Source organism: Prevotella sp. HJM029 (assembly GCF_000599605.1).
Classification (GTDB): Bacteria; Bacteroidota; Bacteroidia; order Bacteroidales; family Bacteroidaceae; genus Prevotella.
This window is the reverse complement of sequence record NZ_AZHT01000027.1, coordinates 1-57,671: the sequence shown is the minus strand read 5'-3', so window position 1 is coordinate 57,671 and position 57,671 is coordinate 1. Positions and strand designations below refer to the sequence as shown.

The 57,671-nt window shown below is 45.0% G+C and carries 53 protein-coding genes and 4 pseudogenes (1 of these 57 running past the window's edge); 25 read left to right on the top strand and 32 right to left on the bottom strand.

Annotated elements, in window-relative coordinates:
• The 6 genes in view from ubiE to X919_RS14665 are tightly spaced (at most 40 nt apart) and all read left to right on the top strand, a layout consistent with a single transcriptional unit that may run on beyond the window.
• Positions 1 to 30 carry the final stretch of a bifunctional demethylmenaquinone methyltransferase/2-methoxy-6-polyprenyl-1,4-benzoquinol methylase UbiE gene (gene ubiE, locus X919_RS0103180; protein ID WP_028898992.1) on the top strand. Its footprint begins 705 nt before the window's first position, so 30 of the gene's 735 nt are visible here — the last part of the coding sequence; its start codon lies off the left edge, out of view; it ends in the stop codon at positions 28 to 30.
• 16 nt (positions 31 to 46) lie between these two features.
• On the top strand, positions 47 to 787 hold the full coding sequence (locus X919_RS0103175) for a shikimate dehydrogenase family protein (protein ID WP_028898991.1): 741 nt from the start codon (positions 47 to 49) through the stop codon (positions 785 to 787).
• A 29-nt stretch (positions 788 to 816) separates the two neighbouring features.
• Positions 817 to 1,983 carry an AIR synthase related protein gene (locus X919_RS0103170; protein WP_028898990.1) on the top strand — a complete coding sequence of 389 codons (1,167 nt, stop codon included), beginning with the start codon at positions 817 to 819 and terminating at the stop codon, positions 1,981 to 1,983.
• A 40-nt stretch (positions 1,984 to 2,023) separates the two neighbouring features.
• The gene (gene prfA / locus X919_RS0103165; RefSeq protein ID WP_028898989.1) at positions 2,024 to 3,139 is read left to right on the top strand and encodes a peptide chain release factor 1; all 1,116 of its coding nucleotides are present in this window, start codon (positions 2,024 to 2,026) and stop codon (positions 3,137 to 3,139) included.
• Positions 3,140 to 3,166: 27 nt separating this feature from the next.
• Positions 3,167 to 3,679 carry a hypothetical protein gene (locus X919_RS0103160; RefSeq protein ID WP_028898988.1) on the top strand — a complete coding sequence of 171 codons (513 nt, stop codon included), beginning with the start codon at positions 3,167 to 3,169 and terminating at the stop codon, positions 3,677 to 3,679.
• Positions 3,680 to 3,718: 39 nt separating this feature from the next.
• A complete protein-coding gene (locus X919_RS14665; protein WP_051502386.1) occupies positions 3,719 to 4,282 on the top strand; it encodes a hypothetical protein in 564 nt (187 codons plus the stop codon).
• Between the two features lie 90 nt (positions 4,283 to 4,372).
• On the opposite strand, the gene X919_RS0103150 is transcribed toward X919_RS14665, so the two are convergent.
• Positions 4,373 to 4,786 (bottom strand): hypothetical protein, encoded by a 414-nt coding sequence (locus X919_RS0103150; RefSeq protein WP_028898987.1) that lies wholly within the window; start codon positions 4,784 to 4,786, stop codon positions 4,373 to 4,375.
• A 232-nt stretch (positions 4,787 to 5,018) separates the two neighbouring features.
• Here X919_RS0103150 and pyrF point away from each other — a divergent pair, with 232 nt between their 5' ends.
• Complete coding sequence (pyrF, locus tag X919_RS0103145; RefSeq protein WP_028898986.1) at positions 5,019 to 5,846, top strand: orotidine-5'-phosphate decarboxylase; 828 nt, start codon at positions 5,019 to 5,021, stop codon at positions 5,844 to 5,846.
• A gap of 28 nt (positions 5,847 to 5,874) precedes the next feature.
• Here the strand turns inward: pyrF and X919_RS15630 are convergent, their stop codons facing one another.
• From X919_RS15630 to epsC, 10 genes are all read right to left on the bottom strand, one after another.
• On the bottom strand, positions 5,875 to 6,279 hold the full coding sequence (locus tag X919_RS15630; RefSeq protein WP_051502384.1) for a DUF2752 domain-containing protein: 405 nt from the start codon (positions 6,277 to 6,279) through the stop codon (positions 5,875 to 5,877).
• A complete protein-coding gene (locus X919_RS0103135; protein ID WP_028898985.1) occupies positions 6,266 to 6,592 on the bottom strand; it encodes a TM2 domain-containing protein in 327 nt (108 codons plus the stop codon). Before X919_RS0103135 ends, X919_RS15630 begins: the two co-directional genes overlap by 14 nt.
• Positions 6,593 to 6,621: 29 nt before the next feature.
• Positions 6,622 to 8,763, bottom strand: coding sequence for a peptidylprolyl isomerase (locus tag X919_RS0103130; RefSeq protein ID WP_028898984.1), 2,142 nt, complete (start codon positions 8,761 to 8,763; stop codon positions 6,622 to 6,624).
• 346 nt (positions 8,764 to 9,109) lie between these two features.
• The gene (locus tag X919_RS0103125) at positions 9,110 to 9,808 is read right to left on the bottom strand and encodes a metal ABC transporter ATP-binding protein (protein WP_028898983.1); all 699 of its coding nucleotides are present in this window, start codon (positions 9,806 to 9,808) and stop codon (positions 9,110 to 9,112) included.
• Positions 9,805 to 11,034, bottom strand: a complete 1,230-nt coding sequence (locus tag X919_RS0103120) for a metal ABC transporter solute-binding protein, Zn/Mn family (protein WP_028898982.1) — start codon at positions 11,032 to 11,034, stop codon at positions 9,805 to 9,807. The genes X919_RS0103125 and X919_RS0103120 overlap by 4 nt, the downstream gene beginning before the upstream one ends.
• On the bottom strand, positions 11,010 to 11,951 hold the full coding sequence (locus tag X919_RS0103115; protein ID WP_028898981.1) for a hypothetical protein: 942 nt from the start codon (positions 11,949 to 11,951) through the stop codon (positions 11,010 to 11,012). The genes X919_RS0103120 and X919_RS0103115 overlap by 25 nt, the downstream gene beginning before the upstream one ends.
• Complete coding sequence (gene purD / locus X919_RS0103110; protein WP_028898980.1) at positions 11,952 to 13,220, bottom strand: phosphoribosylamine--glycine ligase; 1,269 nt, start codon at positions 13,218 to 13,220, stop codon at positions 11,952 to 11,954.
• Between the two features lie 7 nt (positions 13,221 to 13,227).
• On the bottom strand, positions 13,228 to 15,408 hold the full coding sequence (locus tag X919_RS0103105; protein ID WP_028898979.1) for a S9 family peptidase: 2,181 nt from the start codon (positions 15,406 to 15,408) through the stop codon (positions 13,228 to 13,230).
• Between the two features lies 1 nt (position 15,409).
• Positions 15,410 to 16,903: a THUMP domain-containing class I SAM-dependent RNA methyltransferase gene (locus tag X919_RS0103100; protein ID WP_028898978.1), complete on the bottom strand. Its 1,494-nt coding sequence runs from the start codon at positions 16,901 to 16,903 to the stop codon at positions 15,410 to 15,412.
• Positions 16,887 to 17,828 carry a serine O-acetyltransferase EpsC gene (gene epsC / locus X919_RS0103095; protein WP_028898977.1) on the bottom strand — a complete coding sequence of 314 codons (942 nt, stop codon included), beginning with the start codon at positions 17,826 to 17,828 and terminating at the stop codon, positions 16,887 to 16,889. The genes X919_RS0103100 and epsC overlap by 17 nt, the downstream gene beginning before the upstream one ends.
• A 628-nt stretch (positions 17,829 to 18,456) precedes the next feature.
• On the opposite strand from epsC, the gene X919_RS0103075 reads away from it, so the two are divergent.
• From X919_RS0103075 to X919_RS0103045, 7 genes are all read left to right on the top strand, one after another.
• Positions 18,457 to 19,176, top strand: coding sequence for a sugar phosphate nucleotidyltransferase (locus X919_RS0103075; protein WP_028898975.1), 720 nt, complete (start codon positions 18,457 to 18,459; stop codon positions 19,174 to 19,176).
• The gene (locus X919_RS0103070) at positions 19,173 to 19,976 is read left to right on the top strand and encodes a hypothetical protein (RefSeq protein ID WP_028898974.1); all 804 of its coding nucleotides are present in this window, start codon (positions 19,173 to 19,175) and stop codon (positions 19,974 to 19,976) included. Before X919_RS0103075 ends, X919_RS0103070 begins: the two co-directional genes overlap by 4 nt.
• On the top strand, positions 19,973 to 20,926 hold the full coding sequence (locus tag X919_RS0103065) for a CDP-alcohol phosphatidyltransferase family protein (RefSeq protein WP_028898973.1): 954 nt from the start codon (positions 19,973 to 19,975) through the stop codon (positions 20,924 to 20,926). The genes X919_RS0103070 and X919_RS0103065 overlap by 4 nt, the downstream gene beginning before the upstream one ends.
• Positions 20,927 to 20,930: 4 nt before the next feature.
• Positions 20,931 to 21,629, top strand: a complete 699-nt coding sequence (locus X919_RS0103060) for an HAD family hydrolase (protein ID WP_028898972.1) — start codon at positions 20,931 to 20,933, stop codon at positions 21,627 to 21,629.
• A 19-nt stretch (positions 21,630 to 21,648) separates the two neighbouring features.
• Positions 21,649 to 24,177, top strand: a complete 2,529-nt coding sequence (locus X919_RS0103055) for a DUF5686 family protein (protein ID WP_028898971.1) — start codon at positions 21,649 to 21,651, stop codon at positions 24,175 to 24,177.
• Between the two features lie 419 nt (positions 24,178 to 24,596).
• Positions 24,597 to 24,848 (top strand): hypothetical protein, encoded by a 252-nt coding sequence (locus X919_RS16420; RefSeq protein ID WP_155949642.1) that lies wholly within the window; start codon positions 24,597 to 24,599, stop codon positions 24,846 to 24,848.
• A 45-nt stretch (positions 24,849 to 24,893) separates the two neighbouring features.
• Entirely contained in the window at positions 24,894 to 26,576 is a 1,683-nt protein-coding gene (locus X919_RS0103045) for a hypothetical protein (protein WP_155949641.1), read from the top strand.
• Positions 26,577 to 27,113: 537 nt separating this feature from the next.
• Here the strand turns inward: X919_RS0103045 and X919_RS0103040 are convergent.
• Entirely contained in the window at positions 27,114 to 27,545 is a 432-nt protein-coding gene (locus X919_RS0103040; protein ID WP_028898969.1) for an acyl-CoA thioesterase, read from the bottom strand.
• 48 nt (positions 27,546 to 27,593) lie between these two features.
• Positions 27,594 to 28,016 (bottom strand): hypothetical protein, encoded by a 423-nt coding sequence (locus X919_RS0103035; protein ID WP_028898968.1) that lies wholly within the window; start codon positions 28,014 to 28,016, stop codon positions 27,594 to 27,596.
• Positions 28,017 to 28,154: 138 nt separating this feature from the next.
• Here X919_RS0103035 and X919_RS0103030 point away from each other — a divergent pair, with 138 nt between their 5' ends.
• Both X919_RS0103030 and glgP read left to right on the top strand, forming a co-directional pair.
• On the top strand, positions 28,155 to 29,807 hold the full coding sequence (locus X919_RS0103030; protein ID WP_028898967.1) for a glycosyltransferase: 1,653 nt from the start codon (positions 28,155 to 28,157) through the stop codon (positions 29,805 to 29,807).
• 35 nt (positions 29,808 to 29,842) lie between these two features.
• A complete protein-coding gene (glgP, locus tag X919_RS0103025) occupies positions 29,843 to 32,404 on the top strand; it encodes an alpha-glucan family phosphorylase (protein ID WP_028898966.1) in 2,562 nt (853 codons plus the stop codon).
• A gap of 217 nt (positions 32,405 to 32,621) precedes the next feature.
• Here glgP and X919_RS0103015 read toward each other — a convergent pair whose 3' ends face one another.
• Positions 32,622 to 33,032, bottom strand: a complete 411-nt coding sequence (locus X919_RS0103015; RefSeq protein WP_155949640.1) for a hypothetical protein — start codon at positions 33,030 to 33,032, stop codon at positions 32,622 to 32,624.
• Positions 33,033 to 33,163: 131 nt separating this feature from the next.
• Positions 33,164 to 34,009 carry a lipocalin-like domain-containing protein gene (locus tag X919_RS0103005; protein ID WP_028898964.1) on the bottom strand — a complete coding sequence of 282 codons (846 nt, stop codon included), beginning with the start codon at positions 34,007 to 34,009 and terminating at the stop codon, positions 33,164 to 33,166.
• Between the two features lie 178 nt (positions 34,010 to 34,187).
• Here X919_RS0103005 and X919_RS0103000 point away from each other — a divergent pair, with 178 nt between their 5' ends.
• The 6 genes from X919_RS0103000 to X919_RS17370 all read left to right on the top strand — a co-directional run bounded on the left by X919_RS0103000 (position 34,188) and on the right by X919_RS17370 (position 41,115).
• The gene (locus X919_RS0103000; RefSeq protein ID WP_028898963.1) at positions 34,188 to 35,963 is read left to right on the top strand and encodes a biotin/lipoyl-binding protein; all 1,776 of its coding nucleotides are present in this window, start codon (positions 34,188 to 34,190) and stop codon (positions 35,961 to 35,963) included.
• A 10-nt stretch (positions 35,964 to 35,973) separates the two neighbouring features.
• Positions 35,974 to 36,510 (top strand): HD domain-containing protein, encoded by a 537-nt coding sequence (locus X919_RS0102995; protein ID WP_028898962.1) that lies wholly within the window; start codon positions 35,974 to 35,976, stop codon positions 36,508 to 36,510.
• 576 nt (positions 36,511 to 37,086) lie between these two features.
• A complete protein-coding gene (locus X919_RS0102990; RefSeq protein ID WP_028898961.1) occupies positions 37,087 to 39,915 on the top strand; it encodes a putative LPS assembly protein LptD in 2,829 nt (942 codons plus the stop codon).
• A gap of 9 nt (positions 39,916 to 39,924) precedes the next feature.
• A complete protein-coding gene (locus tag X919_RS0102985) occupies positions 39,925 to 40,188 on the top strand; it encodes a hypothetical protein (protein ID WP_028898960.1) in 264 nt (87 codons plus the stop codon).
• Positions 40,189 to 40,215: 27 nt separating this feature from the next.
• Positions 40,216 to 40,956: a nucleoside-specific channel-forming Tsx family protein gene (locus X919_RS0102980; RefSeq protein WP_028898959.1), complete on the top strand. Its 741-nt coding sequence runs from the start codon at positions 40,216 to 40,218 to the stop codon at positions 40,954 to 40,956.
• 27 nt (positions 40,957 to 40,983) lie between these two features.
• A complete protein-coding gene (locus tag X919_RS17370; RefSeq protein WP_256380396.1) occupies positions 40,984 to 41,115 on the top strand; it encodes a hypothetical protein in 132 nt (43 codons plus the stop codon).
• Here the strand turns inward: X919_RS17370 and X919_RS0102970 are convergent.
• From X919_RS0102970 to X919_RS0102885, 17 genes and pseudogenes are all read right to left on the bottom strand, one after another.
• Complete coding sequence (locus tag X919_RS0102970; RefSeq protein ID WP_253270072.1) at positions 41,112 to 41,930, bottom strand: hypothetical protein; 819 nt, start codon at positions 41,928 to 41,930, stop codon at positions 41,112 to 41,114. The two genes, X919_RS17370 and X919_RS0102970, sit on opposite strands and share 4 nt — an antisense overlap.
• Before the next feature lie 747 nt (positions 41,931 to 42,677).
• Positions 42,678 to 42,911, bottom strand: coding sequence for a hypothetical protein (locus tag X919_RS0102965; RefSeq protein ID WP_253270071.1), 234 nt, complete (start codon positions 42,909 to 42,911; stop codon positions 42,678 to 42,680).
• Positions 42,912 to 42,935: 24 nt separating this feature from the next.
• A complete protein-coding gene (locus X919_RS0102960; RefSeq protein WP_028898956.1) occupies positions 42,936 to 43,367 on the bottom strand; it encodes an NTF2 fold immunity protein in 432 nt (143 codons plus the stop codon).
• Positions 43,368 to 43,645: 278 nt separating this feature from the next.
• Positions 43,646 to 44,113, bottom strand: coding sequence for a hypothetical protein (locus X919_RS0102955; protein ID WP_028898955.1), 468 nt, complete (start codon positions 44,111 to 44,113; stop codon positions 43,646 to 43,648).
• Between the two features lie 119 nt (positions 44,114 to 44,232).
• Positions 44,233 to 44,400: pseudogene (locus X919_RS16415) on the bottom strand (RHS repeat-associated core domain-containing protein); the annotation flags it as partial.
• 142 nt (positions 44,401 to 44,542) lie between these two features.
• Positions 44,543 to 44,971: a hypothetical protein gene (locus X919_RS0102945; protein ID WP_004380115.1), complete on the bottom strand. Its 429-nt coding sequence runs from the start codon at positions 44,969 to 44,971 to the stop codon at positions 44,543 to 44,545.
• Positions 44,972 to 45,206: 235 nt separating this feature from the next.
• Positions 45,207 to 45,778 (bottom strand): annotated as a pseudogene (locus tag X919_RS0102940) (RHS repeat-associated core domain-containing protein); the annotation flags it as partial.
• 18 nt (positions 45,779 to 45,796) lie between these two features.
• Positions 45,797 to 46,327 carry a hypothetical protein gene (locus tag X919_RS0102935; protein ID WP_253270070.1) on the bottom strand — a complete coding sequence of 177 codons (531 nt, stop codon included), beginning with the start codon at positions 46,325 to 46,327 and terminating at the stop codon, positions 45,797 to 45,799.
• Between the two features lie 65 nt (positions 46,328 to 46,392).
• A pseudogene (locus X919_RS17185) lies at positions 46,393 to 47,619 on the bottom strand (RHS repeat-associated core domain-containing protein); the annotation flags it as partial.
• Positions 47,620 to 47,803: 184 nt separating this feature from the next.
• On the bottom strand, positions 47,804 to 48,229 hold the full coding sequence (locus X919_RS0102925; protein ID WP_028898952.1) for a hypothetical protein: 426 nt from the start codon (positions 48,227 to 48,229) through the stop codon (positions 47,804 to 47,806).
• On the bottom strand, positions 48,219 to 48,740 hold the full coding sequence (locus X919_RS0102920) for a hypothetical protein (RefSeq protein ID WP_028898951.1): 522 nt from the start codon (positions 48,738 to 48,740) through the stop codon (positions 48,219 to 48,221). Before X919_RS0102920 ends, X919_RS0102925 begins: the two co-directional genes overlap by 11 nt.
• A gap of 9 nt (positions 48,741 to 48,749) precedes the next feature.
• A pseudogene (locus tag X919_RS17410) lies at positions 48,750 to 49,640 on the bottom strand (RHS repeat domain-containing protein); the annotation flags it as partial.
• Positions 49,641 to 49,700: 60 nt separating this feature from the next.
• Positions 49,701 to 50,417: a hypothetical protein gene (locus X919_RS0102910; RefSeq protein ID WP_028898950.1), complete on the bottom strand. Its 717-nt coding sequence runs from the start codon at positions 50,415 to 50,417 to the stop codon at positions 49,701 to 49,703.
• Between the two features lie 493 nt (positions 50,418 to 50,910).
• Positions 50,911 to 51,198: a hypothetical protein gene (locus X919_RS16405; RefSeq protein ID WP_155949639.1), complete on the bottom strand. Its 288-nt coding sequence runs from the start codon at positions 51,196 to 51,198 to the stop codon at positions 50,911 to 50,913.
• A gap of 185 nt (positions 51,199 to 51,383) precedes the next feature.
• Positions 51,384 to 51,884, bottom strand: a complete 501-nt coding sequence (locus X919_RS14640) for a hypothetical protein (RefSeq protein ID WP_051502381.1) — start codon at positions 51,882 to 51,884, stop codon at positions 51,384 to 51,386.
• Positions 51,881 to 52,171: a hypothetical protein gene (locus X919_RS0102890; RefSeq protein ID WP_028898948.1), complete on the bottom strand. Its 291-nt coding sequence runs from the start codon at positions 52,169 to 52,171 to the stop codon at positions 51,881 to 51,883. Before X919_RS0102890 ends, X919_RS14640 begins: the two co-directional genes overlap by 4 nt.
• Positions 52,172 to 52,552, bottom strand: coding sequence for a hypothetical protein (locus X919_RS0102885; RefSeq protein WP_253270068.1), 381 nt, complete (start codon positions 52,550 to 52,552; stop codon positions 52,172 to 52,174).
• 484 nt (positions 52,553 to 53,036) lie between these two features.
• Between X919_RS0102885 and X919_RS0102880 the strand changes: the two genes are divergently transcribed.
• The 3 genes from X919_RS0102880 (at position 53,037) to X919_RS0102870 (ending at position 57,256) form a co-directional block, all read left to right on the top strand.
• Positions 53,037 to 54,587, top strand: a complete 1,551-nt coding sequence (locus tag X919_RS0102880) for a glycine--tRNA ligase (RefSeq protein ID WP_028898946.1) — start codon at positions 53,037 to 53,039, stop codon at positions 54,585 to 54,587.
• A complete protein-coding gene (locus tag X919_RS0102875; protein WP_028898945.1) occupies positions 54,587 to 55,225 on the top strand; it encodes an FKBP-type peptidyl-prolyl cis-trans isomerase in 639 nt (212 codons plus the stop codon). The genes X919_RS0102880 and X919_RS0102875 overlap by 1 nt, the downstream gene beginning before the upstream one ends.
• Positions 55,226 to 55,855: 630 nt before the next feature.
• Complete coding sequence (locus X919_RS0102870; RefSeq protein WP_028898944.1) at positions 55,856 to 57,256, top strand: MATE family efflux transporter; 1,401 nt, start codon at positions 55,856 to 55,858, stop codon at positions 57,254 to 57,256.
• Positions 57,257 to 57,671 lie beyond the last annotated feature (415 nt).

The following is a 57,671-nucleotide window of genomic DNA, read 5'->3' as shown; positions in this document are numbered from 1 at the left end:
ATTTGCACACTTTATTTAGCAACAAAATAATTTTTTGCTCATAGTAATGGAAACATTTGGACTAATAGGCTACCCCTTGGGGCACTCGTTCTCTATAAGTTTCTTTAATGAGAAGTTTGCTAACGAAGGTATTGATGCACAATATTGTAATTTCCAAATAGAGAATATTGCTTCGTTACCCGAGATTTTAGCACAGAATCCTACCCTGAAAGGACTCAATGTCACATTGCCTTATAAGGAGGCAGTCATCGGTTTCTTGGATGATATAACCCCTGAAGCACGTGCCATTGGTGCTGTAAATGTTATCCGTGTGGAGCATAAAGGTGGTAAGACGCAGTTGAAAGGTTTCAATAGTGATGTAATCGGTTTCACAAAGAGTATAGAACCCATGCTCGAGCGCTTCCACAAAAAGGCACTTATCTTAGGTACTGGTGGATCGGCCAAGGCCATTCATTATGGTTTAAGGTCATTGGGCTTAGAAACTATGTTTGTAAGTCGGACGCCAAAGGAGGGTGTTATTACGTATGAAGAAGTGACGCCCGAACTCATTCGTGACTATCATGTTGTAGTTAATTGTACTCCCTGTGGCATGTATCCTAAAGCAGATGAGTGCCCCCCACTTCCTTATGACGCAATGGATAGTCATCATTTACTTTACGATTTAATTTATAATCCTGATGAAACGCGCTTCATGCAAAAAGGCATTGAGCGTGGTGCCTTGGTGAAGAATGGTTTAGAAATGCTGCTTTTGCAAGCTTTTGAGAGCTGGAACTTTTGGCATCAGTAATAACTTCATCCATTTAAACAACATTATCAATGGACAATCGTTATATGCAACGCGGTGTTAGTGCTGCGAAAGAAGATGTGCACAATGCCATTAAGCACATCGATAAAGGAATTTTTCCACAAGCTTTTTGTAAGATTCTGCCCGATATTTTGGGTAACGACCCTGCTTATTGCAACATTATGCACGCCGATGGGGCAGGCACAAAGTCGTCATTGGCTTATTTGTATTGGAAAGAGACGGGTGACTTGAGCGTCTGGAAAGGGATTGCGCAAGATGCTATTGTGATGAATACTGACGATTTGCTTTGCGTAGGTGCAGTAGACAATATCTTGGTTTCGAGCACTATTGGGCGTAACAAGTTGCTCGTTCCAGGCGAAGTAATTTCTGCAATTATCAATGGTACTGAGGAACTCTTGGCTGAGCTACGTGCTATGGGCATCGGTATCACGCTTACTGGTGGCGAAACGGCTGATGTGGGCGACTTGGTACGCACTATCATTGTCGACTCAACCGTCACATGTCGCATGCGTCGTGCTGATGTAATCGACAATCGAAACATCAAGCCTGGTGACGTTATCATTGGGTTGAGCTCCACAGGACAGGCGACTTATGAGCACCATTACAATGGTGGAATGGGAAGTAATGGCCTTACGAGTGCACGACATGATATGTTTGCTAAGTATTTGGCTGAGAAATATCCAGAGAGTTTCGACCACAATGTGCCCGAATCGCTGGTTTATAGTGGACAATATGCGCTCACAGATAGTGTCCCAGGTACATCACTTAACGCTGCTCAGTTGGTACTCTCGCCTACAAGAACCTATGCTCCTATTATCAAACGCATGTTAGATGTACAACGAAAAAGCATACATGGTATGGTGCATTGTACGGGGGGCGCACAGACTAAGGTGCTCCATTTTATAGGAGAAGGTTGTCATGTCATTAAAGATAACCTCTTTATTGTCCCACCCCTATTCCAGGCTATTCAAGAAAGTTCAAATACTTCGTGGCGTGAAATGTATCAGGTGTTTAACATGGGGCATCGCATGGAACTTTATGTGGAACCTGAGATAGCCGATGAACTCATCAATATTAGCAAGAGCTTTAATGTTGATGCACAGATTATAGGGCGTGTGGAAGCTGGCAATAAAACGGTTACAATAAAATCACCTTATGGAATATTCGAGTACAAGTAGAAGAGAAAGATTAATAATAGAAAATGAAAGGTAAAAAGATATGCCCGATAACAATAACATACTTCAAAAATTAGATGGCTTAGAGAGTCGCTTCGAAGAAGTGAGCACGCTCATTACCGACCCCGATGTGATTGCCGACCAGCGCCGTTATGTAAAACTTACTAAGGAATGGAAGGATTTAGGTGACATCATGAATGCTCGCAAGCGCTATATAGCTTGCCTCAATGCCATTCGTGAAGCCAAGGATATTTTGGCGAATGAGAATGATAATGATATCAAAGATATGGCTCGTGAAGAGCTGAATGCCAATGAAGCTTTACAGCCACAATTAGAAGAAGAAATAAAATTGTTGCTCGTTCCGAAGGATCCTGAGGATGGTAAAAACGTGCAAATGGAAATTCGTGCGGGGACAGGAGGTGATGAAGCTGCACTCTTTGCTGGTGATTTGTTCAATATGTATAAGCGCTATTGCGATATAAAAGGATGGACACTCAGTGTGACAGATGTCTCTGAAGGTGCTGTGGGCGGTTATAAAGAGATTGATTTTGCGATTAGTGGTGTCGATGTCTATGGCACAATGAAATATGAAAGTGGTGTACATCGTGTACAACGTGTTCCTGTTACTGAATCGAATGGACGTATGCAGACCAGTGCAGCGACAGTAGCTGTGCTACCTGAGGCCGATAAGTTTGAGGTTAATATTAATGAAGGTGACATTAAATGGGATACTTTCCGCTCGAGTGGTGCTGGTGGACAAAACGTTAATAAGGTAGAATCGGGTGTGCGTTTGCGCTATCCCTGGCGGAATCCCAATACGGGTGAGGTGGAAGAGATACTCATTGAATGTACCGAAACACGCGACCAGCCTAAGAATAAAGAGCGTGCACTGAGTCGGCTTTATACGTTTATTCACGATCGTGAGCACCAGAAGTATGTAGATGATATTGCTAATCGTCGTAAAAGTTTGGTTTCGACAGGTGATCGTTCAGCTAAGATTCGCACGTATAATTTTCCACAAGGTCGTGTAACAGACCATCGTATAGGTTTTACAACTCACGATTTACAAGGCTTTCTCAATGGAAATATTCAAGAAATGATAGATGCACTCACTGTTGCTGAGAATGCAGAAAAATTGAAAGAAACAGAATTATCATAAGAAATTAAATCATAAAAATAGCATAAAATGGATATAACACCTAAAAAACAAGATAGCAAGTTTAGTATTAATGAGCGTTATGACTTCTTATTTGCCACGGCTCTTTCCAAACCAGTACGCTGGCTTTTGGTTTTACCTGTTGCATTCTGTGCGATGGGCGCCATTCAGTTTTTGGGCAGTGCACTCATTAAGCTGCTTTGTAATCTCTTTGGAGATGGTGAAGCTGTTGTCGTTTTACTTAATAGTATACTGTGTACTATTAAGTATATGCTATTTATTATAGCAGCTGTTGCTACTACTCCCGTGGTAAAAAGGCGTAAAGTTATGATGGCACTACTGGCTTTAGTCGTTGGATTATTGATTTTAGGAGCAAGTAATGCATTGCTCGTTGCTGTTGTAAGAGAGTTCGATATGACGATGCTCATAGCGACAACGGTATGTTGTGTTTTGGGAATGGTTATAGGTGTTATTTCTGTTTATGTGAAAACGCGGGAAGGCTCTGTCACCAGTATACAGCAAAAGCAGAATGTAGGAGAATAGAAGTGTGTAACTATATTATAAGGTTATTGATTCATCACAATGAAAAAGAATATTTTAGCTACCCTTTCCTTAGTAGCTCTTACAGTGTTTTCTGCAGCAGCACAAACAGATGGACAACACTATCGCAGTGTCAATGCACAACTTTTTGGACCACCCAATGTCATTAGTTTAAACTATGATGCTCGCTTCAAGCAAGGCTCTCAGTGGGGCTACTCTGCAGGTTTGGGCTTCGGTTATTATCAAACCAGCTATTTTCTTGCTGGCGAAGCTTCTACACGGATGTATTCGTTGCCACTGAACATCAATTATTTGGTTTTTAAACACCGACACACGATGGAATTGGGCGTCGGGGTTGTTCCAGGCATTCATAATGAACATACCTATGCAGGAGAGGTTTTACCTTCAGGACAGGTGCTGCTAACTCCTGTGCGTAACAATGTGTTTAATGCGATGGCTACCTTCAATGCGGGCTATCGTTTCACGGCAACAAAAGGTTTTCAGCTTAGAATAGGAATAGCCTTAGGACACACGCTTACTCATGGTCATGAAGTAGATTACAAACTTTGCTTTGCCCCATATTTTAGTTTTGGTAAAGCTTTTTAAAGTTATATCGTCCATTGATGAGTATCACAACATAAAAAGCGCCGAATTCACAAGTTGAATTCGGCGCTTTGATGAATGTTGTAAATCTCTTTATTGATTAATAAACTGAATACGTTTATTAAGTTTATCGAGCTTGTTTTGAAGTTTTGCGATTTTCTTTTCATACTTTTGCAGGCACTTTTGACTTTTAGCCAATTTCTTATTGGCTTTCTTTACATCTTTAAGCTTCTTCATTGTTGCGCTGGCATCTTTCACTGTGTTCGAAGCATTCGAAGTGTTGAAGTCGGCTGTAGCTGCGTTGGCTTTCGCATTTAACTGGTCAACTTCTTTGATGAGATCCGCATACTTCGCTTTTTCCTTTTGATAGTCGAGCTGTGCTTCGTTCAGTTGTGTAGTGATTTTCAGTACCTCTTGGCGCGCTTTTAGCGTGTCAATAACTGATTTCTGTGCATGGGCAGAGATGCCTAAAAGCATCATCATAGCCACAAATAATAACTTTTTCATACGTTCTAATGCTATTTTAAATACAATCTAATTGATGTGGCAAAGATAGAGAAAGGAAAAATAGCATGCAAAGAATTTTATTTTTTTTAATGGTTCTACTATCATAATTGATATAAACTTAGCCTTTATGCCCATCGTTTGTAGACACTTTTGTATATTGTAGCTGGATTGTGTGAGTAGAATTTCGTTTGTCCACATTTTCTTATTACCTTTGAACAAAACTCGTAAGCGTATGAATAGACAAGAACTTATTACTCAGATTTTTCAAAAGAAGTCGTTTCTCTGTGTCGGTTTGGATACCGATGTGGAAAAAATCCCCGCACATTTGCAGGCATCTGACGACCCTATCTTCGAATTTAACAAGGCAATTATCGATGCAACGGCACCTTTTTGTGTGGCCTATAAGCCCAACTTGGCTTTTTATGAGTGCTATGGACTGAAGGGATTGCAAGCTTTTGAACGCACTATCGACTATCTAAAGGTGCACTATCCAAAGCATTTCGTTATTGCCGATGCCAAGCGCGGCGATATCGGTAACACCAGTACGCGCTATGCCAAAACATTTTTCGAAACCTATGCCGTAGATGCGTTGACCGTGGCACCCTATATGGGCGAAGATAGTGTGAAACCTTTCTTGGGTTATCCTGGAAAGTGGGTGATTGTGTTGGCGCTCACCAGCAATCCGGGCAGCAAGGATTTTCAATTTGCGCCGCTCACCACGGGGCAGCGTTTGTTTGAGAAAGTGTTGGAAACCAGTCAGGCGTGGAGCTCGGATGAGCATCTGATGTATGTTGTGGGGGCCACGCAAGGCAAACTGTTCGAAGACATTCGCCGTGTTGTTCCCCATCATTTTCTGTTGGTTCCCGGCGTAGGTGCGCAGGGTGGAAGTTTGCAAGAGGTGTGCAAATATGGCATGACGAAAGATTGCGGTCTGTTGGTCAACTCCTCGCGCGGCATTCTTTACGCCGGCACCGGTCACGATTTTGCCGAAGCGGCTGCGGCGGCTGCCCAGAAATTGCAGCAAGAGATGGCGCAGGCATTAGCGCTTGTGCAACGTTAATGCCCACTGCTTTTGTGCGGCTCGCCCTTCAATTCCAAACGAAATGGGTGAGCCACACGAAAGTTTCAAACATGAAAAACACAACTAAGACCGCTTTATGGCTGAAAAACAATCGGAATCGCAGGTAGTTTCGCAGCACAAAACGGGTGTTGAAGCAGGCATCACTAAGGAGTGAAAACGTGTAGACCATCATCGCCGGAACGATGAAGAGCAGGTTGAGGTTACTTCTCAGTGCTGCCAGCACATGTCCTTGTACGAGCAAAAGCATGCCGCGTGTGGTGCCGCATGCCGGACAAGGGAGCGAGGTGATGAGCCGAAACGGACACACCACCACATGAAAATGGCCTATCGCTTGTGCGATAAGCCATAAAAAAGCTGCGCAATACAGCATGAAGAGTATGCGCAGCTCTTGTTTGATATTAAACCAATGCAAGGAGCTTTTGGAAATTCTTTTCACGAACAGCGCTCATGATTAAGAACCAATCGATGATGCTCCAAATGCCTAATCCACCACAGGTGAGGAGTTTGGCAATACCCAATCCAGTATCACCAATGTAAAAACGGTCAATTCCTAACCCACCGCCTAAAAGTGAGATGATGAGACTTATAGTGGGATCTTTAAATTCAGCCATGGCAAGGGTTGCTTGTTTGTCCTCGCTCATGTTCTCAAGAATGGTTTTTACATCGGCGAAGCGCTCCTGAGGGAAGTACTTTCCGTAGGTTGATAATAATAAATTTGCATCCATATTGCTTATAATTTAAATGTGAGTAATTTTTAGAAGAATAGATAACGGTTGTCTACCACGTTGGCATTAAGGTAGAGTTCATTCATAAAGTTGCCTGCATTCTGCAATGCTTGTTGACGCAGTTTCTGCTCCATAACATTATCATTAAACTTGCCAGGACGCATAGCTTTATTGGTTACTTGGAACACGTAAACGGCGGCATTGCCTTGCACAGGTTGTGTTGTGAATTTACCTTTAGCCGTAGCATAAACGGCACCGCTCAAGGCTGGCTCGCTCACTCCTAACGCTGTAACGAAGACCGGTGCAGCGAAAGTGATTTGGTTGATGTCCATCACCTGACCACCTTTTGCCTTAGCCGCAGCAATGCTGTTCACACCTTGCAACTTTTGTTTGAGCATGTCGGCCTTCTTGTCCTTCAACACCTCGGCGCGCACCACGTCTTTCACTTGCGCGTCGTCTAAATCGCGATAGCCCACAGGATTGATTTTCGTGAGCACTGCAATGAGCAAGTGGTCGTTGTCGCCGCATTCAAACATTTGTGAAGCATCTCCTTGTTTGGCTTCGAAGAGCCATTTCAGGGCATCACGTGTACCATGGATGTTAGCCAAATAGTGGGTCGATGTGGTGATGTCGCGTGCCTCTTGCACCCGATAGCCGCTCTTTGCCGCATTCTTCAACAGGTCGTCGGCCTTTGCATTGGCACTCACGAATGCAGAGAACTTGTTGAAAGCCGCACTATAAGTGGCCTTTGAGAACTCAATCTGCTTCTTGATAACGGCTGCGGTATATTTCTCGGTCATGCCTTTGCGTGTGAGCACCTGCACAATAATGTTGCCTTGTGGCATAGCAATGTTCTTTATTTGATTTACGCCCATGGTGTTGAGTGCCATGAGATAATTGCGCGTGTCGTTGTCCATCGACGGTGCAGCTTGATATTGCTGACTGGTCAACCAGGTCTTTTGCCCTGTTTGTCCGTATTTCTTTGCGATGACTTCGAAGTCAGCACCAGCCGAAAGCGCGGTGTAAATGGAGTCTGCTGTTTTATGTGCTGCGTCGACGTTGGCACCGCCCACTTGAATTTGGCGGTATTCAATGGAGTCGGGCAATTGCTGTTTCGCCAGCAAACGCACAAGGTTAAGCGTGTTGTCCATCTTGTTCTCGGTTACAGCCGTGGTTTGTCCAACTGACATAGAATCGAGCTTAGCCGCAATATCGGCGGGGTAGGCTGCCTTGGTGAGTGGCAATCCCAGATAATTCACTAACGAAGCACTCTTGCGTACAACGTTGGCTGGGTCTTCTGCTGTAGCCAAATCATGGGCATAGCCTGCAAATTCTTTTTGCAAAGCAGCGCGGTCGGCCTGTGAAGGTGTCACCTGAATGTCAATGTATTTGATGTCGCGGCTTTCCACATATTGGCGGAAACGCGGCTTTAGCTCATTGTATTTTTCTTTCAAATCGCTGTCACTGATTTTCACCTTATCGTCTTGAATGGTGCTATAAGGGAAGGCAGCCAATTGAATTTGGCTTTCCTGATTTTCTTCGTTGAATGCCATCTTCGCTGCCACAGGGTTCGACAAGATGCAATGTGCTAACAGTGCCTGATATTTTTGTGCCAAGAGTTGCTGGCGCAATGTCTTTTCAATGAATGTCCAATATTTGTAGATGGTTTCATATTGTTGTGCCATCTGCGGATTGGCATTGCGTTGCGTGTCGTATTCAGCTAAGAACTTCTGCAATGCGTTGGCATCGAAACGACCTGTCTGTTGGTTCACAAATGGTGTCTGCATCAGCATGGGGTTGGTGCCTTGTTTTAGTACATTTTGTAACTCTTCATCGGTGACGCGTAAGCCCAATTTCTTTGCTTCGTTCTCCACAATCTTGGTTTGGATATAGGTGTTCCAAACCATATCTTTTACTTGGTTTAGCTGTTGATCATTCAATGCATCTGTTCCCTGTTGCATTTTGATGACGTCGGTATATTCATCAACTAATTTCTGGAAATCGTTTACATTGATTTTCTCACCTAAAACTTCGCCGATTTGCTGGCGTTCGTTATTGCGAGACGACTCGCACGAACGGAATGCTTCTTCGGCAATGAAGGAAAACAAGCCCAAGCCGATGATTCCCATCAGCAAGGCACCTTTACTTCTGATTTTTCCTAATGCTGCCATTTTAATTTATTCTTTTTTTAGTTATTTTCTTTGTATGCTGTTCAAATTGGGTACAAAAATAGTAATAAAAATATTATTTCGGCCATCTTTCGTCAAAAAACATGCTCGCGTACCTTTATCTATAAGAGATTTTCGTAGAATTTGCGCTTGTTTGTGTTGTTAACTAATAGATATTGGCTTGTAAAAGCGCCCATTTTTGTAATTGCGGAATAGGCTTGTTGCTCTTTTTACAGCTCAATGTTTGCAGATAGTGCGTTTTCTATGAAAAAACGAAAAGGATTTGGATGTGGATGGGAGCGCAGATGTTCAGAGCAGCTTGCATCTATGCCTTGACAGGTTTGGAACTTCAAATATGCAGAAAGTGCTCTTCGAGCTTATCTTGAGGGATGTTGGTTGTGGGATGGTAATACAATGTCTCGTTCACGCAAGCGATGTGCTTGGCATAGTGCACTGTTTCGGCAATGTCGTGACTTACCATTATGATGGCACATTGCTGATTGAGGTCGGCCAACATCTGATACATCTGTTCTTGAAATCGCTTGTCTATATAGGTGTTTGGCTCATCAAGAATCAGCACATCGGGCTTTTCAACAATGGCACGTGCGAGTAACACGCGCTGTATTTGGCCGCCACTGAGCTGGCCTATGGGGCGTTGTTGCAAGTCGGCAAGTTCCATTTGTTGCAGGGTTTGCAAGGCTTGCTGCCGTTGTTGCGCGGTATAGCTCTTGAAAAGTGGTTTTTTGACGCCCGAAAGCACTGCGTCATTCACAACAATGGGAAAGTGCTTGTCGATATTGGTGTATTGCGGTAGGTAGCCCATGCGGATTTGTTTGACGCATTTCCCTTGTTTGAAATAGGTGATGGTTCCGCTCTGTGGTTTCATCATGCCCAAGATAAGCTTCATGAGCGTGGTCTTTCCGCCGCCATTAGGGCCTATGATACCTAAGTAATCGTCGTCGTAAATGGTGAGCGATACATTGCGGAGCACGGTCTTTTGTGCATAGGCGGCCGTGAGTTTTTGGATTTGGATGATGGGCTGACTCATTGTAGGGCTTGTGCGATGTGGCGCATTTCTTGCGGCCATTGGTAGGACAGTGGATTGATTTCAACGATTTTAGTGTGGGTGCTCTCAGCTACAACGTGAATATTTCGATTGGCAAACTCTTTTTGCATGAAGAGCACGCGAGGCTTTTTCAAGTGCGCTGTCTTAATGAGTTGTTGTAGTTGCAGGGCGCTGGGCTCGCGTCCTTCTTCTTCGATGGTGAGCTGTTGCAGACCATATTCGTGGGCAAAATAGGAGAGTGAAGGATGGTAGATGAGGAAGGTAGAGTGCTTGCCTTGCAGCATTGCCACAAGGGTTTGTTGAGTTTGTGTAATCGTTTGTTGCAACTGTTGAAAGTTCTTTGCAAAATAGCTGCTGTCTTTAGGCGAGCACTGGATGAGTGCTTGTAGCATGTTGCGCGCAATGATGTTTGCGTTTTGACAACTCATCCATGTGTGGGGATCGCTGATGCCGTGTCCATGTGCTATCAGTTTGATGCCATTGGAGGTGTTGACAAACGTTGTTTGAGGAGCGTTTTGCTGCAATCGTTTCGACCAGGTGCGTTCGAATCCAATCTCACCTACCATGAAAAATAGCCGACTCTCGTTGAGCGCAATCATTTGTTGTGCGGTGGGTTCATAGGTTTCGGGATTGCTGTTTTGAGGTATCATCGTGGTTACCTGAAAACGATTACCAGCTATTTCTTCGGCGAAATAGCGTAGTGGTTCAATCGAAACCATCAGCGTTTGTGTAGACTTGGCTGTGGGATTTGTGCAGGCAGTGAGCGAAACTGTTGACATGGCCAACAGCACATAGCGCAGGAATTTTCCTGCAGTGATACTGAGTGTCGATAGTAAAAGGTTGGCACGCATCAGTCCTAACGCAATGGTGATGGCACTTCCAATGAATGGAAGGAAAGCAAAAAAGCCCATCAGTGCACCCCGTTCACCCATGAATCGTTGTGCACGTTGCAACTTCTCGGGTTTCACGTGCAGGTATTTTTCAATCCAGTCCAATCGCCCTTGTCGCCCTATGGCATAATTAAAGAGGCCTCCAGCCACGTTTCCCACGGTGCCATAGAGGATGAGCGGCCATGGATGTACACCTGCAGCCAGCAGTCCTAACATGACTGCTTCACTGCTAAAAGGTAAGAAACTGCCTGCTAAGAAGGCTGAAAAGAGCATACCCCATGCTCCCCAATCAATTAAAAAAGTAATGATGGAATCCATAAATTATAAATTGTGAGGAGGAGAAGCAAGACTACAATGGCTTGGAATGCAATGTTGGTAAACCACGTGTGAGTTAAGCTTAGGAAGTGAGCTATGAGAATTGCAGTTGGAATCGTCATAAGTTTTAATCCCAATGTTACGTATTCGGGCAACAAGATAATGAAGCCGATGCAACCCAATTGAATTATCATGAAGGCTTCATAGAGCATGCGTGTTTTGATTTTGTCTAAATAACTGTTGCGCAAAAAATGTATGGTGCCCACGATGCTCAAGAGCGTAACCACAGCAAGATTCACCCATTGGTGCTCGTTGATGATGGTGTAATGGAAGAAATCTTTAGTTTGTACTATCGCTGTGATGTGTGATATAATCTGGGCAGGTGTACCTTTATAACAATAGTAGCCTGCAAGAAACCAATAAGGTAGCAGCAGACCTAAGATTGAGGCGATGAAAGTGCGGAAACTAAAAGCCAGGATAAAGACGATGAGAATGAACCAAAATAGGGGTACAAAATAGAGAATTTGAGGACAGAAGATGCTTGAAACACCGATAAAACTAAAGGCATAGAAGATGGTTCCAGCCTGTTGTCGGTCTTGGTAGGCATTGAAAAGAATAAAGAAAAAGGCCGCGAAACACACCGGGATGATGCTCTCGGCTAAGCCGAATGGTTCTTGCAAGAGCATCATCGACAACACTAAATAGGCAATAGAAACCATACGGCTATACACGCGTAGCAGTGCATAGCGGTTGTTGAGTGCGAGCATGAAAAGGGTTGTGGATGCAATGCTGAGCCCTTGCATCCACATTTGTGGCTGGCTATTCCACATTAACGCTATGAGAAGGGTGCTATAAATCAAGATGATGGGGAATAGCAGTCGGCTGTTAACGATCTTTTCTTGTCTTCTTTTCTTTACCATTTACAAATCTTTTCCAATATCACTTCTGAAATATTTGCCTTCAAACGTTATCTTCTGTGCCGTTGCAAAGCTTTTCTGAAGTGCCTCTTCTTTATCTTTACCATAGGAGGAAATGGCCAACACGCGCCCACCATGGGTTACTATCTCGTTTTTTTGTTCGGCCGTTCCGCTGTGGAAGATGACACTTTCACGAGTGTCTTTAAGTCCGTGTATGGGAAATCCTTTTTGATAATGCCCTGGGTAACCTCCACTTACAAGCATCACACAAACAGCTGCACGCTCGTCAAAGGTGAGTGTTCGTGTATTTAAATTGCCTTCGGCCACACCATTAAACAAATCTACTAAGTCACTTTTGATGCGCAACATCACGCTTTCTGTCTCAGGATCGCCCATGCGGCAGTTATATTCTATGACCATTGGATTGCCCTTTACATTGATGAGCCCGAAGAATATAAATCCTTTATAGTCGATGTGCTCTTGCTTCAGACCAGCAATCGTTGGGCGAATGATGCGCTCTTCCACCTTTTGCATCCAGTCTTTTGTGGCGAAGGGAACTGGCGATATGCTACCCATTCCTCCTGTGTTTAGTCCTGTGTCGTGTTCGCCAATGCGTTTGTAGTCTTTTGCTTCTGGCAGGATTTGATAGTTTTTTCCATCAGTGAGCACGAAAACACTGCATTCTATACCACTCAAAAACTCCTCAATCACTACGTGGGTGCTGGCATTACCAAACATGCCTTCGAGCATTTCGCGCAGTTCCTTTTGTGCTTCTTCTAATGTGGGCAAGATTAAAACGCCTTTCCCCGCGCACAAACCATCGGCCTTTAGCACGTAAGGAGCTTGCAACTCGGAGAGGAATTGCAGGCCTTCTTCAAGATTGTCTTTGCTGATGGTTTTATATTTTGCGGTGGGAATGTTGTGGCGTTGCATGAAAGCTTTTGCAAAATCCTTGCTACCTTCGAGCATTGCACCAGCTTTTGATGGTCCAATTACGGGAATGTTTTTTGTGCGTACATCAGCTTTGAAGTCATCATAGATGCCATTTACTAAAGGATCCTCAGGTCCAACGACAACCATATCAACCTGATTATCGACGCAAAAGGCTTTCAACTTTTCAAAGTCGTTGACGGAAATGGGTACGTTCTCTCCGCAATTCTTCGTGCCAGCATTGCCTGGTGCAATATAAAGTTTATCACATTGTGGGCTTTGAGCCATTTTCCAAGCTAAGGCATGCTCGCGGCCTCCTGCTCCTATTAATAACAACTTCATGATAGGGTTATTTTAAATAATCAAAGAAATATTGACTGATTCGCTCGTGGAGGTGCACACTTTGGTGGCCTCTCATGTTATGGGGCTCACCGGGATAGACGAAAAAGTCGGGTTGTGTGCCGTCTTGAATACAAGCTTTTAAGAACGAGAACGCATGTTGAGGAACAACGACAGGGTCGTTCAAGCCGATGATAATTTGCAGCTTTCCTTTTAAGTTCTTAGCCTTTGGCAACAGACTGCATTTAGCATAGCCTTCGGGATTGGTCTGTGGTGTGTCCATATAGCGCTCGCCATACATCACTTCATACCATTTCCAATCAATGACTGGACCGCCGGCTACTCCCACTTTAAATACATCGGGATAGGTGGTCATGAGGTTGATGGTCATAAATCCACCGAAGCTCCAGCCATGAATCCCCATGCGATTAGCATCAACATAAGGCAGAGATTTTAGGAATGCCACACCTTGCATTTGGTCTTTCATCTCTTCTTCGCCCAATTGTCGGAACGTAACTTGCTCGAATGCCTTTCCTCGATGTTCGCTTCCACGGTTGTCTAAGATGAATAAGAGGTAGCCTTTTTCGGCCATATAGGTCTCCCATCCACGGCTTCCATAGTGCCATCGTGCATCCACATTGTGGGCATGTGGACCGCCATAAACATAAACGATGGTGGGATATTTCTTATTGGGATCGAAGTTTAAGGGCTTCACCATGCGATAATACAAGTCGGTTACGCCATCGGCAGCCTTGATTTTACCCAGTTCATAGGTGGGGACAGTGTAGCCTTGCCACGGATCATTAGCCGAAAAATAAGTTGTATGTTGGCGAATTTCTGTATTAACAATTGCTATCTTGCGTGGAGTTGTTGGCGTTTGATAGTTGTCAACCAAGTAAGTCCCACTTGGAGAGAGTGCTCCTGAATGCCAACCAGCACCGTTTTCATCTATCATAGTGCGTTTTCCTGTGTTGATAGCAACGCTGAAAATATTCTTTTGTATGGGGCTTAGCTCGTTGCTTTCAATGATGATGGCTTTGCGTTTGGCATCAAAGCCCAAAAGATTGAGCACCACCCATTGCCCCTTGGTGATTTGTTTCAATTCCTTTCCTGCAGTGTTATATAAATAAAGGTGTGTGTAACCATCTTTCTGACTCCACAGAATAAATTTATCTTTATCCCAAGGTAGGAAAGTAATAGGGTGTTGTGGTTCTACATATTTGCTGTCGGTTTCGCGGTATACCTCTTGCAATTTCTGCCCTGTTGTAGCATCGTAGCAAATGAGTTGGCAATCGTTCTGATCGCGATTGAGCTCAAAGAGATAGATATTTTTCCCATCAGGCGACCACGAAAGGTTGGTGAAATAGCGGTCAACAGGATTAGCTGTTTGCAAATAAACCACCTTTTGTGTCTTCACATCATATACCCCTATGGTCACTTGATGCGATGTTTCGCCTGCCATGGGGTAGGGATCAGGGTCTAATGTGGCCATTCTGCTCTCTCCATCCTTGGGCTTCCAATCGAGTTCGGGAATATCAACTTGTGGATAATCGGCCACCATAGATTGATCCATGCGATAGAAAGCCAATTTTGTTCCATCGCCATTCCAAAAGAGTCCGCCGTTGATACCAAACTCATTGCGATGCACCGACTGGCCATAAACAATGTTTTTGCTGCCATCTGTTGTCAGTTGCCGGTTGTTTCCTTGGGCATCCAACACATGCAATTGATGGTCTTTTACATAGGCTAAGTTCCGTGAAACAGCAGAAAAACTTTCGGCTTGCGCATGTTTTGCTTTTTCTAAATCACTTTGCCAGAGTGTCTTTTTCGCTTTCCAATCAAACAGACGACGATGCTTTCCATCATTTATCCACACCCATGTCTTGCTTAGTTCGGGGAATTGTAGGTTGTAAAGATGTCGGAGTTCCGAGCCACTCCAAGCATTGAGGTCGTTTAGAGAAAAGAGTTTTGTCTCTTTTCCTGTAGTTTTGTCGACCACAAAGCAATCTTCAACATCTAAGCGCACCAGCACATCGCCCCACCAAGTGGTGTAGCGATTTTGCGGAATCATGCGGTAATAATTCTTCCCGCCGAAGTTTAAATCTTCTAAGGTGAGCGGTTTTAAATCCTGTGCTTGCAATGGTGTAAATATCGATAGCAGGGTGAAAATAAAGGTAACAGCTTTTTTCATTTTACTCGTCTTCTTGAAAATGATTGTTTCTTTCGTTGGCTCCGCCACGCTTTCGCTCCGTCTTTGTGCGTTTGCGATCGCGCTTTTCGTAGCGGTGGCCTAACAGTTTATATTTTTGATTGTTTTGTTCTTGCACATCAGCATGGTCCTCACCTTTATGCGAGCGGAAGGGTTTTCGCGCGTCTTCACTGCGCACATCCCGTTTCGCATGTTTGAAATGCGAGTGTTGGTTGTCGGCCTGTTCGCCGTCATTATCTAAGTGTTGTTTAAACTCTCGGTTCTTTTTGAAGCGATGTTTCTGTGCCATCTCACGCTTTTCGCGCTCGCTTTTCACCACACCTCCTTCAGCCCTGAAGGCTTTCATCTTTCCATCGAAGAGGGCATATTTGCGGAACTCACATTCCAAGCTGCCGTTGTAGAGTGGGATTTTGATGCTGGGTTTCAATCCGATTTGTTCGAAACATTCTTCGCGATAGCTCAAAATCCAGGCTTCGTTGCCGCCAAACTCATGCTTCAGACGTTCGCCAATCATCTTGTAGGTGCCTAAAAGGTCGGGTGTAGAGATGCGCTCGCCATAGGGAGGGTTGGTCATGATGATGCTCTTTTCGGTGGGCTTTTTAAAGTCTTTGAAGTCTTGTTGTTCCACTATTATCGTTTGGCTGAGACCTGCAGCTTTCACATTGAGCCGCGCTGTGTTCACGGCTTTCATGTCGACATCATAGCCATAGATGTGGTGGGCGAAGTCGCGTTCTTGCGAATCATCGTTGTAGATGGTGTCGAAGAGTTCTTGATTGAAGTCGGGCCATTTCTCGAATGCAAAGGCTTTGCGAAACACACCGGGATTGATGTTGCGTGCGATGAGTGCAGCCTCGATGAGCAATGTGCCCGAGCCGCACATGGGATCAATGAAATCGGTGTCAGCTTTCCAGCCGCTCATCAAAATCATTCCAGCCGCCAACACCTCGTTAAGGGGGGCTTCAACGCTTTCTTGCCGATAGCCACGACGATGCAAACTCTCGCCACTGGAGTCTAAACTCAGTGTGGCTTGGTCTTCGGCAATATGAATATTCAGACGGATGTCGGGATTGCTCACGCTGATATTAGGGCGGGTTCCGGTGGCTTCACGAAACTGGTCGACGATGGCATCTTTCACTTTGTAGGTGACAAAGCGAGAGTTGCGAAACTCTTCGGAGTAGACCACCGAGTCGACACTGAATGTTTTTCCGTGTTCAATATATTGGCTCCAGTCAATTTTCCTCACTTCATCGTACATGTCTTCAGCCGAGCGAGCTTTGAAATGCGCGATGGGTTTCAAGATTCTGATGGCTGTTCTGAGTTGGAAGTTCGCCCGATACATCATCTCTTGATTGCCTGTAAACGCCACCATGCGACGCCCTATCTGTATGTTGTTGGCTCCTAATTGCGTGAGCTCTTGTGCCAAAACGGCTTCAAGTCCCATAAATGTTTTGGCAATGAGTTCAAATTCCTGTTCCATTGTTGTATTGAATGTCTAAACTATCCTTTTTAATCTTTTTATATTTCTTCGTCTTTGGGCGCATATCATCCTGCACCCATGTGTTGGCACCAATCACGCAATCGCTGCCAATGGTGATGCGTCCCAGCACCGTTGCGTTAGAATAAATCACCACATTGTCGCCGATGATGGGATGGCGCGGAATGCCTTTTATGGGGTTCCCAGCTTTGTCTAAGGGGAAACTTTTCGCGCCTAATGTCACACCTTGGTAAAGTTTCACGTTGTTGCCGATGATGCATGTGGCACCAATCACCACGCCTGTGCCGTGGTCAATGGTGAAATATTCGCCAATGGTTGCTCCGGGGTGAATGTCAATGCCTGTTTCGGAGTGGGCCTGTTCGCTCATCATGCGCGGAATGAGTGGCACTTCTAACAGATATAGTTCGTGTGCAAGGCGATAATTGATGAGTGCTTTGAGTGCTGGGTAGCAGCAAATAATCTCCACCAAGCTCTCGGCCGCAGGGTCGCCGTTGTAGGCCGCTTCGATGTCTTTTCCCAACATTTCGCGAATGGCAGGCAGGCGCATCATGAATTTTGTGGCAAGCATTTCAACCTTTTTTCGGCGTGCCAAGGTCACCTCGGCATCAATCTGTTCCGAGCAATCAGCAATGCAGAGTGCAGCAAAAATCTGTTCTTCGAGCAGCTTTTGCAGCCGTTCCATGTTCACGCCAATATGATAGGAAATGGTTTTTGCATTGATGGTTGACTCGCCATAATAGCCGGGAAAGAGAATAGCACGCGCCAATGCAATCATTTCTTTGAGCGTTTCGCCCGAGGGGAGGGGATGACTATCGCGATGTTGCAGGCACAAACCATTGAGCGAGTCGCTTTGCGAAAGCACTTTAACGGTTTCGGTCAGCGTCTGTGTAAAATAGTCTTTCTCCATCTGGTGTCTATCCTCAATATATATAATGTGGTGCAAAGTTAATAAAAAAACTAAGGAAGGCGCGGGCTATCTCAATATTTTTCAATCGAAAAGTGACGCAAAACGTGTTCGGGCGCGCCCGAAGCCATTTTGCAAGGATGTAATGGGTGATTCGGCGTGCCCGAAGCTGTTTTACAAGGAGGAAACAGCCCTTTCTGCCCACCGAATGGGAATATGCGCGATGTAAAAGTCCCTTGCAGACCCTCCGATTGGGCGTCAAATTTTGAAAACAACCCTCGCAGACCCTCCGAATGGGCATCTTTTTCGGAAAACAACCCTTGCAGACCCTCTGATGGGTTATTTAATTCTGAAAACACCCCTATGCAAAAGGGCATGGATTAAGGTGTAAAAGCGGCGTTATTCGAATGCAAAGTGGTGTGGATTGCGGGGCAAAATGGCATGCTTTTCGGCATAAGGGTGCTGCGCATGACGTTTGAAGGCGGGCGAAAATAGTGTGAAAAAGGTGTGCAATGCGTGGAGAGAAGCGGGATGACCGCTCTGATGGAAAACAAAATATCACAAAAGGTTTTCGTGATGTATTGATTAATGTGTACCTTTGTGCCGATAAACAGTATTTTCATTCCACGATATGAATTATGCAATTATTGCAGCGGGCGAGGGCTCGCGCTTAGCAAAAGAAGGTGTTCAGGCACCCAAACCTTTGGTGAGCATCCATGGTGAGCATCTGATAGACCGGCTCATCCGCATCTTTATGGCAAACGATGCCGAGCAGATAGCCATCATTTGCAACAACCTGCGTCCCGAGGTTGAGCAGCATCTTGCTCGGCTTCGCCAGCAGGGGTTGGATGGCATGACGTTGCCTTTGCACTATATCGTGCAAACCACGCCCAGTTCAATGCATAGTTTTTATGCTTTGAGCCAGACGATGCCGCGCGCGCCTTTCGTGCTGACCACTGTCGACACTATGTTTCGTGAGGATGAATTTCGCGACTATATCGATGTTTTTCGGCAGCAGTTGGTGGCTGGCTATGATGGGGTGATGGGTGTGACCGATTATGTTGACGACGAAAGCCCGCTCTATGTGGGAACAGATGCCGACATGAATGTGACGGGCTTTTTTGATGCAAACACCGCCCATTTTCAATATATCTCGGGGGGCATTTACGGTCTGACGGCCGACGCCTTTCAAACCCTTCACGGCTGCATGCAGCGTGGAGAAAGCCGCATGCGCAATTTTCAACGTGCGCTGATTGCCGATGGAAAGCGGCTCAAAGCCCATGCCTTTTCAAAGGTGATGGACATTGATCATGCCTCGGACATCACCAAAGCTGAAGCATTTTTGAAATGAAAATTGTTGCCATAGCCCGTGATAGGTGCTTTTCGCCCCATTCGGTTGAAAACGATTATGCTATTCTCCAGGCCGTTGTCGAGGGTTTGCAACAGCCCGTTGTGTGGGTTACTGAGGAGCAGGTGCGGATAGCAGGTTTGCCTCCGGCCGACCTTTATCTCACGATGGCGCGTAGTGCTGCCGTGTTGCAACAGCTGGCCGAGGCCGAGAAGGCCGGCAAACGGGTGGTGAATGCGGCCGAGAGCGTGGCGCAGTGCGTGCGCAGCGTGTTGCATCGCGCGTTGCAAGCCCATGCCATTCCGCTTCCGCCAACTGAGGGCAATGCGGGCTATTGGCTGAAACGCGGTGATGCTTCGGCGCAGGAGCAAGGCGATGTGGTGTTTTGTCGAGATAAGGAAGCCTTGACCATGCAGCAGCAGCTTTTTGTGCAACGCGGCATCACCGATTGGGTGGTCGAGGCCCATCTTCCAGGCGACTTGTTGAAATTCTATGGTGTGGCGGGAGGTTTTTTCCAATATTTCTATCCGTCGGATGATGGTATTTCGAAGTTTGGCGACGAGCAACGCAATGGTTTGGCGCATCATTATGCCTTTGATGCCGCACAACTGCAAGCCATGGTCGAGCAGGTAGCTGCGCTGACGGGTGTTGAGGTCTATGGTGGCGATGTGATTGTTGCGCCTTCGGGCAATTTCTTTTTGATTGATTTTAACGACTGGCCCAGCTTTTCGCGTTGCCGGGAAGCAGCAGCAAAGGCTATTGTTGCGTGGGTGAAAGATAACTATTTAAACGAAACGAAATGAGCGAATTTAAAACCTTGTTGCAGGCATCTTTCAAATCAAACGATACCGAGGAGTGGCTGGATGTGCATTTCACGCGTCCCATCGGCTTGGTGTTTGCATTGTTTTGGAACAAGTTGGGCGTTCATCCCAACGCCATCACCATCCTTTCCATCTTCTTGGGTGTGGGTGCGGGCTGCATGTTCTATTATGAGGATGTGGCGCATAATGTCGTGGGTGTGGTGCTGTTGATGTTGGCAAATTTCTGCGATTCGACCGATGGTCAGATGGCACGTCTCACGGGTAAAAAAACGTTGATTGGGCGAATGCTCGATGGTTTCTCGGGCGATGTGTGGTTTTTCGCTATTTATGTGGCTATTGCATTGCGGTTGTATCACCAAGACTTGCCTTTCACGCACGAGCCATGGGGCTGGTTGAGCTGGGTGTTGTGCTGTGTTGCCGGATTTTTGATGCATGCTCCGCAAAGCTCATTGTCTGATTATTATCGGCAGATTCATCTCTTCTTTTTAAAAGGAAAAGCAGGTAGTGAGTTGGATCATTCTGCACAGCAACAAGCGGTGTTGAAAGGTTTGCCGAAGAAAGGTGCTTTTTGGGCACACGTATTCTATCGCAACTATGCCAACTATTGCAAGAGCCAAGAGAAGCGCACGCCCGCTTTTCAGCAGTTCTTTCAAGCGTGGCAGCAGAGCGATAAGCCCGAAGCCATTCGCGAAGCATTTTTGCAAGGGTCGCGCCCCCTGATGAAATACACCAATTTGCTCACGTTTAATTTGCGCGCCATCGTGTGCTATGTGGCTTGTTTGACCAACGAAGTGTGGATTTATCCGCTGTTCGAAATCTCTGTTATGCAAGGCATGTATGTCTATATGCACCGCCGTCACGAGCTGCTTTGCCGTGCATTGACAATACAATTGAATGCTTTGCAGCAAAACAATGGCGCAACAAAGGAATAGAAGGATGATAAAAGGATATATTTTTGATTATGGTGGCACACTCGATACCGAGGGACATCACTGGGGAAAGGTGTTGTGGCACGCTTATGAGCGGCAACAATTGCCCATCACCGAGGCGCAGTTTCGCAAGGCTTATGTGCATGGTGAGCGCACGTTGGGTAGCACGACGCTGATAGAACCCAACTTCACGTTTCGGCAAACACTCTCGGTTAAACTGCAATTAGAGCTCGATTTTCTGCGTGAGAAAGCCTATTGGAGCGTCGATGAGGCCACTCTTCAACAGGCTCACGCACAGTTGTTGCATGATATTTATGCTGGCGTGTTGTGCACCACGGCGCATAGTCGTGACGTGTTAACGCAACTCCATGCGCACTATCCCATGGTGCTGGTGAGCAATTTCTATGGCAATGTGAACACCGTTTTGCGAGAGTTTCAGTTGAATCATCTCTTCAACGATGTGGTAGAGAGTGCCATGGTGGGCATTCGAAAGCCCGACCCACGCATTTACAAGATGGGTGTTGACTGCTTAAACCTCTCGCCATCCGAAGTGGTAGTGGTGGGCGATAGTTTTTATAAAGACATTGAGCCAGCGAAGAAAATTGGTTGTCAAGCCGTTTGGTTCAAGGGCGAAAGCTGGACCAATGAACAGTATGATGAGACCTTTCCCGACCAGGTGATTACCGATTTGGCGCAATTATTATAAACCAAGGCACAACAAGTGTATGCACAGCAAGTTATTCAGGATATACATTCTTTTATTATTTCTATGGCTTTCGGCAGCAGCTCAAGCCCAAATCACAGGCGTAGTGACCGATGTACTGACGGGCGATACGATTGCTTATCCCAGCGCTTCCTATAAAGGGCACCACATGGCCGTGAGCGGCGATGCACAAGGACGTTTCTCGATTGAGCATCATGAAGGGTGGGTACTCACCGTTAGTGCGGTGGGTTATCAGAGCAAAGAGTTCACCGTGAAGGCGAATTCTACCCTTACGATGGCCGTGAAGCTCAAACCCGACACGCGCACGTTGAAAGAAGTGGTGGTGAGAACCAAGCGCAATCGTTATAGCCGCAAGGATAATCCGGCGGTGGAATTGATGAAACGGGTGATTGCTGCGAAGGAGAAAACGGATTTGTCTAATCATGATTTCTACCAATACAACAAGTATCAAAAGATTACGTTGGCGGTGAACGATATTCAAAAGGCCGACATCGACAGTGGTTTTTTTGCCAAAAAGCAGTGGCTCACCGATCAAATGGAGACGAGCCCCTATAATCATAAGCTCATTCTGCCAATCTCGGTAGACGAAACCGTCACGCAACATATTTATAGAAAGAATCCCAAAAGCGAAAAGGATATTGTGTTGGGGCAGCAAAGCACAGGGCTCAACCAGTTGTTTGAGACGGGCGATATCCTCAACAACGTGTTGAAAGATGTGTTTACCGACGTCGATTTGTACGACAATCAGGTGCGCCTGTTGCAATTTCCTTTCACCAGCCCCATAGGCAAAGACGCCATCGCGTTTTATCGTTATTACATCGAAGACACGGTGTATGTGGATCACGACCTTTGCTATCACCTGCAATTCCTGCCCAACAATCAGCAGGATTTTGGCTTCCGTGGTGAACTTTATATTTTGGCCGACTCGACTTTGCATTTGAAGCGTGCCGAACTTTCCATCCCCAAACGCAGCGATGTGAACTTTGTTGAGAACCTCAGCATCACGCAAGAATACACCCAGTTGCCCAATGGAGAATGGGCGTTGAGTGTGGATGATATGGTGGTGGAGCTGAAAGTAACCAACTTTATGTCGAAGGCTTTGGTGGTGCGCACCACGCGATTGAGCGACTATGCCTTTGACGAACTGCCCAAACAACTTTTTAAAGGGAAGGCGACCACGCGGCGCGAAGCCAATGCCATGATGCGTGACGACAGCTTTTGGAATCAATATCGCACGGTGGAACTCACGAAGAGTGAGAGCGAAATGGATGCCTTCATTCGGCGCGTGCAACAGCTGAAAGGCTTCAAATACATCATCTTTGGTGCCAAAGCTTTTATCGAAAACTTTGTTGAAACGGGCGACCTTAACCATCCAAGCAAGGTGGACATCGGCCCCGTGAACACCATATTTACCTCGAATTTCATCGATGGCTTCCGCACACGCATCAGTGCTCAGACCACGGCCAACCTCAATAAGCATTGGTTCTTTGCGGGGTATTACGCCCATGGTTGGCGCAGCCACAAGAACTATTACAATGCCGAAGTCACCTACTCTTTTAATAAGAAGGATTATCTGCCGCGCGAATTCCCCAAACGCACACTCACCTTTAGCTCCACCTACGACATCATGTCGCCCTCCGACAAGTTTATGGGCACCGATAAAGACAATGTGTTTACGGCATTTAAATGGTCGAAAGTCGACAAGATGATGTTCTACAATCGGCAGAAAATCACCTTCGAATGGGAAACGGAATGGGGGCTTCGCACCATCGTGGGGCTGAAAACCGAAGCCAACGAGGCCGCAGGCACCCTGTATTTCCCTGTTGGAACGTTGCGCACCACCGAATGGAGCCTGAATTTTCAGTTAGCCCCCGGCCGCACTTACGTCAACACCAAACAGCGTCGTTACCCCATCAACATGGATGCCCCCGTGTTTTCGCTGGGGCATACCATGGGAATGAAGTTCCTCGGCGGCGACTATCGTTACAACTTCACCGAGGCCGGCATCTACAAACGCTTTTGGATGAACTCGTGGGGCAAGATAGACGCCCACGTGAAAGCTGGTGCACAATGGAACAAGGTGCCCTTTCCGCTGCTCATCATGCCTGCAGCCAACCTCAGCTACATCAGACAAGACGAAACGTTTAACATGATCAACAACATGGAGTTTCTCAACGACCGTTACGCCTCGTTGGATGTGGCTTGGGACTTGAACGGCAAAATTCTCAACCGCATTCCGCTGCTGAAAAAGCTCAAATGGCGCGAATATATTGGCGTGAAAACGCTGTGGGGCAAGCTCACCGACCGCAACAATCCCATGCTTTTGGCCAACGCCGCCGACCCCATGCTGTGGGCTTTCCCCGTGGGCAGTTATGTGATGGATCCGAAGCGCCCCTATGTGGAACTCATTGCCGGCGTGCACAACATCTTTAAAATTCTGCATGTGGAGTTTGTCCACCGTTGCAACTACACCCATTTGCCTACTGCCAAGCGCAATGGCGTGCGGTTTATGATGCGCGTCACGTTCTGATTTTGGTCAATTTCAATGCAATGTGATATAAAATTGGGCGCAAAGGTTTGCTACTTCCAACGAAAGTTTATACCTTTGCGCCCGATGTTCGTTACGAGCATGATTTAAATAACAACTCGTGTTGGTGTGAAAATGAAAAAAGAGAATCAAAATATTTCGATTTTTAACAACTTTTATTTGGTAGAACCAAATAAAAGTGTAACACACACATTCTCTCTATCTATATACAGGCCTCTCTTCTAAGCAAGAGGAATATGTTGCGTGCGTAGTCAACAATAGGCTTATTCAGGGAGAAGTCTGCATAGCATTTTCTATCAATGCTGTGCAGGCTTCTTTATATTTGTGCTCTATCTCTTCAAATTGTCGATATTCCGATTTGATTTTAAATAACTTTCAAATGTTTCCTAAATGAGAAAAAGATGAGGAAAGCTCTAAATGCACGGAGGCTTTATGTGCCCCCCACGACAGCAGTGATTCCCCTTCCTGGTGATTGTATGATGCAGCAAGGCTCAAGGTTTCAAAATCCAGGCGGTCACAATTCCGCCGAAGATGAGGACTTTGTACCATCAACTATTGCTGGTGGTGGTCACACGGCTGCCGAAGACGAGGACTTTACACCTTCTTCGCAAGGATGGGGTGGCCATACCAGTGCCCAAGATGAAAACTGGTAAGAACAAAGTAGTTAATGAATAAACAAGCAGATTAAGCAAATGAAAATGATGAAACGATTAGTGAGTAGCCTGTTGCTTGCATCAGGTGTAATGACATGGGCAGCATGTTCGACCGATGAAAATGTACCCCAGCAACCTTCGACTGGCAACAAAACGGCTTTTATGATGAATACTTCTCCAACAGCCAGCGCAAAATCGCGTACGGCAGGCACACACACAGGCACGCAGTTAGATTTCTTTTGGACAGCTGATGACAATCTGTGGCTCAATAATCCTGCAGCGACTCCCGCACTCATTGCTAGTTCGAGTTCGGACATTGCAGAGCACGTTTCGCCCACATCGCCCAAGGTCGCAACTGCCAAGTTTTGGTTTGAAGGTACCTACACAGCACCAAATTATGTAGTGCGCTACACTGGAAAGCAGAGTACGGCTGGCGATAAGGTGAGAATTTCCCCTGAACAAGTGCAAAAGCTCCCTGCTGAGCCTGCACTGATTGGAGAATATGGCGATTGTGGGACAGCTATCGCCACACGCAATGGTGACCACTACGATTTTACGCTCGACCACAAGGCTGCTTATATCACGTTTACACCTTTCTGCTCGGTGGGCGGTGGCAATGTGAAAATGACGCAAGTAAAGGTTACCGCAGGTGGCTTGCCAGTACCTGCAATTGCTGGTACATTCGATTTCACTGATACGGGTATCAATACGGCTGTAACACCGCAAACTCCTTCCTCTGAAATCACACTTCGCACATTGGGTGCCGATAATACAGGCTTCACTGTGCCTACCTCGCCCTCTTATGCCACCAATTCATGCACTATGGTATTGGCACCAGGCACTTATAGCAGCTTGACCGTGGAGTACTTCGTAAGCCACCCCATCAGCCACATACCAAGCCCTGTGAGTAAGGAATATACTAATGTGACGCTCACGCCAGGTAAAAACAAGAAATTGGCGTATGATGTTCCAGAAGCTACTGTGTCTGGTGTGCGCTATCTTTTCCAAGATGGTACCACTGGTACGATTGCCGAAAAAGGCACTCGCACCCCCATTGCTATCGTTGTGGTTGACAAAACAGCTACAGAAGATGGGCTGGCTATGGCATTAAAAGATGATGCGAGTGGTGGTGGCATTGCGGGTCGTCCTTATGCCGCAGTGAAATGGGGTGGACCACAAGGGGTACCCAATCAGCAGTTCAACAGCGATGTGAAGGCCAGTGTAACAGATATTGTGGCCGACATGGATGGCTATAAATACACGTGGGATGCAACAAGTAGTATTAATGGGGCTGGTGTCAAAGGTAGTAATACCAATATGGATGCTTTCTACAAGGCTGCCAATCATGTTTCGCCAGCACCTATTACTTTCAGTGGTGGCAAGCGTGGAAAATGGTTCTTACCCAGTGTGGGGCAATGGGTCTTGGCATTGAAAGTGTTGGGAAAATGCAGCGCGTTGCCTACGAATATGTCGCGTCAAGGAACCTATGCAACAGTTGGTACTTTTGATCGCAATTATATGAATAGTTTGTTCACAGCTCCAGGTGTTGGTGGAGAGACGTTAGACAATTATTGGTATTGGACCAGCACACAATATTATACACTCTATGGTTGTTCTATAGGGATAGATGGTGTGTCAGGTGGTGTTGCTAGTCAAAATGCGTTTACATTCATTGAAGATATGATAGGTGATGTTGGTGAGAGTGTCCGTGCTTTCATCTATTTCTAAGCATCGGTGTTTCTGAGGCGGTGACGTGATTCCGCCTTCGCGTTGTGCGTGGGAGAGAGTACCCCCCAAGGGGGTAGCTTTCTCCCACGTATTGTTACCCGGGGTAGGCTGCGTTGCACTGGCCAACCCCGGGCTTTCGAGTGTATAACCGCTACGCGGTAGGGGACACACCATGAGACGTAGGATGCGAAGGGCAGGAGGTGTAATCGCGCCGAAGTTACTACATGGAAAGAGTGTGCGGCGTAGGGTACGCTGCACACTCTTTTGGCTAGTTCTTCGCGGCGTAGGGTACGCTGCACACTATTTTGGCCAGTTCTATGCGGCGTAGGGTACGCCGCACACTCTTTTGGCTAGTTCTATGCGGCGTAGGGTACGCCGCACACTTTTTGAGCCAGTTCTTCGCGGCGTAGGGTACGCCGCACACTATTTGGGCCAGTTCTTCGCGGCGTAGGGTACGCCGCACACTATTTGGGTCAGTTCTATGCGGCGTAGGGTACGCCGCATAGTTTTAGTGTTGTGTTTGGGATGGGGTGGGGGTTATTTCTTCCGTCTCACGTCGCGCCCTTCGTATTTGCAAATGGCTTCAATCCATTCTTGGGGCATGGGGATGGAATGGTTTTCGAGCAGGTCGTAGGCCACCATGACGGTGCGTCCCACGCATTTCACGTCTTTCGTTTGGCTGTCGATGAGTTGTTGTGTGAGCGTGAAACTCTTGTTTCCGATGGCTGTGATGGCTGTTTGTACTTCCACTTGGTCGGTGCTATAGACTTGTGCGATGAAATCGGCTTCGACGTGTGCTGCGAAGATGGCATAGCGCTCGTTGGGGATGTTGCACACTTTGCGCACGTAATCGATTTTTGCGGTGTCGTAGTATTGAAAATACGCTGTGTTGTTGATGTGTCCGAATTGGTCGGCATCGGTAAATCTGAGCTGAATGGGTAGGCTGTGGTGAAATGTTATCTGTTCCATAGGGTTTTGTTTGCGTCTTTTGTTGATGAATAATGTTTGACGGGGTTGTTATTGTTTGACGAAGACGAGGCGGCGTGGCATCTTTTGCCATTTGCGGTTGATGGCAAATTTGATGGTGCTGCCTTTTCCTTGTTCGAAGACGAATGTGCCGTCGGGCAGTGCCGTGAGTGTGGCTTCGAGGTCTTCGCTGCCATAATCGTTGGTCACCAAGAGCTCGGCGGTGTGGTTGTCTTTGAGTATTACGTTGGTGAAAATCCATTTTCGGCTGTCTAAATCGGCGCCGAAATAGCCCGCCACCTGTCCGAAGAGCTCTTGTCCGGGGATGAGGATGTTGTTTTGATAGAAATTGATGTGGAGATAGACTTTGTACTCCTTATTATATAAGTGTCCTTTGAAAGGCTCGTTGTTGTTTTGCGCCCATGCCCATGTGCTGGCGAGCGTGATGAGGATTGATAAAAGCCATCGTTTCATTATGCGCTATATTATAGTTGCGTGCAAAGGTATAAAGTTTATGTCAAGGAATGAGCGGTTTTGGGCAAAATAGTGTGTGCTTCATTTGCTTTTTAGGAATTTTATGCTATCTTTGTCGCTCAAAAAAAGGTTTTTCGTATGGTTAAAGCGCAGTGTGTTCCAGATTATATTTTTGAATCGAGTTGGGAAGTGTGCCATATGGTAGGCGGCATTTACACGGTGTTGTCGACACGTGCCAAGACCATGCAAAAGCTGTTTGCTGACAGGGTGTTTTTCATTGGTCCCGATTTTGGCGACGATGTCGATAATCCTTTGTTTGCAGTCGATGAGAAGCTGTTTTCGGATTGGCGTGCGAAGGCGCAGCAAGAGGGATTGCACGTGCGTGTGGGGCGCTGGAATGTTCCGGGAGAGCCGATTGCGCTGTTGGTGGATTTCCGTCCGTTCTATGCGCAAAAGAATGAAATCTATGGTCAGATGTGGGCCGATTTCCAGGTGGATAGTCTGCATGGCTATGGCGATTATGACGAGGCCTCAATGTTTTCCTATGCTGCGGCAAAGGTGGTTGAGAGTTTCTATCGCCATGTGCTGCCAGCTTCGGCCAAAGTGGTTTATCAAGGCCATGAATGGATGACCTGCTTGGGCTTGCTCTATATTCATAAGCATGTGCCTCAGATAGGCACTATTTTCACGACGCATGCCACGAGCATCGGGCGCAGCATTGCTGGCAACATGAAGCCGCTCTACGAATATCTTTGGGCCTATCGTGGCGACCAGATGGCCGAAGAGCTCAACATGCAGAGCAAACATTCGGTGGAGAAGCAGGCGGCAAAATATGTGGATTGCTTCACCACCGTGAGCGACATCACAGCTGTGGAATGTCGCGAACTGTTGGATAAGCCTGTGGATGTGGTGCTGCCCAATGGTTTCGAAGACGATTTTGTGCCTCGCGGAAAGGCTTTCAATGCACAGCGTTCTGCTGCGCGGAAAACTTTATTGCAGGTGGCCAATGCTTTGACAGGCGATTGTTTCGACGACCAAACGTTGATTGTTTCGACGAGTGGGCGCTACGAGTTTCGCAACAAAGGCATTGATGTGTTTATTGAAGCCATTCATCAATTGCGCCGTGCTCCTCTGCCACAAAAGGTGGTTGCTTTTATCGAAGTGCCGGGCTGGGTGGCTGGTCCGCGTGAAGATTTGCAAGCGCGTCTGCGCAGCGGTCAGACTTTTGACACGCCTTTGGACAATCCCATTTGCACCCATAGCTTGCACGATGCTGCAAACGATCGCGTGTTGGGCATGATGAACTATTTGGACATGCACAACGCTTTGGACGAGCGCGTGAAACTCATCTTTGTGCCTTGTTATCTAACGGGGCAGGATGGCATCTTCAATCAGCCTTATTATCATTTGGTGGGCGGCAACGATCTCTGCGTTTACCCATCCTACTATGAGCCTTGGGGCTACACGCCACTCGAAGCCATCGCTTTTCATGTGCCGTGCATCACAACCGATTTGGCTGGTTTTGGTCTGTGGGCCAACCACACTGTGGGGCATGTTGCGACGTTAGCAGATGGCGTGTGTGTGGTGCATCGTGATGACAACAACTATCAGCAAGTGGCTACAGCCATTTGCCAAGCCATAGCGCACTATGCGAAGGCCGATGAAACGCAGCGCAAAGCTTGCCGAAAGGCAGCTTGGAACCTGTCGAAAGCAGCGCTGTGGAAGCACTTCATTCCTTATTACGAAAAGGCTTATGCTCTTGCATTGCACAAAGCTGCTGCACGAGCGTAACAACAATATTTTAAAAACATTATCATTCAAGCGGTATGAAAATCAAAGCTGATTATGCAAATGCACCCCAATGGCGGGAGCTAAATGTGAAATCTCGTTTGCCTGAGCAATTGAAATGCTTGGACGAGTTGGCACACAATCTGTGGTGGGCCTGGAACTATGAGGCGCGCGACCTTTTTAGTAGTCTCGATGCCGACCTCTATGAGGCTGTTAATTATAATCCTGTGTTGTTGCTCGAGCGCTTGAGTTACGACCGTAAGGAAGCCATTGTGAAAGACAAGGCACTCATGAAGCGTGTGAAGGATGTTTACACAAAGTTCCGCGATTACATGGCTGTGAAACCCAATAAGAAGCGTCCCTCAGTGGCCTATTTCTGTATGGAGTTTGGCTTGACGCAGGTATTAAAAATCTACTCGGGCGGTTTGGGCATGCTCGCTGGAGACTATCTGAAAGAGGCTTCCGATAGCAATGTCGATATGTGTGCAGTGGGGTTCCTTTATCGTTATGGCTATTTCACGCAGAGCCTCAGCATGGACGGACAGCAGATTGCAAAATATGATGCGCAGAATTTCAATTCTTTGCCCATTGAGCGTGTGCTCGATGCCAACGGCAACCAAATGGTGGTCGATGTGCCTTATATGAACTATCATGTGCATGCCTTGGTGTGGCGCGCCAATGTGGGGCGCATCAGCCTCTATTTGTTGGACACCGATAACGATATGAACTCCGAGTTCGACCGTCCCATCACCCACAGCCTCTATGGTGGCGACTGGGAAAATCGCCTCAAACAAGAAATTCTTTTGGGTATTGGCGGTATTTTGACGCTGAAGAAATTGGGCATTAAGAAAGATATTTATCATTGCAACGAGGGACATGCTGCGCTCTGCAACTTGCAGCGTTTGTGCGATTATGTAGCTGAAGGACTCACCTTCAATCAAGCTATGGAATTGGTGCGTGCCTCTTCGCTCTACACCGTGCACACGCCCGTTCCGGCAGGTCACGACTATTTTGACGAAGCTCTCTTTGGGAAATATATGGGTGGTTACCCCGAAATGTTAGGCATTTCGTGGGACGAATTCATAGGAATGGGTCGCGAAAATCCCGATGATCACAACGAGCGTTTCTGCATGAGCACTTTTGCTTGCAACACCTGTCAGGAGGTGAATGGCGTGAGCAAGCTCCACGGATGGGTGAGCCAAAAGATGTTTGCACCTTTGTGGAGAGGCTATTTCCCCGAAGAAAACCATGTGGGTTACGTCACCAATGGTGTGCATTTACCCACTTGGACTGCCACGGAATGGCGTCATATCTATGACAAGTATTTCGATTCAAATTTCATGCTCGATCAAAGTAATGAAGCCATTTGGCATGCTATCGAAGATGTGCCCGATGCCGAAATCTGGGAAACGCGCATGGCGCTGAAGCAAAAGCTCGTCGATTATATCCGCGAGAAATTCAGCGAGTCGTGGTTGCGCAACCAGGGCGACCCAGCACGTGTTGTGTCACTGTTGCAACGCATCACGCCCAATGCGCTGATGATTGGTTTTTGTCGGCGCTTTGCCACTTACAAACGCGCTCATTTGCTCTTCACGGATATTGACCGCTTGGCCAAGATTGTGAACAATCCCGAGCGTCCTGTGCTCTTCTTCTTCTCGGGAAAAGCCCATCCAGCCGATGGTGCAGGGCAGGGACTCATCAAGCGCATCTATGAAATTAGCCAGCGTCCCGAGTTCTTGGGAAAAATCATCTTCTTAGAAGACTACGATATGCAGTTGGCACGCCGCTTAGTGTCAGGGGTAGACATTTGGATGAATACCCCAACGCGCCCCTTGGAAGCCTCGGGAACATCGGGAGAGAAAGCCGAAATGAATGGTGTGGTCAACCTCTCGGTGCTCGATGGTTGGTGGGTTGAAGGCTATCGTGAAGGCGCTGGCTGGGCTTTGCCACAGAAGCGCACTTACGAGAACCAGGAATATCAAGACAAGTTGGATGCTGCCACCATCTATGGCCTGTTGGAAAACGATATCATCCCGCTCTACTATAATCGCGGTAAGAAAGCCTATAGCGAAGCATGGATTAAGGTGGTGAAGCGCTCTATCGCAACCATTGCGCCTCATTACACCATGAAGCGTCAGTTGGACGATTACTTCGATAAGTTCTACAATCGGCAGGCATTGCGTTTCCACGAATTGAGCAAAGACAATGACAAGTTGGCGCGTGGACTGGCGCAGTGGAAGGAGTGTGTGGCCGAGCGTTGGGATGCCATCCACGTGGTGAGCCGCGACACCTCGCTCTTAGACGAAGGTGGCGAAACGGGTAAGAAGCACACCATGACCTATGTCATCGATGAGCAAGGGCTTGATGATGCCGTGGGTTTGGAACTTGTGGTGCTCAACAACCAGGCCGATGCCGATGGGCGCGAAGTTTATCAGGTGCACCCATTCAAGGTGAAACATCATGAAGGCAACCTCTATACCTTCGAGGCTGTGATAGAGCCCGACGAGGCTGGTGCCTTCAAGAGTTGTGTGCGCATGTATCCCAAGAATGCCAATCTGCCCCATCGTCAGGACTTCTGCTATGTGAAATGGTTAGATTAAACGGCGATTAATCGTTTATGTAAAGGCAGGCTGTTGTGGAATGCGTTTCCCGGCAGCCTGCTTCTTGTTGCATGCTGTGCAGGGATGAAGCGGAGCCGAAAAGCCAGAATGGTTTTCGTTGTTTTTTGTGAAAAACCTGCTTCCGAGCCGTTTGCAAGGGTGTTTTCCGAAAAAGATGCCCAATCAGAGGGTCTGCGAGGGTAGTTTTCAAAATTAGTCACCCATTCGGAGGGTCTGCAAGGGATGTTTTCAAAATTAGTCGCCCGTTCTGAGGGTCTGCGAGGGTAGTTTGGGAAAAAAACATACTTCCCAACGTATTTTTTCTTGGGTTGTTTTTCAAACTATCCCCTTCGCGCGTTGTTTTTCGGGGGCTTTTTTCCAAATCACCCCTTCGCGCGTTGTTTTTCGGGGACTTTTTTCCAAACCATCCCTTCGCGCGTTGTTTTTGGGGGACTTTTTTCCAAATCACCCTTTCGCGCGTTGTTTTTCGGGGACTTTTTTCCAAATCACCCTTTCGCGCGTTGTTTTTCGGGGACTTTTTTCCAAACCACCCCTTCGCGCGTTGTTTTTGGGAGGTTTTTTTCCAAATCACCCTTTCGCGCGTTGTTTTTGGGAGGCTTTTTTCCAAATTACCCCTTCGCGCGTTGTTTTTGGGAGGTTTTTCTTCAAAAACAGCATTCCCATGTGCTTGGAAATGCTGTTTTCGTTGGGTGGCATGTTGCTCGTTTGGATGTGAAAAACGGCAAGGCTCACCGCGGCTTATTCTTCTTGTGTGGTCTTTTTCAAAGCTTCGCGTCTCAGCTTTTCAGCCATGTAGCGCGCTTTCACATTCACATCATTGATGTCTTTTTTGCGATAGTAGCTGCGTGACGAACCTTCGCTACTCAGCACCAAAGAGTCGGTGCCTAAATAAACGATGTCGCATGTGTCGATGCGTGGATTGATGGTTTGGATGGTGTTATCGTTTTTAAAGATTGGTGTAGCACTGAGGATAATCACCTTACCATTCCAAATGCGCCAGCCCGTGAAATAGCCCAATTGTGGATAAACCACGGGGCTTTCTTGCTCTAAGGCCGATTGTTCGCTGACGTAGCCCACACTCTGTGCAGCCCACTGCCGCCGCAACCAGAAGCCATATTCGCGTGGGATGAGGTAGGTGCGTTTCACCGAGTCGGGCATGTCGCGCATCATGCGCATCTGAAGCTTTTTGCTCATATATTCATAATCGCGCATCTTGGGCATCACCACGTAGCACCAAATGCCTTTCAACTGATCGAGGTTCACTACCTCGTCGGCAATGCGCTTGTCGTTAGGATTGGCCACAACGCCAATCCAGTCGCCAATCTGTATGTCGCCCAAAATGCGTTTGTTCCTTCGTGCATCCACTACATCGTAGGTTATGGGGTCGCTACCATCGTTAGGCAACAACACGATTACCGAGTCGTTACATCCTTCGCACGCCAGTCCATAAATGGTGCTGTCGCCAATGGATTGATAATCGTCTTTAGCCTTTTGTTGTGCTGTTGATTTTTTGTTGGTCTGCTGCCCACACGCTACAATACACGCGATAGATAAGCCAAGCACTGCGATTGATTTAAACTTCATGTGCGTTTTATTTTGTGCAAATATAAGAGAATAATCACAAAAAAAGGGGGTGAGGCGGGCGTTTTTGATTTTTTTTATCTAATTTTGCAAGCCGACGAGTTGCCGTTCTCGCACTATTTTACGCATTCCAACGACGCAGCTCGTTCGCTTTTAAGGATATCAATACAACAAAAATATAATGGGAAAGAAAATTCAGTTCAGTCTCGTATATCGAGATATGTGGCAGAGCTCAGGAAAGTTTCAGCCACGCAAGGATCAACTGGTGCGCATAGCTCCCGTCTTCGTGGAAATGGGTTGCTTCGCCCGTGTAGAAACCAATGGTGGCGCTTTTGAGCAAGTGTGCCTCTTGGCCGGCGAAAATCCAAATGAGGCCGTTCGTGCATATTGCAAGCCTTTGCATGAGGCTGGCATCAAAACCCACATGTTGGACCGCGGTTTGAATGCGCTTCGCATGTATCCTGTGCCCGATGATGTGCGTCAATTGATGTACAAGGTGAAGCACGCGCAAGGCACAGATATCACGCGCATTTTCGATGGTTTGAACGATGTGCGCAACATCATCCCTTCGATTAAATGGGCTAAAGAGGCCGGTATGACCGCACAAACGGCACTCTGCATCACCAATTCGCCTATTCACACGTTGGAATATTACACCAAGATTGCCGACGAGCTCATAGCAGCTGGTGCCGACGAGATTTGTTTGAAAGATATGGCCGGCATAGGGCAGCCTGCCTTGTTGGGCAAGCTCACCAAAGCCATCAAAGATAAGCACCCCGATATCATCATCGAATACCACGGCCACTCAGGTCCAGGCCTTTCGATGGCTTCGATTTTAGAGGTGTGCAACAATGGCGCCGACATCATCGATACCGCCATCGAACCATTGTCGTGGGGCAAAGTGCATCCCGATATCATTTCTGTGCTCAGCATGCTGAAGAACGAAGGCTTCGATGTGCCCGAGATCAACATGAATGCCTACATGAAGGCGCGTGCGCTGACGCAAGAGTTTATCGACGAGTGGTTGGGCTATTTCATCAATCCTTCCAACAAAATTATGTCGTCGTTGCTGCTCGGTTGCGGTTTGCCCGGCGGTATGATGGGCTCGATGATGGCCGATTTGGGCGGCATTCGCCAAACCATCAACAACCTGCGCAAGAAGAAGGGCGAAGACGAACTCACGATGGACGACATGCTTGTGAAGCTCTTCAGCGAGGTAGAATATGTTTGGCCGCGCGTGGGCTATCCTCCATTGGTTACGCCTTTCAGCCAATACACCAAGAACATCGCCTTGATGAATCTGCTCACGATGGAGCAAGGCAAAGGCCGCTTCGTGATGATGGACGAATCGATGTGGGGCATGATTCTCGGAAAGAGCGGCAAGGTGCCCGGCGCTATCGATCCCGAATTGGTTGAATTGGCTAAGAAACAAGGACGCGAATTCACCGATGCCGACCCCCACACGCTGCTCACCAATGCGCTGGATGACTTCCGCAAAGAGATGGACGAGAATGGTTGGGAATATGGGCAAGACGACGAGGAGCTCTTCGAATTGGCCATGCACCCCGAGCAATATCGCAACTATCGCAGCGGACAGGCGAAGAAAAATTTCTTGGCCGACTTGCAGGCTGCCAAAGATGCCAAGCTCGGTGCCAAGGTGAGCCCCGAAGAGGCTGCGGCCTTTAAGCACGCCAAGGCCGATGCCATTGTTTCGCCCGTGAAAGGACAAATCTTCTGGGAGTTCCAAGGCGACGGCGAAGCGCTCACGGCGACCGAACCCTTCATTGGCAAGGAATACAAAGAGGGCGATGCGTTCTGCTACATCTGCACACCGTGGGGCGAGTTCGAAACCATTCCGGCTGCGCTCGGCGGACAGTTGGTTGAGATCAATGCCAAGCAGGGTACCAAGGTGAATAAAGGCGATGTGATTGCCTACATTCAGCGGCCCGAGGCTTAACCCTCAGCGCATGGACTATCAACAGATTATCGACAAATATTATCCCGAAGCCAATCGACTTCGGGATATTCTTATCACCCACAGCACGCTCGTCATGAAGCGTGCTGTGTTGGTTTGTGAGTGCCATCCCGAGTTGCAGCTCAATCGGCAGTTCCTCATCGAAGCCGCCATGCTCCACGACATCGGCATCTTTCGCTGCCATGCGCCCGGAATAGCATGTTTTGGCACCGAACCCTACATCTGTCATGGTCGCATTGGTGCCGAGATACTGCGCAGTGAAGGCTATCCACAGCATGCTCGCGTTTGCGAACGCCATACCGGTGCGGGCCTCACGAAGCAAGAGATTATCGCGCAGCATTTGCCTTTGCCCCACGAAGACTTCCTGCCCGAGACGCTCGAAGAGCAAGTCATCTGCTACGCCGACAAGTTCTATTCGAAGAGCCATCCCACTGACGAGAAACCACTTGCTGCCGTTGAGGCCACCATGGCTCGCTTTGGCGCAGACAGTTTGCAGCGCTTCCGTGCTTGGGACGCTCGCTTCAGTTAAACCCCAATCGGTCGTCTTACGGCAGGGGAGTGCTCTTTTGCGCATGGAGACGCCTCCTTTTCGGATAGGGGACATGCCCTTTTGCATGTGGAAACGCCGCTGCGCGGACGTTCGGGCGGGCACACAGGCACCGCCCCTACCATTTCTCATGTGGCTCCGTGTCCTAAGGTTGCCAGCGAACAGTTTGCCGACGGACTAAATCGAAAAAGGTTGCCGGCGAACAGTTCGCCGACGGACAAAAACAAGAGAAGTACGCTGGCGAACAGTTTGCCGACGGACTAAAACGAGAAAAGGTTGCCGGCGAATAGTTCGCCGACGGACTAAATCGAGAAAAGGTTGTTGGCGAACAGTTCGCCGACGGACTAAAACGAAAAAGATTGCTGGCGAATAGTTCGCCGATGCACTAAAACAAAAAAAAGTTGCCGGCAAACAGTTCGCCGACGTACTAAAACAAAAAAAGGTTGCTGACAAAGGCTTGGATGGCGGCATAATGCGCTGATGCCCACGTGGGGATTAATCATCTTTTAACGCCGTGGGTTGGACAATCTACAGATTAATTGCTAACTTTGCAACCCAATGAGAAGATTTTCGTTTATTGCAGCTTTTCTCCTTGCCGTGCTAATGGTCATGGCCGGCATTAACTATCCCTTGCTCAAAAAGCGCAAGAAGGGTGGGGCGCAGACGGCTGCAATGAAAGATAGTCTGCCGGGGGATAGTGTTGCGAACATGGCTGTGGACACCACCAAGATGGACTCACTGCAACTTGCCATCTATCGCCATAACCAAGCTATCGACGATTCTATCCATCTCGATTCGCTCAATCGGCAAAAGAAGAACGGCATCGAAGCGCCCATCGACTTCTCGGCCAACGACTCGATGGTTTATGATGCACGCAATCGGACGGCCTATCTTTATGGTTCGTCGAATGTGAAATATGAGAACATGAATCTCAAGAGCGAGCGCATTCATGTCAACATGGATAGCAGCGTTATTCATGCAACGGGGGTGCGCGACACGGCTTCGAAGAAACTCACGGGGACGCCTGTCTTTGCCATGGGGAAAGACAATTACGAGAGCGACACCATTGCGTTTAATTTTAAAAGCAAAAAAGGACTCATCCGCAACACCTACACGCAGCAGGAGGAGGGCTATCTGCGCAGCGAATTGGCGAAGCGTGACTCTTTGGGCAATGTTTATCTGCAACACGGACGCTACACCACCTGCGACCTCGACCATCCCGACTTCTACATAGCCCTCTCGCGCGCCAAAGTGCGGCCCGGCAAGGATGTTGTCTTTGGTCCCGCCTATCTCGTGGTGGCCGATGTACCCTTGCCTTTGGCCATTCCTTATGGTTTCTTTCCCTTTACCAAGAAATATTCCAGCGGTTTCATCATGCCCACCTATGGCGACGAAAGCACCCGTGGCTTCTATTTGCGCGACGGCGGATATTATTTTGCCATGAGCGATAAATGGGATCTCAAACTCCTCGGCGAAATCTATACGCGCGGTTCATGGGGACTCAGCGCCGCCACCAACTATCGCAAACGCTATCGTTATAGTGGTAGCTTCTATGCCAGTTATCAAGATACAAAGACAGGCGATAAAGGCATGCCCGACTATACCAATCAGCAAAGCTTCAAAATACAATGGAGCCATCGGCAGGATGCTAAGGCCAACCCCTATAGCACCTTCTCGGCCAGTGTGAACTTTGCCACGAGCAGTTACGAGCGCAACAATCTCGGAAGCCTCTACAATCCGCAGACGATGACGCAATCGACGCGCACCTCATCTGTGAGCTGGAGCACATCGTTCTCGAGCATTGGACTCACACTCAGCACCACCGCCAATCTTAATCAGAACATGCGCTACGAAACCATTGCACTAACGTTGCCCGACCTTAACCTCAATCTTGCCCGCTTCTATCCGTTCAAACGGCGACATGTTGTGGGTGCTGAGCGGTGGTATGAGAAAATCTCCGTCAGTTATACCGGGCAACTCAGCAACTCTATTGACACGAAAGAAAGTGAATTGTTTCACTCTAATCTGGTCAAGGATTGGCGTAATGGAATGCAACACCGCATCCCCATCAGCGGTAGCTTCACCTTATTTAATTATGTCAACATCAATCCCTCGTTCAATTTCACCGACCGCATGTATAGCAACAAGACACTTCATTCTTGGAATGTGGCCACGCAGAAAGAAGAAAGCGAACAGGTGAATGGCTTCTATAACGTCTACAACTGGGACTTGAGCCTCAGCGCCAGCACCAAGCTCTATGGCATGTTCTTGCCCAATCGCAAGCTCTTCGGCGACAAAATACAAGCCGTGCGCCATGTGCTTTCCCCGCAAGTGAGCTTCAGCTATGCGCCCGACTTTGGAACCTCGCGCTATGGCTACTACGCCACCTATCAACGCACCGACCCTTCAGGTGCGGTGAGTTTAGTGGAATATTCGCCATTCCAAAACAATTTGTATAGCGCACCAGGGCGAGGAAAGACGGGAAGCGTTAGTTTCTCGTTGGATAACAACATCGAAATGAAAATTAAGTCGGATAAGGATTCTACGGGTATCAAGAAGATTAGCATCATCGACAACCTGGGTTTCCGCATGTCCTACAACATGGCCGAGAAAGAACGTCCATGGAGCGACCTCGGTGTCAACCTTCGTTTAAAGTGGTGGAAGAATTACACATTCAACCTCGATGCCGTCTTTGCGTCCTATGCCTATGAGCTTGATGCTGCAGGGCGTCCTTATGTTGGCACACATACCTATTGGGGAATGGGCAAGATAGGACGCTTTCAAGGCATGTCGCAAAACATTTCTTTCACCCTCACGCCCGAGAAGCTCAAGCATCTCTTCGGAGGTGGACCAAAGGACGAAGACGATGGCCTGCGCAAGCATAAAGACGCTGAAGGAGTCGACACCGACATCGAATCCAATGTCGACGACACGATGATTGAAGGGCAGCGTAATGCACGTCAAGATAAGACTGCGGCAAAGGCCAAGACCGACGATGACGGCTACATGTCATTCTCCATGCCGTGGTCAATCACCTTTGGCTACGGCATCACCATGCGCGAGAACACCGACATCGCCAAGTTCAATTACAACACCATGCGCTATCCCTACATGTTCACGCAGACCCTCAACGTCAGCGGCAACGTGAGGCTTAGCGAAGGGTGGAACATCAGCTTCACCTCGGGCTACGACTTCAATAATCACGCTATCAGCATGACCACTGCTAGCCTGCAACGCGATTTGCATTGCTTCAACATGAGCTGCTCGGTGGTCATCGCTCCCTACACCAGCTACAATTTCTCTTTCCGTTGCAACGCCAGCACCCTGACCGATGCACTCAAATATGACAAACGAAGCGGCTACACCAATGCCGTGCAATGGTATTAAGCATAGACAATGAGCATCGACCAAGTTTCACCACAGAGCATTGCCTCGGCCTATTGCTTCTTCCATCAGAAATGGCAGGTTTATGCTTTCTCGCATAGCGAACGCCAGCGCGACGACATCGAATATGCCATTAGTGGCTATGTCAACGAGATGGATTCGCAGCTCTACGAAGCATTGGCCCGGGGCAGAGAGGGCTTTCTGCTCACGCATGCCTCCTTTGCCGCCGACATGCAAGAGGCCATCGCAACGTTGGATGCCCATCTGCAACCTTAGCATCACTTTTAATTCCAATCATATAAAATGAAAAAAGCATCATTCCTGTTCCTCTTTGCCATCATGGCGGTTACAGCCGTTGCACAAAACATTCAAGTGCATTATGATTTAGGCCACTCGCTCTGCAAAGATCTCACCAATCGCCCTTCGCTCACCACCACACTCGAGCTGTTTAAGCCCGACAAATGGGGAAGCACATTCACCTTCACCGACATCGACTATCAGCGCGATGGCGTGGCAGGCGCCTATTGGGAGATTGCACGCGAGTTTAACGTCTCGCGCAACAAGCAATGGGCTGCGCATGTAGAATATAATGGCGGCTTGGCAAGCGATGAAGACACGTGGCAAGCCAATCGATTTCAACATGCCGTGCTCCTCGGCGGTGCGTGGAACTGGCATAGTGCCGACTTCTCGAAAACCTTTTCGGTGCAGGCACTCTATAAATATTATTTCAAAAATCGCCACTATGGTGCCCATCCGTTCAGTGGCTTTCAGCTCACCGAGGTATGGGGCATCACCTTTGCAAAAGGCCTCTGCACGTTCAGCGGCTTTTGCGATGTGTGGTATAATCCCGATGTCAATGGCAAACTCATCGTCATGTCCGAACCACAGTTTTGGGTAAACCTCAACACCTTGCGCGGCATGCAAGGCGTCAACCTGAGCCTTGGCAGCGAGGTGGAGCTGAGCAACAACTTTGTGTGGAACAAGCGCGGCGAGCACAATCGTTTCTATGCGCTCCCGACACTTGCTGCCAAATGGACATTCTGATGGCTTAACGAGTCTCGCTGAATAGCAGTGCTCACGTTACTCTTTTTGATGACGTTCAACACAAAAAAGCCAAGAGCAACGCTCACCATCAACAAAGGATGCGCCGACACCAACCTGTCGGCGCATCCTTTTGAGCGTTATATAAAATTCAATGACTAATACCCGGCAACTTGAGAGTGTTCTCGATCATATTTTTCTATCCCTGGTTGTATACCGAATAGTCCCAAACTCGTCTTTGAGAAGTATAGTGTTTCATTCATTTCTATACATTGGTACACAAAGGTATGAGCTTTATCCTGCAAAGAATAGCAATAAATTTTTCTCTTGTCGTATTTAGATTGCCCGTGTTGCATCAACAGTTTTTCTCTTTCATGATTGAACATGTGAACAAACTTCAACATTTCATTATAGACAGTATTACCTCCATTCACAAAATCAAGCTCCTTTATCAGTTTTATATTCACGCACATCTTTGGAGTCTTTATATAAAACTGCTTATACTTTACATTGCCGAGATAGTTACACTGATATTCAAGTATCGTGTCATTGCCGCAAATTCTGTCATAAGTACGAGCTGGCTCTTCGAGACTACTTTTAGTTATGGGCTGTCCCTTCTTCCAAAGTTCCAAATTTATATGATTACACCATCTATTTCCCTGTCTATAATATACTTTTACATTAGACATATCATTTGATGGGATTACAATAATAGTGTCTCTCGTTTTCTTAACGTAAACGAATGGTGTCATTTTGGGTTTGCCAACACCTCTCATTTTAAACTCATTGAAAGTTTGATAACTCAAAAACTTATTCAGGTTATATTTAGTCTGCGAATAATGCAAGTTACTATAATGAAAAGTCTTTGAGTAATTTGTGATAGGTTGCTTTTCTTGCAAGTCCTTTTGCTGTAGATTCGTTTTCGGACTATTGCAGGCAGAAAGGAGTGAAAAGCACAACAGAAATATAAATTTCATACAAATAATTCTAAATTTTTGGTACTCACAGTTGGGACTGCAAGGCTTAAAACAAAATTTATCTGTCAATGGGTTCTATTGATTTATTCCCATTCTCCATCATATCAATGCAAAAATATATTCTTTCTTCATTATCTACCGACTATATTTATATTGTCCTTAAAGATTTCATAAGACAAAGATAATATTTTCAATTGAGTTTTCTATCGCTGTCCACACGATTTGTTATAAAACCAAGATTTTTAGTGCTTGCGGAGCTTCCGCAAATGTCAAACCAAATATTTTAGTGCTTGCGGAGCTTCCGCAAAGGCCAAACCAAACATTTTAGCGCTTGCGGAGCTTCCGCAAATGTCAAAACAAACGTTTTAACGATTGCGGAGCTTCCGCAAATGTCAAACCAAACATTTTAATGCTTGCGGAGCTTCCGCAAATGTCAAACCAAACATTTTAATGCTTGCGGAGCTTCCGCAAATGGCAAACCAAACATTTTGGTGCTTGCGGAACTTCCGCAAATGGCAAACCAAACATTTTAGTGCTTGCGGAGCTTCCGCAAATGGCAAACCAAAAGTTTTAATGCTTGCGGAGCTTCCGCAAGCGTCCCGGAAAAAGAATTAAACGAAAGACGGAGCTACGTGCTCACTTCTGTCCCGTACCTTTGGATATGCCTTTTCTTCAATACAGTTTTCCGACTCTTTGGAACGAATGTCTTTTTCAAGAATGCTTGTTCCCAAATTCTTAAAATATAGCTCATACAAACACATGCTTAGTTTTACCATTTGTCGAAGCCAAACAGTTTAAATCGTCGTAAGCATAACTATGCTTGAATGCTCCACCAAGCTTTTTATCGCCATTAGCGTTGTCCCACGTCGGGTCTATGGTATTGGTAATACCTAAGATATTATCCACCGCATTGTATTGATACTTGTTGGTCATCATCGCCGTGCCTGCTATCGTGAGGTTCACTCTTGCAGAAGATGACACGGCCTGTCGTAAGTATAGACTATTCTATTTATAATGTCCTAACTTAAGTATTGCTCCATTGACCTTACTTACTTCCATATAAAATCCTCCACCTTGCAAAGAATTCACAGAGCCAGTAATATCCCATACATCTTTCTTCTCATATATATTTAAAGGCATTTGTCTATATATTTCTTTCCCATATAATGCCTTTGCAATTAAATAACCGAACTGTGCAGCAGTCTCTTCTGTTGAGATAATATTTCCTTTAGGTAAGAAAGCAGCATTATGAGGAATCCGATCGTCTGTAATTTTTATATAAGACAACACTGTATCTTCTTGTATGGTTTTAACTTCATTCTGTATTTTCTTAAAATCATCGATATTATAACTGTCCTGAGATTTATGAATCATATACCCTGATAGGAAAGAGATCATGATTAATACAAAAACTAATAGGAATTTGATTACTTTCATTGTTTTGACACTTTTTCTATTGGATGCAAAGAGTTGATGATATGTGTCTATTGTGCGTTGTCAGACAAAAATGTACAACTGCAAATGTAGTTATTTATGCTGATACTTTTTTCTTTTATTCTCATTTTTTTTGATTAAATTTCGCTTTATTGCGTAGCGTCAACCGACAAGTGCGAATATACCTGATATTTTTGAAAAACATTTCCATGGGTATCATGAATTTTAATTTAGCGCGCAATCTCCTTATATATCTGTGACATTAGTGAAGTGCCAAGATATTACTTCCTTTTCCATTTGATACTCAATCTATCTAAAATATCTTTTTCGAAAATCTTTTTTACCTTTTCATTTTCTTCGTTTGTAAAATCTTTGGTGTTTATATGTTTAAAGGTTCTATAGTCCAAAGGAGAGATTCTATCTAATAGGATGATAGCAGGATTTGAAGGGTGAAAAATGACACTATACATAATTATCGAGGAATCTTTTGTGATAGGAATTTTAAAGTTCAAATATTCGAATCTCTCATTGTAAGAATCCATTTTTACGATACTGTTTGAATCGTTTTTTATCCATACTTCTAAATTTACCCTTTTCTTTTTCAGGCCTTGAATTTTACCGATAAGTTCATTGCTCGTTACGTAGCATTCATATTGTTGCGCATGCGGATAACTTCCAGAGAGGATTAAATCGCAAGATACAAGCATTAAAATAAGCGATAATATAAATGGGAAATAGGTGATTTTCATAAATTCTTTATGTTATAAAAGATGGTGCTGCTAATATGAGTGCTTGAGCTTTCATGAGATTCCATTACAACTTTCCGCCATGTATGATAGATTTAACAAATACGATGGGGGATAAAAGCTCCTGCTGTTACGTTGTTGCCGCTGATGCCATAAACATTGCTGAACTTGCCTACACCGAGTTTACTTGCTACACGTTTATCGCCAATAAAGTAATGCTTGGTGAAGCGGTTCTTCGTCACAGTGATCATCGGGGCGGGATAAATAGTGTAATTTTCCGTTTCGTGGAACTTCGGTGTAAGTCGAATGCAAAGCATACTTACTTGTTTTGCTGAGACGTAGACTTGAAGTCAGTGATGCCACTTGGCATCGAGACTGTCATTCTCCACCAATGTGCGATTATCTTAGCACCGTATATATGTTTGTGTATAGTTACTTTTTTTGAACATTCTTCCTCCAATCCTCTATTTTGATTATAGAATCTGTCATTGTATCATAAAAAAAAACGCTACCATTTTTCGGTGAAACATAAAAATTATATATTGGTTCAAACCGATATGAAGTAGAAAAGCCTACTTGAATCCAAAAATAAGGAGTCTCCTTATTGGGGGATTGCATTAGTACAATAGCTTTTCTTCCTTTTACCTTGTAATAACGTTCTAACTCTATTACTTCTTTTAATTTGCTAACAATATTCATAGCCTCATCTGCTCCCAAACAATCTACTACGATAGAAACAGAGTTGTATTCCCTGTCTGTATCATTATTCTTTTTGTAGTGTGTTTGTAATCGTATACCTTTCCCATAACAAGTAAATAATATACAAAATATGCCTATATACACAAATATGAACTTTTTCATAAATATAATACATTTAAATGTACGTTGTCAAACAAAAGTGTACAACTGCAAATGTAGTTATTTATGTTGATACTTCTTTCTTTTATTCTCAAAAATTCTTTTGTTGATTAATTCATAAATTCTTTATGTTGTAAAAAATGGTGCTGCTAATATGAGTGCTTGAGCTTTCATGAGATTCCATTACAACTTTTCGCCATGCATGGTAGATTTAACAAAATATGATGGGGATAAAAGCTCCTGCCGTAACGTTGTTGCCACTGATGCCATAAACATTGCTGAACTTACCTACACCGAGTTTACTTGCTACACGTTTATCACCAATAAAGTAATGCTTGGTGAAGCGGTTCTTTGTCACAGTGATCATCGGGGCAGGATAAATGGTGTAATCTTCCGTTTCGTGGAACGTGATTCCCTGTGGCGCACCATTGATATATACCCCTTCCAAATCGCCGTGGCTCTTGATGATACGCTCGCCGGCGGCATTGTAAGTGTAACGGCAGGTCTTGCCGTTATCCGATAATACCATCAGCCGGTTATCCTCATCCCAATACATTCTCCGCCCGGTGTTGAGGCTGTCGTTCTCCACGAGCGTGGGATTACCGTTGGCATCGTAGGTGTAATGCTCATGCCCTATCTGTGTGGGAGCCGTGGGATGGTTGCTGTCCTCGTACTTATAGGTGAAGTCGTAAGACTGTGCCGTCTTTGTAGAATCCACCTTTTGCACCTTGGTAAGCGGTTCGCTCATGCGTCCAAAAGTCATCTGCATGCTGTAACTTGCCTCTGCTTGGCCTTACCTCTGGCATATACCTTTTACTACACATTTTTTTAATATTGTTTATGAGCAGATATTATGGTGTATGAAATCCCATTCAGCAAGGAATATTGGATTAATCCTTTTTCTTTATCCCATATCACACTCTTTAGGCCAATGTGAGGTTGATCTCCTTTATTTCGTTCCATTTTCTTGATATTCATGCTAAAACAATTTTTAAAGCATTGTCCCTGTATGTTTATGGCACTTACATGTATTTTTTTATACATCCAACTCCATTCACAAAAATTACAGCTACTTCTTAATGCCCCCAATTTAGCTATTCGTTTTATCTCGAATCCTATAAAAAAGGTATCTGTAAAGTGTATTAGTGATAAATCAACTTTGGCAAAGCCATAAAACTCATTATCCCCTTCTAACCAATTTTGTCCTTCTGTGTCGAATATGAATGTATTCTTTGGATTACATATTTGAACATCTTTCACAATTACGGTATCTATATTATTCTGATTGGAGAGATAATAAATTGTGTCGTTTGCTTTAAAATGATTAATCCACAACAAGTCATCTTCTGTTAATTTCACTTTTTTGCAGTATGGCAACCCACAAGCTACTAGTAATAGTAGCAATATAAAAAATAAATATTTCATCATTTTGAGGGATAATAGTAATTGTAAAAATTATCAATTGAGTGACCAGCAATGATGCTCGTATATACAGGTATGGATGTACCTGGAGCTTCTATCCAGAATAGCCTTTGCCCTATTGTAACAACATCTCCTCCGATACTTATTGTAGAAAGACGACCTCCTAATAATAGGCTATAACCTATAGGAATTGATGTTGCAATATAATTTGTCACATTACTTGCATTACCTTTTAACGTAGAGCTAACAATAGCTGCAGGATTAAATGTTTTAGCTTTATGTCCTGTCGCCATACTAGCAACAGTAGCTAATCCCCCACCTAAAGAATGCCCTACATAAGTGAGATCGACATTCTCACCATATTTATCTTGCAATGCAATGGAAATAACTTCAGCATTAGCAACAGCTTTCTTATATTGTTCTGGAGTTTCCCCTATAAATTGGTGATAATCATCTTTTACATCTTGCCAATCGTCTGTACCTGCAAAAGCATAACAAAATTCAGTCTTTCCATTAATTGTTCTTTCATAAAATTGGGATTTAAATCCCTCCTCACTATTTGAGCCTAAATCTATATCATCAAATATATGGGATACTTCCCAGCCAGATTTTTTCAAGTTATATTGAGTTTCCGAAGCATCCGTTCCCCCATATACATGCTTTGAAATCATAGCAGCTTCTGCTTCTGTTGGCTCAAAGCCACGTATATCTTGAAGTTTTGCGGGATTCCCCGCACAATAAACATACCCGCCGATACTCGGATATTTCTCCGTTAGTGCATCCACCCCATACCACAAACTCGTCATAGGATTCATATACCTCGCGCCATAGTAGTAAAGTCCCGTCTCTTGATCGAGTTCCTTACCATTGAACTTATACGGCATTTCTTCTGTGGATGTGTGTTCATCCACAAGTAGTTCGCCATAAGGTAAGTACGCATCGAACTGCGTGATGTTGGCCTTGGCGTCGGTGATATATGAGGTACTGCCGAGGTGGTCACTATGATAGAAGAAGATTTCCTCGGTGTTGGTGGTATCCGTTGGGATATAGCCATAGCCCGGCTGCACATTATCCGGATCTTCGGGCTTCTGCCATTGAATGGGCGGGCCAGGAACATCTCCCTTTTCATTGAACTTCGGCCGTTGCACCCAACCTTCGGGCACGGAGTGGTCGCCCAAATCTCCGATAATGTCGTTATAACTGCGCCCCGTGTTATCGGGATCAGCCGTGGTAGTGCGGCTTCCCTCCTGTGTGCTTGAGGAAATGAAGCGGGTAATGATTTTTATTTGAGAAGCCGAAATGGCGACACCCACATTTCCAAAATGGAACACCGATGAGGAGATACTCTTGCCCAAGTCTGCATCATTGATGAGGAGAATAGTTATCATTAATTTATTGTACTTGAGTTTGATATTATTTAGTTAACTTATGAAGAGCTTGCATGCATTCTCTATTACCTTTATTTGCCCCCCGATGAAGGAAGAACATAGCTAACTGTTGCGTGTTCTTATCTAAAGCTGTAATCTCTCCATAAGGTTTGATTAAAGCTTGATATGCATCGTAGTTCGCAGGAGCATATTCATATTGAATAGCCATAAGGAATGCATAATAAAATATAGAGGAAGCATCATCTCTTCCCTTTGTATACAATAAGTATTTTACAACCTTTTTATATGCTTCTACATCTCCATCGCTTACAATAAGTTTTTTTTCTTTTAAAAAAGAACTATTAAGCGTTTCCCAACCACTATTCGATTCAATAGTGGGTTCTAAATTTTGATAATTCAAGACTAATCCTATCAAAAAGAGAACTATGAAAATAACAATATTATTCCTCATTTATATAATTTTTATTGAGAATAGTATCTATTTTGGGATTGTAATATACAAAACTATCACGCTTTACCTCATCCATAAAAGAATAAAATTTTTGTGGACACACCTCAAGGCCTCGCTTTAGAAAGTCTGTATACATATCGTGTATTATAAATTTTGCATCTTTGGTTGTAACATCTTCTTTCATAATATCTTTCAACCTTCGGAGTGTAAAGATATACCCTTCATCTATATTAAACCTGTTGGCTGCAATAATACAGAAATATATCATTTCCTTATTAAATGGATAACCTTTATCTCGGTAATAAAATAATAAACTATGGAGATTGTCTTTACCACCTTTTGACAGAAAATTATTCTTTATAATTTTGGCCTTATATTCTGAAAGATAAGGCGGAGAAACTATATAATATGAGTCCGCATCTTTCTCTTGGCCTATTTTGTAATTGCAATATATGCCTACTATAAATGCTATAAATCCAACCATGAAAGAAACGATATGCTTGTTATTCATATGTCTATTTTATCTTGAACCAAATATGATGTCAAAAAATGTTCTATATTCAAATCCTTTTGAACCAGGTTTGCTACTTGCCTTTCCAGAATAGTTATTATACACTCTTCCATTTTTATAACCAATCCATTTTCCTAATTCTTGTCTTTTTGTTAAAGGATTGATATTTGAAACAGTTGTATATCCATAATATCCTCGATAATAAGTTTGGTGATAGCGTTGGCTATATCCTATCCGATTCCCTTGCTTATAATGAATCTGGATATTCTTGTTGGGGGCTATAATTAACACATTGTCAAATAGTTTATCTTTCGATAGTTCATTTGCAAAATCTGCTGTAGTGCAAGAATGGAGTACAATAATGGCAAAATCCCCTTGTTTATGCTGTTTCCATACAGTACTATGGGATTTTAATATTTGATCAAAACTCTTTGCATTATCAATCATCTCGCCATTATATTCTATACCATCAGGACTACCATGCCCCCATACATTTATAATATTTGGGTCTGCATCCATATATTTGTAATCCATTTTTAATACAAATGTTCTTGCATCTCTATTTGGTGGTGGCAGAAGGTTAACGGTATCCTCTCCTAATGGATCAATATGATTAATAGGATTATTGAAACAATAATTGAAAGCAGTTATGTTCGGATACTTCTCGACCATCGGATCGACTCCATACCACAATGATGTTACAGGGTTCATGTATCTTGCTCCATAGTAATATAGTTCTGTCTCTTGGTCGAGTTCCTTGCCGTTGAACTTATACGGCATATCCTCTGAGGATGTGTGCTCATCCACAAGCAATTCGCCATAGGGCAGATAAGCATCGAACTGGGTGGTATTGGCCTTGGCATCGGTAATATAGGATATTGAACCAAGGTAATCACAGTGACCTAACTTGGTATAAACAGAATTTGTTTTTGCTTTCAAATATATCAATGAATATTAATTTTATGTTTCAATTATACTATCTGTTCCAATATTTGTAAAAATAATCTCTTTAATAGTACCATTTGAAAGTTGTATGAATATAAGTGAAAAAGAGGGGGTGTTGTTTTTTATCTGAATATTATATTTTGTATACCATGCCTCCCCTATAACTTCGGTCGAAATAATAGCGATATATTTATACCTTTTTATCTTTTGAGGTATAGGAATTCCATATCGACTAAACATTGTTTTAATATCTATACCGATTTTAAATGAATCAGACACAAGTAAATTACTTTTAATATTTCCGTATTCTAATAAATAGTTCTTTTTAATTCCTAATTGATATATAAAAGAATCACATCGGTTTGTTATATAGCAACTTATTGGTAAATCGTCATCAAAATCAATATCATAGCTTTTATAAAATTGTCTTATCTCCAATTTATCTTTAAACGAACTAATTGAGTTATTAAACAATCTATCAATATTCGTTATAAGGACAAGCGTATCTCCTCTTTCTAATTCTAAATATACTCCTTTCTTTTGAGATTCAAGAATAGACGTTATTGTATCTTCAAGAGGATAAAGACGTATCCCCTTGAAAAATGTTTTATCCATAGCCCAATTATAAGAAAAAGAATCTCTCTCTTCTATATTTTCCCTTTTCCTTTTTGTATTAAAAGAGCACGAGAAAAACATTCCTACAACAAGTAACAATACTATTGCCTTTGCCATTTACTCCTTAATGTGTACGTTTTCAAACAAAAGTGCACAACTGCAAATGTAGTTATTTATGCTGATACTTCTTTCTTTTATTCTCAGAAATTCTTTTGTTGATTGAATTTTGCTTTATAGCGTAGCGTCAACTGGCAAGTGCAAATATACCTGATATTTTTGAAAAACATTTCCATGGGTATCATGGATTTTAATTTAGCGCGCAATCTCTTTATGTATCTGTTCTATCCCTTTGGATGTGCCTTTTCTTCAATACAGTTTTCCGACCCCTTGGAACGAATGCCTTTTTCAAGAATACTTGTTCCCCAAATTCTTAAAATATAGCTCATACAAACACATGCTTAGTTTTACCATTTCCGACGCCAACGGTTTAAATTGTCGTAAGCATAGCTATGCTTGAATGCGCCACCAAGATGAGTAGGATTTCCATTTGTCAGCGATTGTGCATCCACAGCACAGGTAATGTTTAATACACACATCAACAGTATTGGAGTTATAATCTATTTACAATAAATCCAATTAAATACCACTTTTCATTAAATTGGAAGATACATTTATAGAAACATCCACTATCAGGTATGTATATATATTCTTCTTGCTCTTTAGCACTTAACATAGTATATTTTTTTATATACTTAATAGATTTGTATGCATCGTTAACCTCGTGCATATAGAAGATGATATCTTGCTTGTCCCATTTATATGCTCCAGTTATTGTATCATCTACAACATAATCATCAGAATTGAACCCTGTAACAATCTTTGCAATCCTTGATTCCATAAAGTGTTTATCACTATGAAATTTCTTGACGAACACTTTAAATGATTCATCTTGTAGCACGTTGGAATGATTTGGAACTTCAGTCTTTTTCCTTATATTTTTTTGTATAGACTGTCGATTTTCACTGCATGCAAAGAAAAGAGTAAAGCATACCCATATAAAATAAAATCTCATATATATAATCATTAGTCATTATTTGATGGCGATTGAGGATTAATTCTCAAATCTGTACTATTTTGCGGAAGTGTGATTGGATTGATTGCTGGTTTAGCTTGAGGAGCTTTACTTGTAACTTCAATCTTTGTTATGATGGCAAAAGGGTATGTAAAATCATACGGCTGTCGTAATTTCTCAAAATAGATAATTCTTATTTTTATCTTTTCACCATATGGGATACCTCTTGTATGACACTTGTTTTTTATGCTAATGTAATATTCTTTTTCCTTATAAACAAGCGAAACTGAACTTTTAGGAATCTCTTTAATCTCTTTTTTTATTGCTGAGGCTATTCCTTGCGTATCTCCGTCTATAGGATTCTTACCAATCCCTTGAAATACGCATTCTATCTCTCGCTCGTATTTTCCATTTACATATTTTATATTGCTATATAGACTACTGTCTTGTGCACTCTGAGCATTCGTCTTACAAGGTAATAATACCGTAAATATTAATAAAATGATTTTCATTTGCGTGTCTTTTTTCTTTTTAAAGCTTTTGATGTTCTTACTTGGGAAACCGTATATGGTCTTTGTGAACTTTGAGAGTATGTACAGGTCACTTCGCCTGCATCGGGGTGGTTCACCTTGAGCTTATGTCCCAAGAGTTCATATTCATACGTGGTGGTCTTGTCGTTGGGATGCTGCACAGTGGTAAGTTGTTCCACGGCATCGTAATCATACTTCACTATGATATTGTCGCCCGATATGTGCTGAGTCGTCTCACGATTACGGCCTTTTATACTATATATATTCATCTATATACTTTTGTCTATGGGTACAGCATGAAGTTTCCCTTTATAGTCTGAAGATAACCTAACTTTCCATCTACCTGCATCTCCAACAGAAACATTTACAATTTCATATATTCTATTAGGTTTAATAAAGCGCTTACACCTCAAAGGATTATTATGCAAATTCTGGTAAACATTATAATTTTTAGGGGGACAATTTAAATTTATGACCTTAGTCCCAGCTGTATTATCGGCAATTTTCTTTATAAAATAAATATCTCCAGTTTTTAAATCCAATACATCTAATGCCACAATAGTATAACAAGATACAATCTGTTGTCTTTTTTCGTCAAAAAAAAATTGATTTGAATTACAAGAAATTGTATAAAATAAAGTGAGTACCATCGTGAAAAGTTTAATTACTTGGCATCTTCTTTTCTCCTTGATATTGTTTCCAATAGTTGTCAATAATACGCTTCTTTTGCCCATCAGTATAATCTTTGGAATTTAAAATAGATACAATACTTTCTTTGTTCTCTGACACTCGTTGAATATAGCTGTTGAATTCTCTAAATGTTTGGGAGCCTTGGTCAGCATATTGCTCTTCAGTTAAAGTATCATGACCATTGTTAAAATCACCTCCTTGTTTAATTAATGCGATTATATATTATATTTAACAACTGTACGTTGTCAAATGAAAGTGCACGACTGCAAATGTAGTTATTTATGCTGATACTTCTTTCTTTTATTCTCAAAAATTCTTTTGTTGATTGAATTTTGCTTTATAGTCTTTCAACTGACGGCTATTCACATAACTTTGCAGCCCCGTGGGCCTGTTTTCGGATAAATGTTGTATCTTTGCAGCAAAGTAAAAATAAACAGAAGAATTATGGCACAAGAAGATGTTTTCAAGAAAATTGTGAGCCACTGCAAGGAGTATGGCTTCGTTTTCCCCAGCAGTGATATTTATGATGGTTTGGCGGCCGTTTACGATTATGGGCAGAATGGCGTAGAACTGAAAAACAATATTAAGGAGTATTGGTGGAAGAGCATGGTGTTGTTGCACAGCAACATTGTGGGTATCGACGCCAGCATCTTTATGCATCCCACCGTGTGGAAGGCCAGTGGTCACGTGGATGCTTTCAACGATCCCTTGATAGACAACCGCGATTCGAAGAAGCGCTATCGTGCAGATGTGCTCATTGAAGACCAAATTGCAAAATATGAGGAGAAGATTGCGAAGGAAGTAGCCAAGGCAAAGAAGCGCTTTGGCGATAGCTTCGACGAGGCAAAATTTCGCGAAACCAATCCACGTGTGCTCGAAAATCAACAGAAACGCGATGCTTTGCATGAGCGTTACACTGCGGCTATGCAGGGGCCTAATCTTGAAGAACTGAAACAAATTATTCTCGATGAAGAGATTGTCGACCCCATTAGTGGTACGAAAAACTGGACCGATGTGCGCCAGTTCAATCTGATGTTCTCCACAGAGGTAGGCTCATTGAGCGACCAAACCAATAAAATTTATCTGCGCCCGGAGACAGCGCAAGGCATATTTGTAAACTATTTGAATGTGCAAAAGACTGGTCGCATGAAGCTTCCTTTCGGTATTTGTCAAATAGGTAAGGCCTTTCGCAACGAGATTGTGGCACGACAATTTGTGTTCCGCATGCGCGAATTTGAGCAAATGGAGATGCAATTCTTCTGTCAGCCCGGCACGGAAATGAAATGGTTTGAGTATTGGAAGAAGCATCGTTTGGCATGGCACGAGGCATTGGGCATGGGCAATGACAACTATCGTTTCCACGACCATGAGAAGCTGGCTCACTATGCTAACGCGGCAACCGACATCGAATTTAAGATGCCATTTGGTTTCAAAGAGGTGGAAGGCATTCACTCGCGCACCAATTTCGACCTGTCGCAACACGAGAAATACAGCGGACGGCAGATTAAATATTTCGATCCCGACTGCAACGAGAACTACACTCCCTATGATGTTGAAACCTCTATCGGTGTCGACCGCATGTTCCTTTCGGTGATGTGTCACAGCTACACCGAGGAGCAACTCGAAAACGGTGAGACGCGTGTCGTACTGAAATTGCCCGAGGCTTTGGCACCTGTGAAATGCGCAGTCTTCCCCTTAGACAAGAAGGATGGGCTGCCCGAGTTGGCACAGCAGATTGTTGACGACCTCAAATTTCATTTCAACACGCATTATGGCGATCCGAAAGACTCGATTGGTAAGCGCTATCGTCGCCAAGATGCAGTGGGAACGCCATTCTGCGTGACCGTTGATCACGATACGCCCAACGATCATAAAGTGACCTTGCGCTATCGTGACACGATGAAGCAAGAGCGCGTTGATATCGACGATTTGCGTAAAATCATGGAAGATCGCGTGAGCATCACCAGTTTGTTGAAGAAAATAAATGTTGACTAATGAAGCGCATTGCATATTTTTTCTTGCCCCTCGCGCTGGCGCTCCTTGGCTTATCGGCTTGCAAGGAGGACGATAATACGGTAGAAGAGTTTCCTAATTGGCAGGCGCGCAATGAAACTTATTTCACACAAGCCTATCAGCAAGCGCTAATAGCGTCGGCCACCAACCCCAACGTCAAAGTGCTTCATGCGTGGTCGTTGCCTGCAAGTCGCAATCAACCCACCGACTTTGTGGTGGTGAAAGTGCTCGAGACGGGCACGGGAACCATCGCTCCGCTTTACACCGACACGGCGATGGTGCACCTGCAGGGGCGTCTTATTCCGTCGACCACCTACACAAAAGGAAAGGTTTTTGTACAGACCTGGCAGACCGAGACATTCAGCCCCACGAGCAATGCACCACAAAAAGTGAGCAATAGTCAGTGGGGTGTAGGGCTCGGAACCGCTTTGATGTACATGCATAAGGGCGACCGATGGCAAATCACTGTGCCTGCTGCGCTCACTACGGGCATCGATAGTCGTTATGGCATTCCCGCAAATTCCACGCTCGTTTTCGATGTAACGTTGGTCGGAAGCTATCATGCGGGCAAAACGAGTGCGCAGCTCCAAGCCAAGAAACTGATTGGAACGGCCGAATAGCGCAGTTGAGGCCATGTAAAGGTTCTGCCGATAGGGCAGGTAAAAGCATATAAATTGTAAAAGCATGTGACGCAGTTTGACGACTGTTTCACATGCTTTTCTTCTTTAAAGTGGGGCAGATTGGCAGCAAGTGTTTTGATGTAAATCAAAAATTAAACCTCATACGCCAATTTCTCCATCGTACATGATGTTTCATTCAGCTTTCTTTTTACCTTTGCGTCGTCTTAAAACGAAAGACAAATAAGAATGATGGGATATCATTTTCGTAAGTTAAGAATAGATTTTCATTAATATAAATCATAGGTAGAAGCTTTTGGTAAAAGATTTGTTCGGATAATAAGGTGTTAGTTAAGGTAGAAGATGTAGAAGGGTAACACACTCTTTTGAGTGATTCTTAAAAAAGAAAGGTTTAGTTTCATAAGGTAAGTAAATAGATTGTTCAGGACAACACTATTGTTAAAACGAAAGTATAGATTTGAAAGTTTGAGAGAATAGACGGTTTTGCGTGAGCAGAATCGTTTTTTTTATGTGCCTTGTTTTCTCGATGTGCTGTTGTGTAGTGCTTTTCTTATGGTCGTTTTTTGGAAATCATTTTAATTGTATTAATTTTGTAAACTCATTTAAACAGATATGTTAGGAAGCAAAAGCAGCGAAAGATTATTAGCCAACATTCGCAACGGATTGCCCATGACGCAAGGCGAGAAACTGCGGCTCATTGTGAGTTTGAGTATTCCATCGATGTTGGCTCAGCTAACCACCGTGATGATGTTTTTCATTGATGCCAGCATGGTGGGGCATCTTGGTACGGCTGCTTCTGCGAGTATAGGTCTCATCGAGCCAACGATTTGGTTGTTGGGTAGTGTGTTGATGGCTGCTTCCACAGGTTTTTCGGTGCAAGTGGCGCATTTTATTGGAGCCAACGACTTTCCAAAGGCACGCCAGGTGTATCGGCAAGCCCTTGTTTGCGGCATGGTGTTTAGTTTGTTCATCACTTTAGTTGGCGTGTTGCTCCATCGGCCCATTCCACTGTGGTTGGGCGGTGGTGCCGATATTGTTGACGGTGCTTCGCAATATTTTCTCATCTTTTCGTGTGCAATGCCATTCATTTTGCTGTTCGATTTGTCGGGCGCCATGCTCAAGTCGGCCGGCAACATGCAATTGCCCAGCATCATGAGTGTGCTGCTTTGTGTGTTGGATGTGTTTTTCAACTACATCTTCATTTATACATTGCATTTGGGGGTGATGGGCGCAGCTTTAGGCACTGCTGTGGCCTATCTTTGCGTTTCGCTGCCCATTACATGGTTGGCTGCGCGTCGAAATAAAATTTTGGCTTTGCACTTGGACGTGTTACCCACACCATGGCAGTGGGGCTACGTGCACAAAGCCCTTAAAATTAGTCTGCCAATAGCCATTCAGTCGGCACTTATGAGTGGTGCACAAGTGGTGAGCACCATCATCGTGGCACCGCTGGGCAACGTGGCCATCGCCGCCCATTCGTTTGCCATCACAGCCGAAAGCCTGTGTTACATGCCGGGCTATGGCATCGGCGACGCAGCAACCACCCTTGTGGGCCAGACCTTTGGCGCCGGACGCAGCGCCTTGTGCCGCAGTTTTGCCCGTCTCACGGTTGGTTTGGGCATGAGCGTTATGGCGGCGATGGGCGCCATCATGTATGTGTTTGCCCCCGAGATGATAGCCCTGCTCAGCCCCGTTGCCGATATTCAGGCGCTCGGAGCAAGCGTGTTGCGCATCGAAGCCTTCGCCGAACCCTTCTTTGCGGCCTCCATCGTCACCTATAGCATCTGCGTAGGTGCGGGCGACACCTTGCGTCCAGCCATCATGAATCTGGCCTCGATGTGGTGTGTGCGCCTTACGCTGGCAGCCTATTTGGCGCGCGATTACGGGCTACGTGGCGTGTGGATAGCCATGGCCATCGAGCTCACTTTCCGCGGCTTGCTCTTTCTCTATCGTTTGTTTCGTGGCAACTGGCTCAGGGAATTGGAGGAAAAAGCGCCAGCAGTACCAGCCTAAAGCAACCCTTCCTGTCACATCGTTTGAGGTTGCGGAGAACTCCGGCGCCTCATTTTTGCTTCGTTTGAGCTTGCGGAGAATTCCGACGCCTCGTTTTTACTTTGTTTGAGGTTGCGGAGAACTCCGAAGCCCTGTTTTTGCTTCGTTTTGGCTTGCGGAGAACTCCGATGCCTCGTTTTTACTTCGTTTGAGGTTGCGGAGAACTCCGAAGCCCTGTTTTTGCTTCGTTTTGGCTTGCGGAGAACTCCGGCGCCTCGTTTTTACTTCGTTTGAGCTTGCGGAGAACTCCGACGCCTCGTTTTTACTTCGTTTGAGGTTGCGGAGAACTCCGACGCCCTGTTTTTGCTTCGTTTTGGCTTGCGGAGAACTCCGACGCCTCGTTTTTACTTCGTTTTGGCTTGCGGAGAACTCCGAC

What these genes read in the sequence shown, in the direction of transcription:
- X919_RS0102995 (WP_028898962.1), top strand. Translation starts at nt 35,974, where the DNA reads ATGGACTATCAACAGATTATCGACAAATATTATCCCGAAGCCAATCGA.
- X919_RS0102910 (WP_028898950.1), bottom strand. Translation starts at nt 50,417, where the DNA reads ATGGCAAAGGCAATAGTATTGTTACTTGTTGTAGGAATGTTTTTCTCG.
- X919_RS0103130 (WP_028898984.1), bottom strand. Translation starts at nt 8,763, where the DNA reads ATGGCAGCATTAGGAAAAATCAGAAGTAAAGGTGCCTTGCTGATGGGA.
- X919_RS16405 (WP_155949639.1), bottom strand. Translation starts at nt 51,198, where the DNA reads ATGGAATCAAGGATTGCAAAGATTGTTACAGGGTTCAATTCTGATGAT.
- X919_RS0102870 (WP_028898944.1), top strand. Translation starts at nt 55,856, where the DNA reads ATGTTAGGAAGCAAAAGCAGCGAAAGATTATTAGCCAACATTCGCAAC.
- X919_RS0103135 (WP_028898985.1), bottom strand. Translation starts at nt 6,592, where the DNA reads ATGGATGCAAATTTATTATTATCAACCTACGGAAAGTACTTCCCTCAG.
- X919_RS0102875 (WP_028898945.1), top strand. Translation starts at nt 54,587, where the DNA reads ATGAAGCGCATTGCATATTTTTTCTTGCCCCTCGCGCTGGCGCTCCTT.
- X919_RS0102960 (WP_028898956.1), bottom strand. Translation starts at nt 43,367, where the DNA reads ATGAAAGTAATCAAATTCCTATTAGTTTTTGTATTAATCATGATCTCT.
- X919_RS0103035 (WP_028898968.1), bottom strand. Translation starts at nt 28,016, where the DNA reads ATGAAACGATGGCTTTTATCAATCCTCATCACGCTCGCCAGCACATGG.
- X919_RS14665 (WP_051502386.1), top strand. Translation starts at nt 3,719, where the DNA reads ATGAAAAAGAATATTTTAGCTACCCTTTCCTTAGTAGCTCTTACAGTG.
- prfA (WP_028898989.1), top strand. Translation starts at nt 2,024, where the DNA reads ATGCCCGATAACAATAACATACTTCAAAAATTAGATGGCTTAGAGAGT.
- X919_RS0103000 (WP_028898963.1), top strand. Translation starts at nt 34,188, where the DNA reads ATGGGAAAGAAAATTCAGTTCAGTCTCGTATATCGAGATATGTGGCAG.
- X919_RS0103005 (WP_028898964.1), bottom strand. Translation starts at nt 34,009, where the DNA reads ATGAAGTTTAAATCAATCGCAGTGCTTGGCTTATCTATCGCGTGTATT.
- X919_RS0102980 (WP_028898959.1), top strand. Translation starts at nt 40,216, where the DNA reads ATGAAAAAAGCATCATTCCTGTTCCTCTTTGCCATCATGGCGGTTACA.
- X919_RS0103045 (WP_155949641.1), top strand. Translation starts at nt 24,894, where the DNA reads ATGATGAAACGATTAGTGAGTAGCCTGTTGCTTGCATCAGGTGTAATG.
- X919_RS0103030 (WP_028898967.1), top strand. Translation starts at nt 28,155, where the DNA reads ATGGTTAAAGCGCAGTGTGTTCCAGATTATATTTTTGAATCGAGTTGG.
- purD (WP_028898980.1), bottom strand. Translation starts at nt 13,220, where the DNA reads ATGAAGTTGTTATTAATAGGAGCAGGAGGCCGCGAGCATGCCTTAGCT.
- X919_RS0102970 (WP_253270072.1), bottom strand. Translation starts at nt 41,930, where the DNA reads ATGAAATTTATATTTCTGTTGTGCTTTTCACTCCTTTCTGCCTGCAAT.
- X919_RS0103160 (WP_028898988.1), top strand. Translation starts at nt 3,167, where the DNA reads ATGGATATAACACCTAAAAAACAAGATAGCAAGTTTAGTATTAATGAG.
- X919_RS0102955 (WP_028898955.1), bottom strand. Translation starts at nt 44,113, where the DNA reads ATGAAAATCACCTATTTCCCATTTATATTATCGCTTATTTTAATGCTT.
- X919_RS0102920 (WP_028898951.1), bottom strand. Translation starts at nt 48,740, where the DNA reads ATGAATAACAAGCATATCGTTTCTTTCATGGTTGGATTTATAGCATTT.
- X919_RS0103075 (WP_028898975.1), top strand. Translation starts at nt 18,457, where the DNA reads ATGAATTATGCAATTATTGCAGCGGGCGAGGGCTCGCGCTTAGCAAAA.
- X919_RS0103150 (WP_028898987.1), bottom strand. Translation starts at nt 4,786, where the DNA reads ATGAAAAAGTTATTATTTGTGGCTATGATGATGCTTTTAGGCATCTCT.
- X919_RS0103125 (WP_028898983.1), bottom strand. Translation starts at nt 9,808, where the DNA reads ATGAGTCAGCCCATCATCCAAATCCAAAAACTCACGGCCGCCTATGCA.
- epsC (WP_028898977.1), bottom strand. Translation starts at nt 17,828, where the DNA reads ATGGAGAAAGACTATTTTACACAGACGCTGACCGAAACCGTTAAAGTG.
- X919_RS0102880 (WP_028898946.1), top strand. Translation starts at nt 53,037, where the DNA reads ATGGCACAAGAAGATGTTTTCAAGAAAATTGTGAGCCACTGCAAGGAG.
- X919_RS14640 (WP_051502381.1), bottom strand. Translation starts at nt 51,884, where the DNA reads ATGAAAATCATTTTATTAATATTTACGGTATTATTACCTTGTAAGACG.
- X919_RS0103105 (WP_028898979.1), bottom strand. Translation starts at nt 15,408, where the DNA reads ATGAAAAAAGCTGTTACCTTTATTTTCACCCTGCTATCGATATTTACA.
- X919_RS0103065 (WP_028898973.1), top strand. Translation starts at nt 19,973, where the DNA reads ATGAGCGAATTTAAAACCTTGTTGCAGGCATCTTTCAAATCAAACGAT.
- X919_RS0103170 (WP_028898990.1), top strand. Translation starts at nt 817, where the DNA reads ATGGACAATCGTTATATGCAACGCGGTGTTAGTGCTGCGAAAGAAGAT.
- X919_RS0102890 (WP_028898948.1), bottom strand. Translation starts at nt 52,171, where the DNA reads ATGAATATATATAGTATAAAAGGCCGTAATCGTGAGACGACTCAGCAC.
- glgP (WP_028898966.1), top strand. Translation starts at nt 29,843, where the DNA reads ATGAAAATCAAAGCTGATTATGCAAATGCACCCCAATGGCGGGAGCTA.
- X919_RS0103115 (WP_028898981.1), bottom strand. Translation starts at nt 11,951, where the DNA reads ATGGTAAAGAAAAGAAGACAAGAAAAGATCGTTAACAGCCGACTGCTA.
- X919_RS0102945 (WP_004380115.1), bottom strand. Translation starts at nt 44,971, where the DNA reads ATGAAAAAGTTCATATTTGTGTATATAGGCATATTTTGTATATTATTT.
- X919_RS0102925 (WP_028898952.1), bottom strand. Translation starts at nt 48,229, where the DNA reads ATGAGGAATAATATTGTTATTTTCATAGTTCTCTTTTTGATAGGATTA.
- X919_RS0103120 (WP_028898982.1), bottom strand. Translation starts at nt 11,034, where the DNA reads ATGGATTCCATCATTACTTTTTTAATTGATTGGGGAGCATGGGGTATG.
- X919_RS16420 (WP_155949642.1), top strand. Translation starts at nt 24,597, where the DNA reads ATGAGGAAAGCTCTAAATGCACGGAGGCTTTATGTGCCCCCCACGACA.
- X919_RS0102885 (WP_253270068.1), bottom strand. Translation starts at nt 52,552, where the DNA reads ATGGTACTCACTTTATTTTATACAATTTCTTGTAATTCAAATCAATTT.
- pyrF (WP_028898986.1), top strand. Translation starts at nt 5,019, where the DNA reads ATGAATAGACAAGAACTTATTACTCAGATTTTTCAAAAGAAGTCGTTT.
- X919_RS0102985 (WP_028898960.1), top strand. Translation starts at nt 39,925, where the DNA reads ATGAGCATCGACCAAGTTTCACCACAGAGCATTGCCTCGGCCTATTGC.
- X919_RS0103040 (WP_028898969.1), bottom strand. Translation starts at nt 27,545, where the DNA reads ATGGAACAGATAACATTTCACCACAGCCTACCCATTCAGCTCAGATTT.
- X919_RS0103060 (WP_028898972.1), top strand. Translation starts at nt 20,931, where the DNA reads ATGATAAAAGGATATATTTTTGATTATGGTGGCACACTCGATACCGAG.
- X919_RS0103070 (WP_028898974.1), top strand. Translation starts at nt 19,173, where the DNA reads ATGAAAATTGTTGCCATAGCCCGTGATAGGTGCTTTTCGCCCCATTCG.
- X919_RS0103100 (WP_028898978.1), bottom strand. Translation starts at nt 16,903, where the DNA reads ATGGAACAGGAATTTGAACTCATTGCCAAAACATTTATGGGACTTGAA.
- X919_RS0102990 (WP_028898961.1), top strand. Translation starts at nt 37,087, where the DNA reads ATGAGAAGATTTTCGTTTATTGCAGCTTTTCTCCTTGCCGTGCTAATG.
- X919_RS0103175 (WP_028898991.1), top strand. Translation starts at nt 47, where the DNA reads ATGGAAACATTTGGACTAATAGGCTACCCCTTGGGGCACTCGTTCTCT.
- X919_RS0103055 (WP_028898971.1), top strand. Translation starts at nt 21,649, where the DNA reads ATGCACAGCAAGTTATTCAGGATATACATTCTTTTATTATTTCTATGG.